Source organism: Mycobacterium simiae (assembly GCF_010727605.1).
In the GTDB taxonomy this organism is placed as follows: domain Bacteria; phylum Actinomycetota; class Actinomycetes; order Mycobacteriales; family Mycobacteriaceae; genus Mycobacterium; species Mycobacterium simiae.
In genome coordinates this window covers 3,726,678-3,783,331 of sequence record NZ_AP022568.1, presented here as the reverse complement: position 1 = coordinate 3,783,331, position 56,654 = coordinate 3,726,678, and the positions used below count along the sequence as shown (strand labels likewise).

General features: G+C 65.1%; 57 protein-coding genes and 1 pseudogene (2 of these 58 cut by a window edge). 37 read left to right on the top strand and 21 right to left on the bottom strand.

Annotated features, from left to right (window positions below):
• The 4 genes from G6N33_RS17840 to G6N33_RS17825 all read left to right on the top strand — a co-directional run.
• Positions 1-14, top strand: partial view of a heavy metal translocating P-type ATPase gene (locus G6N33_RS17840; RefSeq protein ID WP_044507851.1) — the 3' end only. 1,918 nt of this gene lie to the left of the window's left edge; 14 of the gene's 1,932 nt are visible here — the last part of the coding sequence; its start codon lies off the left edge, out of view; its stop codon occupies positions 12-14.
• Between the two features lie 5 nt (positions 15-19).
• Entirely contained in the window at positions 20-865 is an 846-nt protein-coding gene (locus tag G6N33_RS17835; protein ID WP_044512296.1) for a mycofactocin-coupled SDR family oxidoreductase, read from the top strand.
• A 68-nt stretch (positions 866-933) separates the two neighbouring features.
• Positions 934-1,332, top strand: a complete 399-nt coding sequence (locus G6N33_RS17830) for an ArsR/SmtB family transcription factor (protein WP_044507853.1) — start codon at positions 934-936, stop codon at positions 1,330-1,332.
• Positions 1,329-2,378, top strand: a complete 1,050-nt coding sequence (locus tag G6N33_RS17825; protein WP_044507855.1) for a cation diffusion facilitator family transporter — start codon at positions 1,329-1,331, stop codon at positions 2,376-2,378. The genes G6N33_RS17830 and G6N33_RS17825 overlap by 4 nt, the downstream gene beginning before the upstream one ends.
• A gap of 8 nt (positions 2,379-2,386) precedes the next feature.
• Here G6N33_RS17825 and G6N33_RS17820 read toward each other — a convergent pair whose 3' ends face one another.
• Together G6N33_RS17820 and G6N33_RS17815 are read right to left on the bottom strand one after the other, a co-directional pair.
• On the bottom strand, positions 2,387-2,842 hold the full coding sequence (locus G6N33_RS17820) for a nuclear transport factor 2 family protein (RefSeq protein WP_049919002.1): 456 nt from the start codon (positions 2,840-2,842) through the stop codon (positions 2,387-2,389).
• Positions 2,843-3,127: 285 nt separating this feature from the next.
• Positions 3,128-4,936 (bottom strand): molybdopterin-dependent oxidoreductase, encoded by a 1,809-nt coding sequence (locus tag G6N33_RS17815; protein ID WP_081662063.1) that lies wholly within the window; start codon positions 4,934-4,936, stop codon positions 3,128-3,130.
• Positions 4,937-5,112: 176 nt separating this feature from the next.
• Between G6N33_RS17815 and G6N33_RS17810 the strand changes: the two genes are divergently transcribed.
• Complete coding sequence (locus tag G6N33_RS17810; protein WP_101528121.1) at positions 5,113-6,627, top strand: molybdopterin-dependent oxidoreductase; 1,515 nt, start codon at positions 5,113-5,115, stop codon at positions 6,625-6,627.
• A 13-nt stretch (positions 6,628-6,640) separates the two neighbouring features.
• On the opposite strand, the gene G6N33_RS17805 is transcribed toward G6N33_RS17810, so the two are convergent.
• Entirely contained in the window at positions 6,641-6,841 is a 201-nt protein-coding gene (locus G6N33_RS17805; RefSeq protein WP_044507861.1) for a hypothetical protein, read from the bottom strand.
• Between the two features lie 100 nt (positions 6,842-6,941).
• Between G6N33_RS17805 and G6N33_RS17800 the strand changes: the two genes are divergently transcribed.
• Both G6N33_RS17800 and G6N33_RS17795 read left to right on the top strand, forming a co-directional pair.
• Complete coding sequence (locus G6N33_RS17800) at positions 6,942-7,571, top strand: helix-turn-helix domain-containing protein (RefSeq protein ID WP_044507864.1); 630 nt, start codon at positions 6,942-6,944, stop codon at positions 7,569-7,571.
• 34 nt (positions 7,572-7,605) lie between these two features.
• Positions 7,606-8,262 carry an enoyl-CoA hydratase-related protein gene (locus tag G6N33_RS17795; RefSeq protein WP_044507887.1) on the top strand — a complete coding sequence of 219 codons (657 nt, stop codon included), beginning with the start codon at positions 7,606-7,608 and terminating at the stop codon, positions 8,260-8,262.
• A gap of 28 nt (positions 8,263-8,290) precedes the next feature.
• Here G6N33_RS17795 and G6N33_RS17790 read toward each other — a convergent pair.
• The 3 genes and pseudogenes from G6N33_RS17790 to G6N33_RS17780 all read right to left on the bottom strand — a co-directional run.
• Positions 8,291-8,884 (bottom strand): annotated as a pseudogene (locus G6N33_RS17790) (AMP-binding enzyme); the annotation flags it as partial.
• Positions 8,885-9,062: 178 nt separating this feature from the next.
• Positions 9,063-9,674: a nitroreductase family protein gene (locus G6N33_RS17785; RefSeq protein WP_044512304.1), complete on the bottom strand. Its 612-nt coding sequence runs from the start codon at positions 9,672-9,674 to the stop codon at positions 9,063-9,065.
• 44 nt (positions 9,675-9,718) lie between these two features.
• Positions 9,719-10,804, bottom strand: coding sequence for an NAD(P)H-dependent amine dehydrogenase family protein (locus tag G6N33_RS17780; RefSeq protein ID WP_044512307.1), 1,086 nt, complete (start codon positions 10,802-10,804; stop codon positions 9,719-9,721).
• A 127-nt stretch (positions 10,805-10,931) separates the two neighbouring features.
• Here G6N33_RS17780 and G6N33_RS17775 point away from each other — a divergent pair, with 127 nt between their 5' ends.
• Both G6N33_RS17775 and G6N33_RS17770 read left to right on the top strand, forming a co-directional pair.
• A complete protein-coding gene (locus G6N33_RS17775) occupies positions 10,932-11,840 on the top strand; it encodes an enoyl-CoA hydratase (RefSeq protein WP_044507889.1) in 909 nt (302 codons plus the stop codon).
• 38 nt (positions 11,841-11,878) lie between these two features.
• On the top strand, positions 11,879-12,295 hold the full coding sequence (locus tag G6N33_RS17770) for a PaaI family thioesterase (RefSeq protein ID WP_044512308.1): 417 nt from the start codon (positions 11,879-11,881) through the stop codon (positions 12,293-12,295).
• Here the strand turns inward: G6N33_RS17770 and G6N33_RS17765 are convergent.
• Positions 12,274-13,293, bottom strand: coding sequence for an acyl-CoA dehydrogenase family protein (locus G6N33_RS17765; protein WP_044507890.1), 1,020 nt, complete (start codon positions 13,291-13,293; stop codon positions 12,274-12,276). The two genes, G6N33_RS17770 and G6N33_RS17765, sit on opposite strands and share 22 nt — an antisense overlap.
• Before the next feature lie 104 nt (positions 13,294-13,397).
• Here G6N33_RS17765 and G6N33_RS17760 point away from each other — a divergent pair, with 104 nt between their 5' ends.
• Positions 13,398-14,570, top strand: coding sequence for an acyl-CoA dehydrogenase family protein (locus G6N33_RS17760; protein WP_044507892.1), 1,173 nt, complete (start codon positions 13,398-13,400; stop codon positions 14,568-14,570).
• On the opposite strand, the gene G6N33_RS17755 is transcribed toward G6N33_RS17760, so the two are convergent.
• Positions 14,559-15,350 (bottom strand): TetR/AcrR family transcriptional regulator, encoded by a 792-nt coding sequence (locus tag G6N33_RS17755; protein WP_044507894.1) that lies wholly within the window; start codon positions 15,348-15,350, stop codon positions 14,559-14,561. The genes G6N33_RS17760 and G6N33_RS17755 overlap by 12 nt on opposite strands.
• 341 nt (positions 15,351-15,691) lie before the next feature.
• Between G6N33_RS17755 and G6N33_RS17750 the strand changes: the two genes are divergently transcribed.
• Complete coding sequence (locus G6N33_RS17750) at positions 15,692-16,879, top strand: amidohydrolase family protein (protein WP_044507896.1); 1,188 nt, start codon at positions 15,692-15,694, stop codon at positions 16,877-16,879.
• Between the two features lie 36 nt (positions 16,880-16,915).
• Here G6N33_RS17750 and G6N33_RS17745 read toward each other — a convergent pair whose 3' ends face one another.
• Genes G6N33_RS17745 through G6N33_RS17730 form a run of 4 tightly spaced genes read right to left on the bottom strand, consistent with a single transcriptional unit; the run spans position 16,916 to position 20,813 of the window.
• Positions 16,916-17,740 (bottom strand): enoyl-CoA hydratase/isomerase family protein, encoded by an 825-nt coding sequence (locus G6N33_RS17745; RefSeq protein ID WP_044507898.1) that lies wholly within the window; start codon positions 17,738-17,740, stop codon positions 16,916-16,918.
• Complete coding sequence (locus G6N33_RS17740) at positions 17,737-18,822, bottom strand: hydroxyacid dehydrogenase (protein WP_044507900.1); 1,086 nt, start codon at positions 18,820-18,822, stop codon at positions 17,737-17,739. Before G6N33_RS17740 ends, G6N33_RS17745 begins: the two co-directional genes overlap by 4 nt.
• Positions 18,819-19,937 (bottom strand): TauD/TfdA family dioxygenase, encoded by a 1,119-nt coding sequence (locus G6N33_RS17735; RefSeq protein ID WP_044507902.1) that lies wholly within the window; start codon positions 19,935-19,937, stop codon positions 18,819-18,821. The genes G6N33_RS17740 and G6N33_RS17735 overlap by 4 nt, the downstream gene beginning before the upstream one ends.
• A gap of 45 nt (positions 19,938-19,982) precedes the next feature.
• Positions 19,983-20,813 carry an HpcH/HpaI aldolase family protein gene (locus G6N33_RS17730; protein ID WP_044507903.1) on the bottom strand — a complete coding sequence of 277 codons (831 nt, stop codon included), beginning with the start codon at positions 20,811-20,813 and terminating at the stop codon, positions 19,983-19,985.
• Positions 20,814-20,865: 52 nt separating this feature from the next.
• Between G6N33_RS17730 and G6N33_RS17725 the strand changes: the two genes are divergently transcribed.
• Together G6N33_RS17725 and G6N33_RS17720 are read left to right on the top strand one after the other, a co-directional pair.
• Positions 20,866-22,011, top strand: coding sequence for an acetyl-CoA acetyltransferase (locus G6N33_RS17725; protein ID WP_044507904.1), 1,146 nt, complete (start codon positions 20,866-20,868; stop codon positions 22,009-22,011).
• Positions 22,011-22,415, top strand: coding sequence for a Zn-ribbon domain-containing OB-fold protein (locus G6N33_RS17720; protein ID WP_044507906.1), 405 nt, complete (start codon positions 22,011-22,013; stop codon positions 22,413-22,415). Before G6N33_RS17725 ends, G6N33_RS17720 begins: the two co-directional genes overlap by 1 nt.
• A gap of 19 nt (positions 22,416-22,434) precedes the next feature.
• Here G6N33_RS17720 and G6N33_RS17715 read toward each other — a convergent pair whose 3' ends face one another.
• Entirely contained in the window at positions 22,435-23,955 is a 1,521-nt protein-coding gene (locus tag G6N33_RS17715) for a class I adenylate-forming enzyme family protein (protein ID WP_081662340.1), read from the bottom strand.
• Positions 23,956-24,063: 108 nt separating this feature from the next.
• On the opposite strand from G6N33_RS17715, the gene G6N33_RS17710 reads away from it, so the two are divergent.
• Positions 24,064-24,930, top strand: a complete 867-nt coding sequence (locus G6N33_RS17710) for an SDR family NAD(P)-dependent oxidoreductase (protein WP_044507910.1) — start codon at positions 24,064-24,066, stop codon at positions 24,928-24,930.
• 11 nt (positions 24,931-24,941) lie between these two features.
• On the opposite strand, the gene G6N33_RS17705 is transcribed toward G6N33_RS17710, so the two are convergent.
• A complete protein-coding gene (locus G6N33_RS17705; protein WP_044507912.1) occupies positions 24,942-25,769 on the bottom strand; it encodes an enoyl-CoA hydratase/isomerase family protein in 828 nt (275 codons plus the stop codon).
• A 52-nt stretch (positions 25,770-25,821) separates the two neighbouring features.
• On the opposite strand from G6N33_RS17705, the gene G6N33_RS17700 reads away from it, so the two are divergent.
• The 12 genes from G6N33_RS17700 (at position 25,822) to G6N33_RS17645 (ending at position 37,446) form a co-directional block, all read left to right on the top strand.
• Positions 25,822-27,072: a hotdog family protein gene (locus G6N33_RS17700; protein ID WP_044507914.1), complete on the top strand. Its 1,251-nt coding sequence runs from the start codon at positions 25,822-25,824 to the stop codon at positions 27,070-27,072.
• A 4-nt stretch (positions 27,073-27,076) separates the two neighbouring features.
• The gene (locus G6N33_RS17695) at positions 27,077-27,883 is read left to right on the top strand and encodes an enoyl-CoA hydratase/isomerase family protein (RefSeq protein ID WP_044507916.1); all 807 of its coding nucleotides are present in this window, start codon (positions 27,077-27,079) and stop codon (positions 27,881-27,883) included.
• Positions 27,884-27,888: 5 nt separating this feature from the next.
• A complete protein-coding gene (locus G6N33_RS17690; protein WP_044507918.1) occupies positions 27,889-29,136 on the top strand; it encodes an acyl-CoA dehydrogenase family protein in 1,248 nt (415 codons plus the stop codon).
• Entirely contained in the window at positions 29,133-29,948 is an 816-nt protein-coding gene (locus G6N33_RS17685) for an enoyl-CoA hydratase/isomerase family protein (RefSeq protein WP_044507920.1), read from the top strand. Before G6N33_RS17690 ends, G6N33_RS17685 begins: the two co-directional genes overlap by 4 nt.
• Entirely contained in the window at positions 29,945-30,745 is an 801-nt protein-coding gene (locus G6N33_RS17680; protein WP_044507922.1) for an enoyl-CoA hydratase/isomerase family protein, read from the top strand. Before G6N33_RS17685 ends, G6N33_RS17680 begins: the two co-directional genes overlap by 4 nt.
• Entirely contained in the window at positions 30,742-32,193 is a 1,452-nt protein-coding gene (locus G6N33_RS17675) for a class I adenylate-forming enzyme family protein (protein WP_044507924.1), read from the top strand. The genes G6N33_RS17680 and G6N33_RS17675 overlap by 4 nt, the downstream gene beginning before the upstream one ends.
• 513 nt (positions 32,194-32,706) lie before the next feature.
• Complete coding sequence (locus tag G6N33_RS17670) at positions 32,707-33,366, top strand: hypothetical protein (RefSeq protein WP_044512312.1); 660 nt, start codon at positions 32,707-32,709, stop codon at positions 33,364-33,366.
• A 96-nt stretch (positions 33,367-33,462) separates the two neighbouring features.
• On the top strand, positions 33,463-33,825 hold the full coding sequence (locus G6N33_RS17665) for a hypothetical protein (RefSeq protein ID WP_044507926.1): 363 nt from the start codon (positions 33,463-33,465) through the stop codon (positions 33,823-33,825).
• A 14-nt stretch (positions 33,826-33,839) separates the two neighbouring features.
• Positions 33,840-34,442, top strand: a complete 603-nt coding sequence (locus G6N33_RS17660) for an SDR family oxidoreductase (protein ID WP_044507928.1) — start codon at positions 33,840-33,842, stop codon at positions 34,440-34,442.
• Positions 34,439-35,197: an SDR family NAD(P)-dependent oxidoreductase gene (locus tag G6N33_RS17655; protein ID WP_044507929.1), complete on the top strand. Its 759-nt coding sequence runs from the start codon at positions 34,439-34,441 to the stop codon at positions 35,195-35,197. The genes G6N33_RS17660 and G6N33_RS17655 overlap by 4 nt, the downstream gene beginning before the upstream one ends.
• Before the next feature lie 6 nt (positions 35,198-35,203).
• Complete coding sequence (locus tag G6N33_RS17650; protein WP_049919004.1) at positions 35,204-36,091, top strand: TIGR03619 family F420-dependent LLM class oxidoreductase; 888 nt, start codon at positions 35,204-35,206, stop codon at positions 36,089-36,091.
• 176 nt (positions 36,092-36,267) lie between these two features.
• Entirely contained in the window at positions 36,268-37,446 is a 1,179-nt protein-coding gene (locus G6N33_RS17645) for an amidohydrolase family protein (protein ID WP_044512315.1), read from the top strand.
• A 69-nt stretch (positions 37,447-37,515) separates the two neighbouring features.
• Here G6N33_RS17645 and G6N33_RS17640 read toward each other — a convergent pair whose 3' ends face one another.
• From G6N33_RS17640 to G6N33_RS17625, 4 genes are read right to left on the bottom strand one after another with little or no spacing between them, the layout of a single operon-like run.
• On the bottom strand, positions 37,516-39,072 hold the full coding sequence (locus tag G6N33_RS17640) for a class I adenylate-forming enzyme family protein (RefSeq protein ID WP_044507931.1): 1,557 nt from the start codon (positions 39,070-39,072) through the stop codon (positions 37,516-37,518).
• On the bottom strand, positions 39,069-40,271 hold the full coding sequence (locus G6N33_RS17635; RefSeq protein WP_044507932.1) for an acyl-CoA dehydrogenase family protein: 1,203 nt from the start codon (positions 40,269-40,271) through the stop codon (positions 39,069-39,071). The genes G6N33_RS17640 and G6N33_RS17635 overlap by 4 nt, the downstream gene beginning before the upstream one ends.
• Positions 40,265-41,233, bottom strand: coding sequence for an acyl-CoA dehydrogenase family protein (locus G6N33_RS17630; RefSeq protein WP_044507934.1), 969 nt, complete (start codon positions 41,231-41,233; stop codon positions 40,265-40,267). The genes G6N33_RS17635 and G6N33_RS17630 overlap by 7 nt, the downstream gene beginning before the upstream one ends.
• A 7-nt stretch (positions 41,234-41,240) precedes the next feature.
• Positions 41,241-42,437: an amidohydrolase family protein gene (locus G6N33_RS17625; protein ID WP_044512317.1), complete on the bottom strand. Its 1,197-nt coding sequence runs from the start codon at positions 42,435-42,437 to the stop codon at positions 41,241-41,243.
• 250 nt (positions 42,438-42,687) lie between these two features.
• Here G6N33_RS17625 and G6N33_RS17620 point away from each other — a divergent pair, with 250 nt between their 5' ends.
• Both G6N33_RS17620 and G6N33_RS17615 read left to right on the top strand, forming a co-directional pair.
• Complete coding sequence (locus tag G6N33_RS17620) at positions 42,688-43,812, top strand: acyl-CoA dehydrogenase family protein (protein WP_163771564.1); 1,125 nt, start codon at positions 42,688-42,690, stop codon at positions 43,810-43,812.
• The gene (locus G6N33_RS17615; RefSeq protein WP_044507939.1) at positions 43,812-44,714 is read left to right on the top strand and encodes a TIGR03619 family F420-dependent LLM class oxidoreductase; all 903 of its coding nucleotides are present in this window, start codon (positions 43,812-43,814) and stop codon (positions 44,712-44,714) included. Before G6N33_RS17620 ends, G6N33_RS17615 begins: the two co-directional genes overlap by 1 nt.
• Positions 44,715-44,718: 4 nt before the next feature.
• Here the strand turns inward: G6N33_RS17615 and G6N33_RS17610 are convergent, their stop codons facing one another.
• Positions 44,719-45,159 (bottom strand): nuclear transport factor 2 family protein, encoded by a 441-nt coding sequence (locus tag G6N33_RS17610; RefSeq protein ID WP_044507941.1) that lies wholly within the window; start codon positions 45,157-45,159, stop codon positions 44,719-44,721.
• Positions 45,160-45,209: 50 nt separating this feature from the next.
• Here G6N33_RS17610 and G6N33_RS17605 point away from each other — a divergent pair, with 50 nt between their 5' ends.
• From G6N33_RS17605 to G6N33_RS17595, 3 genes are all read left to right on the top strand, one after another.
• Positions 45,210-45,839, top strand: a complete 630-nt coding sequence (locus G6N33_RS17605; protein WP_044507943.1) for a cysteine hydrolase — start codon at positions 45,210-45,212, stop codon at positions 45,837-45,839.
• A 97-nt stretch (positions 45,840-45,936) separates the two neighbouring features.
• Positions 45,937-47,130: an amidohydrolase family protein gene (locus G6N33_RS17600; protein ID WP_044512319.1), complete on the top strand. Its 1,194-nt coding sequence runs from the start codon at positions 45,937-45,939 to the stop codon at positions 47,128-47,130.
• A complete protein-coding gene (locus G6N33_RS17595) occupies positions 47,127-47,603 on the top strand; it encodes a MaoC family dehydratase (RefSeq protein ID WP_044507945.1) in 477 nt (158 codons plus the stop codon). The genes G6N33_RS17600 and G6N33_RS17595 overlap by 4 nt, the downstream gene beginning before the upstream one ends.
• Before the next feature lie 47 nt (positions 47,604-47,650).
• On the opposite strand, the gene G6N33_RS17590 is transcribed toward G6N33_RS17595, so the two are convergent.
• Together G6N33_RS17590 and G6N33_RS17585 are read right to left on the bottom strand one after the other, a co-directional pair.
• Complete coding sequence (locus tag G6N33_RS17590) at positions 47,651-50,041, bottom strand: CaiB/BaiF CoA transferase family protein (RefSeq protein WP_044507947.1); 2,391 nt, start codon at positions 50,039-50,041, stop codon at positions 47,651-47,653.
• Complete coding sequence (locus G6N33_RS17585) at positions 50,038-51,498, bottom strand: aldehyde dehydrogenase family protein (RefSeq protein ID WP_044512321.1); 1,461 nt, start codon at positions 51,496-51,498, stop codon at positions 50,038-50,040. The genes G6N33_RS17590 and G6N33_RS17585 overlap by 4 nt, the downstream gene beginning before the upstream one ends.
• A gap of 260 nt (positions 51,499-51,758) precedes the next feature.
• Here G6N33_RS17585 and G6N33_RS17580 point away from each other — a divergent pair, with 260 nt between their 5' ends.
• The 6 genes in view from G6N33_RS17580 to G6N33_RS17555 are tightly spaced (at most 21 nt apart) and all read left to right on the top strand, a layout consistent with a single transcriptional unit that may run on beyond the window.
• Positions 51,759-52,931 (top strand): cytochrome P450, encoded by a 1,173-nt coding sequence (locus tag G6N33_RS17580; protein WP_044507949.1) that lies wholly within the window; start codon positions 51,759-51,761, stop codon positions 52,929-52,931.
• Positions 52,931-54,139 (top strand): acyl-CoA dehydrogenase family protein, encoded by a 1,209-nt coding sequence (locus G6N33_RS17575; protein ID WP_044507951.1) that lies wholly within the window; start codon positions 52,931-52,933, stop codon positions 54,137-54,139. Before G6N33_RS17580 ends, G6N33_RS17575 begins: the two co-directional genes overlap by 1 nt.
• On the top strand, positions 54,136-54,684 hold the full coding sequence (locus G6N33_RS17570; protein WP_044507952.1) for a MaoC family dehydratase: 549 nt from the start codon (positions 54,136-54,138) through the stop codon (positions 54,682-54,684). Before G6N33_RS17575 ends, G6N33_RS17570 begins: the two co-directional genes overlap by 4 nt.
• Complete coding sequence (locus G6N33_RS17565) at positions 54,684-55,097, top strand: Zn-ribbon domain-containing OB-fold protein (protein ID WP_044507954.1); 414 nt, start codon at positions 54,684-54,686, stop codon at positions 55,095-55,097. Before G6N33_RS17570 ends, G6N33_RS17565 begins: the two co-directional genes overlap by 1 nt.
• A gap of 21 nt (positions 55,098-55,118) precedes the next feature.
• On the top strand, positions 55,119-56,228 hold the full coding sequence (locus G6N33_RS17560; protein WP_044507956.1) for an acyl-CoA dehydrogenase family protein: 1,110 nt from the start codon (positions 55,119-55,121) through the stop codon (positions 56,226-56,228).
• Positions 56,225-56,654: the 5' portion of a MaoC family dehydratase gene (locus G6N33_RS17555; protein ID WP_044507958.1), read on the top strand. Its footprint extends 23 nt past the window's final position; 430 of the gene's 453 nt are visible here — the first part of the coding sequence; its start codon is at positions 56,225-56,227; the stop codon falls past the right edge of the window. Before G6N33_RS17560 ends, G6N33_RS17555 begins: the two co-directional genes overlap by 4 nt.

Here is a 56,654-nt window from a genome sequence, read left to right as displayed (position 1 = left end):
CGACGATATCGTGAGCAACATGACACACGCCGTTGGCCGGGTAGCCGGCAAGGTCGCGTTCATCACGGGTGCGGCGCGTGGCCAGGGGCGAGAACACGCCGTTCGGCTTGCCGAAGAGGGCGCCGACATCATCGCGGTGGATCTGTGCAGCGACGTCGAGGGCGTCGTTTATCCGGGGGCGACGGACGACGATCTCGACGAGACCGCCGCGCTGGTCGAGAAGCTAGACCGGCGCATCGTCACCGCCAAGGCCGATGTTCGAGACCTCGCGGGGTTGCGCGACGCGCTGCAACGAGGCATCGACCAGTTGGGTCGCCCCGATGTGGTGATCGCCAATGCCGGCATCAGCGGTAGTCCCGCACCGTCGGCGTTGCTGGAAGAGACGGCATGGCAAACGATGCTCGACATCAATCTCACCGGGGTGTGGCACACCACGAAAGTGGCGATTCCGCACATGTCCGATGGCCGCGGCGGATCCATCATCCTGGTCAGCTCCATGCTGGGACTGCGCGGCGGCGCGTACATGGTCCACTATGCCTCGGCCAAGCACGGCGTCGTCGGGCTGATGCACTCGCTTGCGAACGAACTTGCGCCACAGTTGATTCGGGTCAACTCGATCCACCCCGGCAACATCCGCACACCGATGATCGACAACGAGCAGTTCCACCGCACGCTACGACCGGACCTGCCCAACCCGACGATGGACGACACCGCCGCCGTAATTGGCCATTTCCATTTGCTGCCGGTGCCGGTCATCGAGGCCCGCGCGGTCAGTAACGCGGTGTTGTTTCTCGCCTCTGACGAGTCGCAATACATCACCGGCGCGGCGCTACCCATCGATGCGGGAGCTGTCGCGAGGTTCTAACGGACGGCCGTCATGCCCCACCCGTCACAGCGGTCGCGGCGCGGCCGCGGGTTAGTTAGTATCTACGTATGCATGCAGGTAATGCTGCAACGCCGCTGGCGGAAGACCAGGTCAGCCTGATCGTCGAAGTCTTCCGAATGTTGGCCGATCCCACCCGCATTCGGGTGTTATGGGCTCTGACCGAGGGAGAGTCCTCGGTCAATGAGCTCGCGGAAAAGGTGGACAAGCCGGCACCTTCGGTGTCCCAGCACCTGGCGAAGTTGCGGATGGCCCGGCTGGTGCGCACCCGTCGGGCCGGCACCACGATCTTCTACAGCCTGGAAAACGAGCACGTGGGCCAGTTGGTCAGCGACGCGGTGTTCAACGCCGAACACGCCGGCCCCGGTGTGCCGTCCCATCACCGACATGACGCTGGCGTGCGGGCCATCACGACCGCGCGTCAGCCGCGGAAGGCCAAGGGCCGATGAGCGATCATCACCACCCGCACGTTCACGATCACCCGCATGTGGACGACCATCCAAAGGGTCTGCGTGGTGTGATCAAGGGGTTCTTCGCGCCGCATTCCCACGACGCCGCGGACAGCGTCGACAGCGAACTGGAATCCAGCGTCGACGGCATCCGTGCCGTCAAGCTCAGCTTGTTGGTCCTGGCGGCGACCGCGATCGCACAGATCGTCATCGTGGCAATCTCAGGGTCGATCGCGCTGGCCGCCGACACCATTCACAACTTCTCCGACGCGCTCACCGCAGTGCCGCTGTGGATCGCATTTGCGTTGAGCACCAAGGCCGCAACTCGTCGTTATACGTACGGCTTCGGCCGGGTGGAGGATCTCGCCGGGCTGTTCGTGGTCGCCATGATCGCATTATCGGCAGTCGTCGCCGGGTATGAGGCCGTTGAACGACTCATCACGCCGCACCCCATCGACCACGTCGGCTGGGTTGCGCTGGCCGGCGTCATCGGCTTCGTCGGAAACGAATGGGTGGCGCTCTACCGCATCCGAGTCGGCCGCCGCATCGGCTCGGCCGCGCTCGTCGCTGACGGCGTGCACGCTCGCACCGACGGCTTTACCTCGCTGGCGGTGCTGATCGGCGCCGGCGGTGTAGCGCTAGGCTTCCCGCTGGCCGACCCGATCATCGGGCTGGTGATCACGGCGGCCATCGTGGTTGTGCTGAGCACCGCCGTGCGGGACGTGTTTCGCCGTTTGATGGATGGCGTCGATCCGGCGTACATCGACACCGCCGAGGCGGCGCTCACCGCCAGGCCGGGGGTGCGTTCGGTGCGCAGCGTGCGGATGCGCTGGATCGGTCACCGGCTGCATGCCGACGCCGAACTGGATATCGACCCGGGGCTCAGTTTGGCCGCGGCGCACCAGATTGCGCACGACTCCGAACACGACCTGATCCATGCGGTGCCCAGGCTGACGACCGCGATGATCCATGCCTACCCCGCGGGCAGTGCCGACGCGCACCAGCACCGCCGTGATCACACCGAGTCACCCGCGCATCATCACTGAGGAATCCTCTAGTCAAAGCTCATCGACGCAAGGGCGATGGGATCGACTGGAACATAAGGAGTAACCGTCCGGCTCCGGAATCGCCAGCAACCGCCGGTGCGAACGTAGACATCGTCGTAACGACACGTGAGGAGCACTTCGGATCCACCGATCACACCGACGATGATCGCCGCGCAGCTCCCCCGGGCCTCGTCGCCGTCGAGATCATCCAAGATGTGGTTGGCGGTGAGATGCAAGGTCCCATTGGCCGCCGCGAACAGTTGGCTGTAGCAGGTTGTGAGTTCGGCGTGTCCCTGATAACGCGCTAGACCACAGGGCGTTTCATCGAAAACGCCGTCCTCGACAAAGAGCGCCACGAGTGGTTCGACCTGAGATGTATCGACGAATAGTGCGTATTTCGCCGTAAGTTCGCGAATCTGCAGCTGGGCCGCGATGAGGGATAATGCGGATGCGGGCGGGGCCATGCCAACCTTTCTCGAACCGAAATTGTCCAGAGCGTCGCGCCGACAATCGAAACGGGAGCCAGGCTCGCGCCAGGCATGTCAGGGCCGAGGACTTTAGGCCCAGACGAGCGCCGGGGCCCGCCAGGATCGCGACGGTGATCAGGCACACCCGACGGCACTACACCGAATCTTACAGATCGCGCGTTGTCGCAGGCCGGGAGGATATCCACCGCCGGGAGTAGACGAGCCCCCACCCGGCCTTCGAATACCTTGGGGCAGTGCGTCACTCACGAGTGAATGGCCCCCTCAGATAGGCATCCGGTAACCGTAGAACTCGTGGTCTTCGTTGTATCCGCCGTGCCCGAAGCCAAGATGGTCGAAACTGTCCACGAATTCGATCGCTTCGATCCACTTGACCTGCTTGAAGCCGATCTCGCGCTCGTTGCGTAGCCGCAGCGGCGCACCGTGGGATACGTTGAGCGGCTCGTTGTTCATTTCATAGGCGAGCAGGCACGTCGGCTCGCACATGTGCTGGATCTTGTGGCAGTCGTAGTACCGGCCCTCGATCGGCCCTCCGGCACCGTCGGCGAAGGAGTAGAACACCACCCAGCGTGCCGACGGTTGCGGGCGGACCATATCGAGGATGTCCGACATGCGCACACCTCCCCATTTGGCGACGCCCGACCAGCCTTGGATGCAGTAATGCTGGGTGATGGCCTCATGTTTGGGCAGCGCGCGCAGCTGGTCGTAGGTGAGCGTGACGGGATTGGCGACGAGTCCTTCGATGTGCAGCGCGTAGCCTTTCCAGTTCTCGGCTTGCAGTCGGCGGTACTCGTCGGATGTCGGTAGCGTGCCGTTCGGCCAGAGGTAGGGCGAAATGTCTTTCTCGGCATAGGTGGCGTGCGGATGCAGCCGTTCCAACAGGTCCTTCAGCCAGCCCACCGTCCGGCGACCGACCGCTTGCACCACACCCGGGTAGCGCAGCGTCAGCGGCGAGGCGCCCAACCACAAGGCAACGATGACGGCCATCGCCACGAGGTAAATCAGCAACGGCCAATAGGACTTCGTGTCGGTGCCCAACACGATGTGATTGAGATTGCCCACTAGTCCCGTGGTGAACACCATGACGGTGTGGACGAAGATGAAAAACACCATCCAAACCAGCACCGCGAAGTGAACGGTCCGCGCGACCTGGCGATTGAAAACGCCGCGCCCCAACCCGAATCGCGCGGCGATCGCCGGCGCCTGCAGTAAACCGGTGGCGAAGGCCAGCGGCGCGGCAATGAATACGGTGGTGAAGTAGGCGATGAGCTGCAGCCCGTTGTAGTTGGTGAAGCCGACATTGGCCGGGAAATCCAAAGAGGCGTATTGGATGGCGGTGGAAAGCGCATTAGGCAGGACGTCCCACGATTGCGGGACGATGCGCCGCCACTGTCCGCTTGCGAAAAGCAGGACGTAAAAGACGGCGCCGTTCGCCAGCCACAACAGATCGAAACTGAAGTGCCACCAGCGCGCCAGCCCGATCGTGTGGCGAATGCCGGGAATGCCCAACCACTTGGGCAACGCGACCGCGTCGTCCTTGGCCGACCACACGCGCGCCGCATCCCGTTGGTCCATCCGATCGGCCGGCACCGGACCGCGCATTCTGAACCACTCGGTTCCGGGCCGGCAGCCCGAATTGAGGTATAGCCGTGGATGATCGGCGAGAATTTGGATCCCGGCCCGAATGATGAACATCATGGAAATAATGTTGAACAGGTGCTGCCAGCGCAGCCATGCGGGAAAGCCGGAGGTCACCGGCGGGGCATACGTCGTCGAGGTTCCCGGGTAGGTCTCGAGGAAGTGCTGCATCCAACCGTACTGACGTAGCTGTTGCGCCAGCGCGATCGCGATGATGAGTCCGGCGACGCCCAGCGGTATCAGCCACAGCGTGTTGATCCAGCGCCGGTGCAGTCGGATCATCGGCACCCGCGCATACTCCTGGGGTATGCCACCCGCCCAGTTCTCGAGATCGACGCGGCGGGTGCGGATGGAGGGGCGCCCGCGCTGATCGAGTAGCGCCCCGCGGTCAGTCGGGGCGCCCGCGCCGCGATCGGGCTGCGGATTGCCGGTCATATCCTCCAAACTACGACGCAACTCGCGTCGGCGCAGCATATTCCGCAGGTGCCGGAGCGGGCGTTATCCTGGCCTGCTCCGTCGGTGGTTCGCCTGTCCGGCAAGGCGTTTGCCGCATGTCGAACGCACGCGCGTAGAGTGATCCGATGACTGATGTCGTCCGCTCGAACGAACAGATGATGGTCGGGGTCGCGGCGGCGTCGATCTCACTGGGCGCCACCCAACTGGTGACCATCCCGTTCGGAGCCAAGGCCGATGCCCGCACCGCGGTGGGCTCGGCGGTCGTCGACCTGACACCGGGGCCCGTCAAAGAGTGGGCGATTCAAACGCTGGGCTCGATGGACAAGCTGTTCCTGGCCGTTGCCGTGCTGGTGGTGATCGCCGTAGTCGCGGCGATGGCCGGCAGTCTGGAAACCCGGCGCCGCCCGATCGGCAGCGCCATGTTCGTCGCGGCCGGTGTACTGGGCGGTCTCGCGGTGCTGTCCCGGCAGGGTGCCACGGCCGTCGACGTTCTGCCCACCGTGGTGGGCACCGCCTGCGGGGTGGCGGTGCTGCGGTTGCTCGGCCGCCGGTTCTGGCCCGTCATCGAGAATCCCGATGGTGTACCCGAAGAGCATCAACCCGATGCCCGCCGGCGCGGGCTGGTCGTATACGGGCTACTGGGCCTCGGGGTGGTGAGCGGAGTGGTCGGCAGCGTCGGCACCCGGTTGGCGCATTCGGTCGCCGGCGACCGCAGCAAGCTCGCCCTCCCCCAGCCGCGCGTCCCGGCGCCGTCGATACCCACCGATGTGCAGCCGAAGGGCGTTGCGCTGCCGAGCTTTATCACCCCCAGTGCCGATTTCTACCGGGTGGATACCGCGCTGAGCGTGCCCCAACTCAGCCACGGCGACTGGCGACTGCGCATCCACGGCATGGTGGACCACGACATCACCTACAGCTTCGACGACCTCAACCGCTTCGATGTCGTCGAAACCGTCGCGACGTTGACCTGTGTCTCGAATCCCGTTGGTGGCGATCTCATTTCGACTGGAATATGGACCGGCTACCGGCTGGCCGATCTGCTGAAGACCGCCGGCGTACACCCCGACGCCGATATGGTGCTCTCGACATCGGTCGACGGGTTCACCGCCGGGACGCCGACCGAGGCCCTCACCGACGGCCGCGACGCACTCCTGGCGATCGGCCTCAACGGACAACCGCTCCCGATCGAGCACGGCTACCCCGCCCGGTTGGTGGTCCCGGGACTCTACGGGTACGTGTCGGCCACCAAGTGGGTCGTGGATTTGGAGCTGACCCGTTTCGATCGGGCGAAGGCATATTGGACCCGGCTGGGCTGGGCGCCGCGCGCGCCCATCAAGACTGAGTCGCGCATCGATGTGCCCAAGGGCGGCCAGCGGGTGGTTCGAGGTCCCGTGGTGTTCGGCGGCGTCGCGTGGGCGCAAAATCGCGGGGTTCGCGCGGTGCAGGTGCGCATCGGCGACGCCGACTGGCAGCCCGCCGCACTCGGCGCGAGCTATTCGAACCAGACGTGGCGGCTGTGGAGCTTTCCGTGGCAAGCGGAAAGCCCGGGGACGCAGACGATCACGGTGCGCGCCATCGACAACACCGGCGCTGTGCAAACCGCCGAGGAGGCCGCCAGCGTCCCCGACGGCGCCACCGGCTGGCACACGGTCGAATTCACCGTGACCTAGGCGCTATCGCGACCTATCGCGATGAGAATTTGCGCCAGCTGAACACCGCGATGACCAGGCCGACGACGGCAGTGATCGGACCGATGATGGACCAGGTCGTGGTGTTGCTCATCGGGCTGCCCTGCAGAACGCCGAAGCCCTGCAGCGCCCAAATCGAGCCGAACACGGCGAGCAGCAAGCCGACGGCGAAGGTGACAACGAAAGCCCTATTCATACCCGGATGATAGGGGCCGCACGGGAGTTTATTCCCCCGGCAACCTCCTCGAACGCGGGCAGTTTGCGTTTTAGAGCGTCTGCTCTGTTATTGTGTGGCCATGCCGCGGCCACGCCTGCACGACCTCGACGGTGTGCTCGACATCGCGGCGGCCCTGGCGGTGCGCGAGGGGATTGCCGCCGTCACCGTTCGAGCCCTCTCGGAGGCGGCCTCGGTGTCAAACGGCGCGCTGTACCACGCCTTTGGATCACGCGCCGCCTTGTTGGCCCGCTCATGGTTGCGGGCCGCGGACAAGTTTTTAGCGCTGCAGCGCCATACGGTGGACCATGCACTCGACGGCGCCGGTGGGCGGCTGCCCGCGGTCGGCGCGGTCGAAGCCGTCGTCGCGACGGCGTTGTGCCCGGCCACCTTCCTCGATCAGGACGAGACCTCCGCGCGATTCCTGCTGACGGTTTCCCGCGACGACCTGTTGCGGTCCGGGGACGTGCCCGACGACCTGGCCGAGGCGCTACGCAGACTCGACGAAGCACTGGTGGCGGTGTTCGTCCGTCTGTCAATGAGCCTTTGGGACCGCAAAGACAGGGAAGCGGTGGACCTGATCCGCGTCTGCATCGTCGAGTTGCCGACCGCACTGTTGGTGCGCAGTGGGCGCTTCGCCGACGCCGCCGCACGCGACCGGCTCGCCGCCGCGGTGCGCGCCGTGTTGACCATCCCGCCGGCCACGCCCTGAGGCGATTTCTGAACGCAGACGAAAGGATTCGCTCGTGACCCCCACCCTGGAATACCGCGACAAGATTGCCGTGCTCACCCTCGGCGACGACGAAAACCGTTTCTCCCCGGACTGGCTCGACGCTGTCAACGCCGCACTCGACGAGGTCGAGAAGGACGGGCAGGCGCTGGTCACCACCGGGGTCGGCAAGTTCTACACCAACGGCCTGGACCTCGATTGGCTGATGGCCAACGGTGAGCGCACGCAGTGGTACGTCAACCGGGTACAGCAACTGTTCGGCCGGGTGCTGACGCTGCCGGTGCCCACCGTCGCCGCCGTGAACGGACATGCCTTCGGCGCGGGTTCCATGCTCGCCGTCGCCCACGACTACCGCGTCATGCGCGACGACCGTGGGTACTTCTGCTTCCCGGAAGTCGACATCCGCATCCCCTTCACCGCCGGCATGGCGGCCCTAATCCAGGCGAAGCTGTTGCCGCAGACCGCGGTGACCGCGATGACGACCGGCCACCGTTACGGCGGCCAGGAAGCGCTCGCCGCCGCACTCGTCGATGACGTTGCGGCGGAGGCCGAGGTCGTCAACGCCGCGGTGGCCAAGGTCCAACCGCTGCTGGGCAAGGACCCCGGCACCCTCGGCGCGATCAAGTCGACCATGTACACGAATGTCCTTGCAGCACTGCGTAATAGTGCGTGATCTGGTCGAAGATGGTGCGACCTGCCCGTTAGCAATCGACGACGTTCTGGTACTTGGCGATCAACTCCCGCTTGTAGAGCTTCCCAGCATCGCTGCGCGGCAGTCGCGCCTCAAAGTGCAGCGCGGTAGGACACTTGTAGTGCGCCATCCGATACCTGAGCCATTCAATCAGCTCTTGGGCGAGTGCGTGAGACGCGCGCGTGGGATCCGCCAACTGCACAACGGCGGTCACCGATTGACCCAGCACGGCATCCGGGACGCCGAATACCGCGGCGTCGACCACTAGTGGGTGACTGACGAGCAGGTTCTCCGTCTCCTGTGGATAGATATTCACCCCGCCAGAGATGATCACGTGGTGGCGGCGATCGGTGAGGTACAAGTAGCCCTCGTCATCGACGTAGCCGACGTCGCCGACGGTGACCCAGCCTTCGGGGCTACGCGACGCCGCCGTCTTCGCGCTGTCGTTGAGGTACTCGAACGGATAACCGCCCTCGTAATAGATTTCGCCAACCTCTCCGGGGCCGAGCTGATGGCCCTCGTCGCTGAGGATGTGCGGCGTGCCCAGCATGGGCTTGCCCACTGACCCCGGGTGCGCCAGCCACTCGTCCGCGCGAATGAAGGAGATAGAGGATCGCGATGGTGTCTGCGGGTTGCAGACCCGACCTCCGTAGGAAGTGGGCGAGCCTGTTCGCGCTGGCTTCCAGATCGGCGAAGCTCACGACCGCGCCCGAGCTATGAAGGATTACAGCGGGTTTCGCAGACCCAGCGTGATCACGAAGCTGCATAGCACACCCGCACCATCACGCTGTTGTCTTCCCCCAGGGTTGATCCCACCGATCGGTCACTGCCACTTCGGTAAGCGGCTTACGCCGCACTGGGTGGTGGCCACCCTTGGGCCAGCCCACCGTGAGCAGGGTCGCGATCTTCCAGTCGTCAGGAATCCCCACCATCGATCGCAGTTGCTCCTCGCAGGACCCGTGCCACAGGGTGATCGCCGCGCCAAGGCCTTGCGCCCGAGCCGCCAGCAGGAAGTTCTGCACAGCGGGAAAGATCGACCCTCCCTGCTGTAGTTCGGTGGTTCCGCGCTGCGGGTGGACGCAGAACAATACCAGCACCGGCGCCGCGCCACCGACCCTCATGTGCTCAGCCATCGTCCGCAGCACCCGCGATTTGGGATCGTCAGCCTCGTTCTCCGGCAACGAAAAACGATAGAAATCGGCCATGAGCTTCCATGTCTCATGGGCTGCGGCCGTGATCAGGTCGCGCACGCTACTCGATCTCAGCAGGACAAACTTCCAGCGCTGCTGATTGCCTCCGGACGGAGCCCAACTCGCCGCGCGCAGACAGGTCTCAATGGCCTCGTCCGAGACGGGTTCGTCACGGTAGCGCCGCACGGCCGACGCGGTGCGCATGACCTCCCACAGGTCCGACGACGTCCGCGGGAACGATCGCTCGCTCACGGCTTCGCCGTCGCCGGCAGCACACCGCGCCACGTCCCGCCGCGCACCGGACCGGTGACTAGCGGCAGATCGAGGGTCGACAACAAACCCGACGGCGCGGCCATCACGGCGGGAATGGCGTTGAGCTCGCGCATGACGGTTGCGTACGTTAGGCCACGCATATTGTTTCCGCGGCCGTGCATTTCGATGTCCACCGTGTAGGTGGGCAAACCGTCGACGATGACACGGTAACCGCCATGCGGCGATGGGTGGCGAGGCCAGTCCGGCGCGGACGCTTCGCCCATCCGGGTGATGTGCTCGAGCACGACGCGTTCCTCGCCGTCCACCGTGCCCGCCAGCCTGAATCGCATTCCGCCCACGGTGCCCGCTTCAATCCAACCCGATGCGACCTCGTAACGCTCTGTAGCTAACCACTTTTCGATCGATGTCACTACACGATCGAGCGGCAGCCCAACACCATCGGCTACCAGATGGACGGTGGGTGCCCACAGTGTGGCGAGGCGCTCGGTGTCGAACAGCGGCGCCGGGTGGTCGGGGTGGCAACCGAAACCCATGAAGTCGAACATGATGTCGGGTTGGTTGATGGGCCCATAGTCCAGTATCTCGAGCATGGTGATGGTGTCGACGCGACTGCTAAAGCCCGTCATGGTCAGCGCAATCACGTCGTTGGCCCACCCAGGGTCGACACCGCTGTTGAAAAAGCTGGTGCCGCCCTCGACGCACGCCTCCTCGAGGAGTTCGACGGTTTCCTTGTCCGCGGCGGGCGGGTAACACATCGGCACCAGCGAGGTGCACACCACATCCTTGCCCGAGCGCAGGCAGCGCGCAATGTCGTGCGCCGCTTCCCGGTAGCGATAGTCTCCCGAGGCGAAATAGGCCACCACGTCCGCGTCCGTCGATAAGGCGGCACCAATATCGCGTGTGGCAATGACGCCGGTCGCCGGCATTCCACAGAGGTCACCCGCGTCCCTGCCGTCCTTGGCTTCCGCGTGGACGACCACCGCGGCCAACTCCAGCCCCGGGTGCGCGATGAGGGCGCGCAGCGCGCCGACACCGACCTGACCCGGCCCCCAAAGAATCACTCGTGGCTTTCGTTGACCGGCCGCCATCGCCCCCCCTTCCGGCCGCCATCGGCCAATGCGTGAGAACATATCTTCTCATACAGAGATAATGCTATTACCGGACGTGGATGAGGAAGCAGGGCCAGCGGTGAACGATTACCAATTCTTGAACTGGGAGACCTTCGACGACGGCATGATCGTTCGGATCTCGCTGAACCGCCCGGAGCAGCGCAACGCCCAGAATCGCGGCATGCTGGTCGAACTCGATGAGGCGTTTGCGCGGGCGGAGGCCGATGACACCGTCCGAGTGGTCATCCTCGCCGGCGAGGGCCCGATGTTCTCGTCCGGTCACGATATCGGTTCCGCACAAGCCCGCGCCGAGTTCGCCTCGGGCCCGGGCCAGCACCCCACCGTGACCATCAACGGCGGCACCCGCGACGGTGCGGAGAGAACCATGCTGCAGGAATGGCACTACTTCTTTCAGAACAACCTTCGGTGGCGCAACCTCCGCAAGATCACCATCGCGCAGGTGCACGGTGATGTGTTCTCGGCGGGACTCATGTTGATCTGGGCGTGTGACCTCATCGTCGGAAGCGAAGAAGTGCGCTTCGCCGATGTGGTCGGTACCCGGTTGGGCATGTGCGGGATGGAATACTTCGGCCATCCCTGGGAGTTCGGTCCCCGGCGCACCAAGGAACTCATGCTGACCGGCGATGCGATGGGGATCGAAGAGGCCTACCGCCTCGGCATGGTCAGCAAGATCTTCACGCGCGACGAACTGCCCGACCGCACCCTCGAGCTGGCGCGGCGCATCGCCGAAGTGCCTACGATGGCGGCCCTGTTGATCAAGGAATCGGTGAACCAGTCCGTCGACAACATGGGCTTCTACAATGCGCTGCAATCATGTTTCTCACTGCACCAACTGAATCACTCTCATTGGGCGCAGATCCGGGAGGACAAGGTCCCCACTGCCGGTGAGGCGCAAGGGGTACCGAATTGGCGGACCGCTCCACCGGTTGTCCTGGCGGTCAAGGACCAGGTCCGGTCGGACGCGTGATCGCCGAACCGTCGTCCGATCAACCGGCGCCACAACCGATGGCGGTGACGATTCCCGGTCACCTGTTTGGCCAGCTGCCGTTCTACGACGTTGTCGACACCCACGAGTCGGTCATCGTCGACCTGCACAACCGACCGGATCTGGTGAACTACCATGGGGCGCTGCAGGGCGGGTTGGTCGCCACGCTCATCGATGTGGCCGGGGGCCGGCTTGCGGTCAAGCACGCCGGTGACGGTAACGGTGCTGGCACCGCGGACATGTCGATTCATTTCCTGGCACCGATCGTCGAGGGCCCCGCGCGCGCGAGTGCGACTCTGCTCCGGGCGGGAAAGCGGGCGATCGTGGTCGGTGTCGACGTATTCGACGTGGGTAGAGACCGGCTCGCGGCGCGGGCGACGTTGAGCTTCGCAATCCTGGGGTCCCGCGATCCCGGTCAGCCGGCGGCTGCGCCGTAACGCGCGGCGGCGACGCGGTCCAATGCGGTCGCGGGATCGCCGAAGACCATTGCCCAGCCCCGGACGCGGCGGTAGTACAACTGGATGTCACCCTCCATACCGAACCCGTATCCGCCATGGATATGCAGGCTGCGCCGCGTCGCGTCCCGCGCCGTCTCGTAGGCAAACGCGAAGGCCATGGCGGCAAGTTCGCGGACGCGGTCGGGTTCGTCGGCGAAGGCGCAAGCCGCCTTCAGCCCGAGCAATCTGGCCCCGTCAGCCGCGGTGGCGCTGTCGGCCAGCGGGTGGGACACGGCTTGGAAGGAACCGATCGGGGCGCCGAAGGCGTGGCGTTGTTTGGCGTAGTCAACGCCAATCTCGACGGCCCGTTTGGCCGCGCCGGCCAACGCGACGGCGGTCAGCGTCAACCACAGGTCGAGCGCGCGCGAAAATAGTTCACGCGCCTTGGCTCCGTCGGCGAGCACAACCTGGTCGTTCCCAAAGGTGATGTCGGCCAGGGGCATTGACGCGAGGTTTTCCACCGCGGTGCGGTTGTCGGTGATCGGCGCTGCCAGCAGCCGCCCCTTGGACAGTGCGATTACGTGGTCTGCCACCGCCCCTGCGGGTACCAGACTCAACCTCCCATCGCGTGCGGCCCGGGGTGCGAAGGTGGCCAGCCGTTGGCCGGCAAGGACCGCGCTCAGCAGCTCGGTGCCTGTCTCACCGGACTCGGCCAGCGTCCGGGCGGCGACCTGCGCTTCGATGATTGGTGCGGATGCAACTGCGCGGCCAAACTGTTCGGCGATCAACGCGAGTTCCAGTTCGGAGGCACCCCATCCCCCATCGGCCTCACCGACTGCCATCTCAACCGCACCGGTCTCGAGCAGCGCCCTCCACAGCTTGAGATCGAAGCCTGACGGCTCGGCCGCGCGGATGCGCTCGAAGGTCGACTCGCGGGTGAACAGCGCGGCGAAAGAATCCATCAACTGCCGCTGTTCGCTGGTTAAGCTCAGGTCCACGACGGTCAATCCCTCACGTGCGGATATGGTTACTCTCAGATTTGAGATTAGCATTACCACGCGCCCGGCCCGGGATCCATGCGACAACAGATTGGCCCACGCTTATGCATTTTCGCCTTGACGCCGACACTGCGACCTTCCGCGACGGCGTCCGCAACCACCTTCGGGAAGTGTTGAGCCACGAATTCCAGGAGCGCATCTACCGCAGCGGCGTCGCCCACGACGACGAGTTCGCGAAAAGTCTCGTCGACACTGGTTATTTCGCTCCGAGCTGGCCCGTCGAATTGGGTGGCCAGAACCGCAGCGCATGGGACGAGCAGGTCCTCAAGGAGGAGCTGATGCGCTGTGACGCGCCGGTGTACCTCTCCGAAACCACCAGAATGGTGGCTTCGATCATTCGCGAGATCGGTACCCCGGAGCTGAAGGATCGTATCTTGGCCGGGGCTATCAACGGCGACATCACCATCGCGCTCGGCTTCACCGAACCCGAGTGCGGGTCGGACGTCGCGGCGGCTGCCACCAGGGCAGTCCGTGACGGATCTGGAGACGATGCGCAGTGGGTGATCAACGGCTCCAAAATGTTCACCACCAACGGCCACATCGCCGACTTCATATTCCTGCTCGCGCGTACCAGCCCCGATAAGCCCAAGCACAAAGGCCTGACGATGTTTCTCGTGCCATGTTCCTCGGAGGGCTTTGTGGCGCAAGCGGTCTGGACCCTCTCCGGAGAGCGGACCAATATCACGTTCTACAGCGATGTCCGTGTCGGAGACGAGTGGCGAATTGGCGAAGTCGACGGCGGCTGGGAGGTGCTTGGACTTTCGCTACGGTACGAGCATGCATCCGGGTGGGGCCCGCACCTCGTTCGGCTGTTGGATCATGCCGAACACTGGGCCACCAGCACCCGATCCGACGACGGCGCATCGCCCATCGCCAATGCCGACGTCCGGCGCCGGCTTGCCCGAGTTGCCATGGAGACCGAGGTGTCGATGCTGCTGCAGCGACGATGCGTATGGATGCACGAACAGGGCGACATACCGGTGGCCGAAGGACCGATGTCGAAGGTGTTCAGCACCGAGGCACTCGAACGCGCCAGCCAAGATGTGGTCGAACTGGTCGGCGCTGACGGCTTGCGAAGCTATCTCGAGCCGACCGCACCAGAGCAGGGGCGGTTCGAGCACTCACTACGATTCTCGCTGGGCACCACGATTTATGCGGGCACCAGCGAAGTTCAGCGAACGATCATCGCGCAGCGAGGGCTTGGCCTACCCCGTTAACTTCTTGACCCGGCGCGCCGAGGTCGTCCGCGGCGCCGCCTTGCGCGCAGCCCTGGCCTTGGTGGGGTCGGCGGGCGGCGTGACGGCCTGTTTGCACCACGCCCACAACTGGTCCTCGGTCAGCTTGGGACCTTTGCCGCCGCCCAGGTGGAAGACCCCAATCTGGGCGAGTGCGGTGAGCGTCGTGTTCAGCAATATGGTCAGCTGTGCAGGTGTCATGTCCGTGCGCACCAGTCCGACCCGAGCGCACGACGTGATGATCTTCGTCAGCAGCTTCTGATGGGGCTCCCACACCTTGGCGAAGTCATCCGGCCGCTCGATCTCCAAGCTGAGGTTGTAGATCGTCATAACCCGGCCACCGACCGCTTCCGAGGATTCCGCGCGAGACAGCACTCCTCGGCAGAAGGCCTCGAGTTGCTCCATCGGGCCGTCGGCCGCGGCGACCTCCTGACGGATGTCCTCGGTGAACTGACTCGTGACATTCTCGTAGAGCGCCAACAGGAGTTCTTCTTTACCCGCGAAGTGTTGATAGAAGGCTCGCAGGCTCAGGTTTGACCTATCGATGAGCGTCTGGATCGTGAAGTCGGCCTTGCCCGACTCCTCTACCAGCTCCAGGGCGGTGGCCAGAAACCGTGAGCTGCGGGCGAGAGCGCGCGCCCTCGCCGTGCTGAGGCGCCGCTCGATAGTGCGTTGCTGCCATGTGCCGGGCACCTCGACGTCATTCTCAACCAGTTCCAAGCCGGCTTCGATCTGGCGGCCGGCGGGCTTCTTCGTAGGCATAATGCCGACAAGAATACTCGTACGCAGAGAAAATATCCGACCTACCTACACGTGTATGTTGATTGTCACTTTGCGGAATCGCAGGTTTTCGTCTCGCCGCTGAGTCCTGGCGGCACCCATGCCACCGTGGCGCAGTAGGCTTTCCGACAGCCCCGCGCAGCCTCGCGGCGTTTCCGGCGGGTGTCGCACCAGGTGGCGCTCCGCACGGTCGCGAAGGCGCCGTCATTCGGATGTCCCGGTTACCTCGTGTCGAATCGCATGCGGTACCGTGGAAACGGTGATTCTCACCTGTGAATGAATGCGTCGTAATGGAAGCCGCGGCCCGTCGAAGGAGTGCAGCCTTGAGTGCAGACATTCTGATCGTGTCGCCGGACGACCACCTGGTGGAGCCGGCCGATCTGTGGACAAGCCGGCTGCCGGAGCGCTACCGCGACATCGGGCCGCGGATCGTTCGCACCAAGGGGCGCATGGATCCGAGCGTGACTTCCGATGTCGCATTCGTCGAGGATGCCGACGGCCGTGACGCGGATATCTGGCGCTATGAGGATGCGGTCATCCCAATCCCATTGATCAGCGCGGCCGCCGGCTACGACCTCGACGAGCTCAGCACCGACCCGATCACCTACGACGAGATGCGCCCGGGCTGCTTCCGCCCAGCCGACCGGCTCGCGGACATGGATATCGCCGGCATCGAGGCCTCGGCCTGCTTCCCCAACACGCTGGTCCGCTTCTGCGGCCAACGGTTCCTGTACGGCAAGGACAAGGAACTCGCCGGATTGTGCGTCGAGGCCTACAACGACTTCCAGATCGACGAATGGGGCGGTAGCTCGAACGGGCGGCTGATCCCGCTGGGCATCATTCCCTTGTGGGACGTCGAACTCGCCGCCAGGGAGGTCGAAAGGGTTGCCGCCAAAGGGATGCGCGCGGTGTGCTTCTCGGAACTACCCAGCCGTCTCGATCTGCCGTCCATCCATAGCGGCTACTGGGACCCGTTCTTCGCCGCCTGTGAGCGCAACCAAGTGGGCATCATGCTGCACATCGGGTCGAGTTCTTCGCTCACCAAGTCCTCGCCCGACTCTCCGCACGTGGTCACCAGCGCGCTCATGGCGGTCAACTGCACGATCGCCCTGGTCGACTGGCTGTTCTCTGCCAAGCTCGTGCAGTTTCCGGACCTCAAGATCGCGTTCGCCGAGGCGCAGGCCGGCTGGATCCCCTACTACCTACAGCGCGTCGACGAGGTGTGGGAAGACCGTCGGGCCTGGGGTGGCATCCATCCCCTGCTGACCGAACCGCCGAGCAGCCAGGTGCCCGGGCGGGTGTATTTCTCCACCTTCGGTGACCCAGTCGCGTTCCGCATTCTCGATCTGGTCGGTCCCGACCAGCTGATGTTCGAGACCGACTACCCGCACAACGACACCAACTGGCCGAGGAGTTTAGAGGTCGCCAACAAGGCGACGGAGGGCCTGGACGAGGCAACGAAGCGAAAGGTGTTGTCCAGTAACGCCAAAACGTTCTTCGGCATGGAGTGACACCTGCCCCGGGAGTTTCGGTCCGGGCCTCGCTGGCTACAAAGCCTTCCAATCGGGTTTGCGTTTCTCGAGGAAGGCCCGCGGCCCCTCGACGGCGTCCTTGGTCAGCGCGACCTTCATGCGATAGTTCTCGGCGAGCAGCTCGGCCTCATAGATCGGCAGTGTGAGCCCCTTGCGCACGGCCATCCGTGAACCGCGAACCGCCAGTGGCGCATTGGAATTGACGATGTCGGCGATCTCCCACGCTCGGGCAATCAATGAGTCGTGCGCCACCACCTCGGTGAAGATACCCAGGTCGTAGGCGCGCTGGGCGTCAAGTCGTTCGTGCTTGCCCATCAAGATCAAACGCATCGCGACGGGCAGCGGCAGGATCCGCGCCAGCCGTACCCCTTCGCGCCCAGACGTCACGCCGATGCTGACATGCGGATCCATCAACGTCGCGCGCTCCGACGCAACGGTGATGTCCGCCGTCGTCACCAGGTCCAGTCCCGCTCCGCAGGCGATGCCGTTGACGGCACAGATAATTGGCTTGGTCATCTGCAGCCACGGCGGCGTCGCCTCCTGGGGTGCGTCCCACTGTCGCATCGAGCTGAGGATGGGCTCGCCCTGATTGTCGATTCCGGCCGCGTTCTCCATGTCGTGGTCGGCCGCTTTGTTGACATCCGCGCCGACGCACAGGGCGCGGCCGGCGCCGGTGAGGATCACCGTCCAGATATCCTGGGAACGCTCGATTTCGGAGTATGCGATCGATAGTTCGGCGATCATCGCGTCATTGATCGCGTTGAGGACCTCGGGGCGGTTGAGCGTCACAAACGCGGTGTGACCCCGCACCTCGACATCGATCGTTTCGTAGTGAGTCACCTGATCCGACCCCCGCTCTCCAAAGCGGTTGTGGCGCTGGGACGAAAACCGAATGTGCCTTGAAATCGGTCGCAGAAGCGAGGCCAGACATCGGGATTCAGTAGCCGTGGCGGCATGCCGCCGTCGAAAATTGTCTGCCACTGCGTGGCCGTGGCAACGGCGATATCGCGCGCGGCCTCGAGGGTGATCCCTGCGGTATGTGGTGTCGCAACCACATTCTCGAGATGCAGCAGCGGATTGTCCTGGCGCGGTGGTTCCTGGTGGAACACATCCAGGCCTGCCCCGGCGATGCCGCCGCTGGTGAGCGCCTCGAGCAATGCGGCTTCGTCATGGACGGGTCCGCGCGCAGTGGTGATGAAGAATGCGGTTGGCTTCATCACCGCAAATTGCCTGCTGCCGATCAGCCCCTCGGTCTCGCTAGTCAGCGGGCAGGTCACCTGGACGAAGTCGGAGCGCTCGAGGAGTTCGGCAAGCGCAACGACTCGCACCCCGCGTGCCCGCGCGCTCGCCTCGTCGAGGTAGGGGTCAAAGACCAGGACCTCCATGCCGAACGGCGCGCACAACTCGACCAGGCGCCCGCCGATTGCTCCGAGCCCGATGACGCCGAGTGTCTTGCCCGCCAATTGACTGCCTCGCAACACCATTCGGTCACCGAGCGGGCCGGCTCGCAGCATCCGGTCGGCGGCCGTGATCTTCTTGGCCAGGTCCAGCATGAAACCGAGCGCATGCTCGGCGACCGCCTCCGCGCCAGGCCCGGAGTTGTTGCACACCGCAATTCCGGCGCGCGTGCATGCGTCCACGTCGATGACGTCGTAGCCTGCGCCCGCAGAGCACACGGCGAGAAGCTTCTCGCATCGCCGCAGCAACGTCGGCCCGGCCAGCCACTGTGTGCCGGCGGCATATCCGGCCACGTCAGTGCGGGTGGCCACCTGGTAGCCGTGCGCGGACTCCAAGGCGGCCCAGCTCTGGGCGTCGGGCGCAGTCAAGTCGAGCTTGACCAGGTCGACGTCGGAACTTTCGAGAATTTCGCCGGCGACAGGATCGGTCCACCGCTCGTAAACCAGACGCGGACGAACGCTCACGTGTTCTTGACTTTGGGTTTCGCCTGCGCCGCCTTGAACATGTCGGCCAGTTCGGCGTTGACGTTCTTGTAGTCGTTGCGGGCGATGGTGCCGTCTCGGCCCTCGACGACGTCGTACCCGAGACGCAGGTCTTTGTTCTCCATGTGGAAATATTCGCGGCCGATCGGTAACCGGCGGTCTTCGCGCGGCACTTCCATCCACGCCCGCAGGAAGCAGCGCGCCTTCTTTGGGTCATTGCTGCTGACGAAGTCGGACCGCGAATGGCACATCGCGAAGTTGTTGGCCACTGCGGCCTCGCCGGATTCCAGTCGGAACTCGACCTGCTGCTCGACCAGGATGTTGCGCAGCAAATCCACCGCTTCGACCTCCTGGGGCGTGAACTCACGGCCCAAGGCGTGCATCGCCGGCAGGATGCTGCTGTAGGTGAAGTTGATGCAGATCCGTCCGTCGATTTGGGAGAAGACGGGCACATCGTAGGGCGTCACGTCGGGCTGGTCGTCGGGCTGTTCGCTGCGCCGATGATGCGGGAAACCCCGGTAGAGCACTTCGAGCAGATCCGGCCGCTCCGCGAGCACCCGGTCGTGTGCCGCGGGGCCGCTGGCGAACTGGCTCTCCCCGCCCTGCGCCGCCGGATACACGCACAGCAGCGCGAGGATGTCAGCGGCATCGTTGTGCATGGCCAACTCGGCCCGGGATTTGGTTCCACGGGCCGGCTGCACGCCACCTGGCAGGATTTCCTCCTGCACGCGCACCATCCGGTGACCGAAGGAGTTGTTCGACACGAGATAGCCCAGGTGGGTGCAGAAGGCCCAGTAGATTCGTTCGAGTTCCTCGATTGAGTGCTGCTCGACGGGAAACCCGCGGACGCACGCCAGACCCTTGCCGAACATCACATCCCGGTAGAGCCGGGCCAGATCGTCATCGAGATCCGGGTGCCGAGCATCCTCGGGCGTGATGTCATCCCGGTCCTTGTGCGCCGTCTTGGCCAGGATCGATTCCAGCGCAGCCACATTGCGGGCCGACAGGTCGAAGGCGAAGTCCTCCTTGCTGGTGAAGTCGGCTCCAGTCCACGCCATCGTGTCAGTGACGGGTTCGGTGTAGATGGCTGTCGGCATCCGGTCCTCCTGATGGGTTGGCTCACGTGCGCTATTGATCTCTCGTCAAATCGGTTCCCGCGGTGATGCGTCCAGCCCGCGGAGCGCTGCTGCGCGCTTTGCGGCCGCCTCCGTCATCATCCCGATGTCAGTCCCCGCCGAGATGAACCGCAATCCCAGTCCCACGAACCGACTGAGCAGTTCAAGGGACTTTATTCCGGCCATCCCGAGCGCCACGCCGTGACTACGACAAGCCGCCGCCACCGATTCTACTGCACTATGGAAATGGGGATTCTCATACTGCCCGTGGATGCCCATTTCGGCGGTCAGATCGCTCGGTCCGACGAGGATCATGTCGATACCTTCGACTGCGGCGATGGATTCGGCTGCATCGACGGCTTGCGGGGTCTCGACCATCACGGCAACAACCGTGCGACGTTCGAGCACCTCCACCAATTGCGACGGCGCACGTTGCTGGAATCCGCTGACCGCATTCGGGCCCGATATCGACCGATGCCCAATCGGCGGAAAACGCGCGGCGTGGACGATGGCCTCCGCCTCTACTTTCGAATTCACGTGCGGGGCAATGATTCCCACTGCCCCACCATCAAGCACCCGGGCAATCACGCTAGGGTCATGCGACGGCACCCGCACCAGACCCGAGATCCCCGCTCCGAGCGCGCTCATGCACAGCATCTGTGCGCTCTCCAGCGACGTAGATGTGTGTTCGAGGTCGACATACACAGCGTCGTACCCGCATGCCGCCGCAACCGCGGGAACGTCGGGGGTGCGTGAGTTGAGCAGAGCCAGGCACAGCACAAGCGATTGTCCGCGCAGGGCGTCGCGCAGCGCCGTCGTCATAGGCTCACGGTAGCTGAACGAGAATGCGGTTTCCATGTTTCTGCGAACTGCCGTTATCGAGCGGGCGGCGGTGTGATAACCATGAGCTATGCCGTCGAATCGCGTCGCCATCGTGGGCGCAGCCCTTTCCGACTGCGGCCGAGTTCCCGACAAGACCGCCATGGCGCTGATGGCGCAGTCCTCGCGGCGCGCGGTCATCGATGCCGGCCTGACAAAGCAAGACATCGACGGGTTAGGCGCGCACGGGACGTTGCTTCCGCCGGTCGAAGTCAGCGAGTATCTCGGCCTACAACCCGATTGGGTCGACGCGACCAATGTCGGAGGATCCTCGTGGGAAGTGATGGCCAGTCACGCCGCGGCCGCGATCGCGGCGGGCGAAATCGAGGTCGCCTTGCTGACCTACGGGTCCACCGCGCGCTCGGACGTCAAGCGCCGGGCCCGCGCGTCCGCGGCCGCGATGGGCACCGGCGGCACCCTGCAGTACGAGGCGCCTTATGGGGCGACGTTGATCGCCAAGTACGCGATGGCGGCCAGGCGACACATGATCGAATTCGGCACCACCGTCGAACAATTGGCGGAAGTCGCCGTCGCCGCCCACGAGTGGGCCGCCATGAACGCGGAGGCGTTTGAGCGCGACCGCATCACCGTCGCGGACGTCGAGGCCGCTCCGATGCTGGCCGACCCGTTCACCGCCAAGCACGTGTGCCTGCGCACCGACGGCGGCGGCGCGGTCGTCCTTGCGAGCGAACGGGTGGCCATGGATTGTGCGAAAGAGCCGGTCTGGATTCTCGGGGCGGCGGACGCGACATCCCACGTGAGCATGAGCCAATGGCCCGATTTCACGACGTCGCCCGCCGCCCGCTCGGGTCCTCGGGCATTCGCGCAGGCGGGTGTCGGTCCGGCTGACATCGATGTGTGCCAGCTCTACGACTCCTTCACGTCCACCGTGCTGCTGACCGTGGAAGATCTCGGCTTCTGCGCCAAGGGCGAAGGGGGGCCGTTCGTCGCGTCCGGTGCGCTGCGTCCGGGCGGGGCGCTCCCAACCAACACCGACGGAGGCGGGCTGGCCTCCTGCCATCCCGGTATGCGAGGGATGTTCCTGATGGTCGAGGCGGTCCGGCAGTTGCGGGGCGAATGCGGACCGCGCCAAGTGAGCGGGGCCAGTCTGGCCTGCGTCCACGCGATGGGCGGCTTCTTCACCCACAGCGCCACGATGATTCTCGGGAGGCAGTGATGACCGCGCCCGATCGGCCCACGATCGACACCGACGGCCAAGCCTGGTGGACCGCCACGCAAGGCCGGAGGCTGACGGTCAACCGTTGCCGCTCATGCGGCCAGGCCTCGCTGTACGCACGGCCCTTCTGCCCGCACTGTTGGTGCGAGGATGTCGATTTGACGCCGGCCACCGGACGCGCGCGGCTGTACACCTGGAGCGTCATCCGCCAGAACGCCGCGCCCTTCGACACCCGCACTCCCTACGTACTGGCCATGGTGGACCTCGAAGAAGGATCACGGCTCATGACGGTCGTGGCGGACTGCGCTGTCGATGATCTACGCGCAGACATGGATCTGGTCATCGCTTTCCGCGAAGACGACGACGGATTCGTCGTGCCGGTGTTCCGGCCCGCACCCGCCTAGCATCCGTTGACCGCGCCCATCAACCCGCGGTCGCCAGGCGGTCGGCGATGAGCCGCCGGCGCCCGGCCGATCGTGCGTCGAGCTTGGTGCGGTCGATCTTGCCGTTGGCATTGACGGGCAGCGGCTCGTCCCACAACACCAGCTCCTCTGGCAGTTTGTATTTCGGCAGCCCCTCGGAAAGGAGAGCTTCGGCGACCTCGGCCAGCGTCATCTCGACCTCGGGTTCGAGGACGATTGCCATGGCCAGCCGCTCCCCGGTGGTGTTGTCGGCAACCGCGTAGGCGGCACATTCGCGGACCCCAGCTATCCGCGACACGGCCTCCTCCACTTCGGCCGCCGGGATCTTCAGGCCATTGCGGATCACGATGTCCTTGATCCGGCCGACGATGCGCACCCGCCCGCCGACGATCTCCGCCACATCGCCGGTGCGGAACCACTCACCGTCGAACGCCAGCTCGTCGTCCTGGGCATCGGTATAACCCAGGAAAGTGTGCGGACCCTTGATGCAGCACTCGGCGGGCTCGGCCACGGATCCGATGCGGACGTCGACGTCCTCGAGCGGCACTCCGTCATCGGCATGGCGCACGACGCGCGGTTCGTCCCGCAGACCGGACGTGCTGACGGGCACTTCCGAGGACCCGTACGCGCGCATGACGACGATGCCGAAATCGCGTTCGACGCGTTCGACGATCCGCCGGTCCAGCGTCGTGCCACCGAGATAGACCGCGCGCAGGGGGACCGCCCCATCGCGCGTAGCGGCCTCGTCGAGTATGCGATCGAGCAGCCGGTCCGGGCCGCCGTACCACGTCGCACCGGAGGTGACCAGCAGCTCGCACGTCGCCGACGGGTCCCAACGGTCCTCGAGGATCACCGGTATCGCGAGCATTGGGCCGATGAACAACGCTTGCAAGACCCCGGTGACCGATGCCAGCGGGCTGATCAAAAAGATCCGGTCTTCGGCACCCAAACCCGCTGCCGCAGTGTAGTTCGCCGACGCCTTGGCCAATGTGCTCAGCGAGTGGATGACGCCCTTGGGCCGAGACGTGGTCCCCGAGGTGTAGAGCACGACGGATGGTTCGTCGGCCGGCCGCGCGGGGCGCGGCGAACCGGCGCTCCCGCGCTGACCGTCGCCAAGGTCGATCCAACGACAAAGCCCGGATAGTTCCGGCTGGCTGACCGTGGTCCAATTCGGCGCCGAGCCGACCCGCGCTCGGGTGCGGGCAATGATGTCGGCGAGCTGCTTCGCCCCGGCACTACGCGGCACGAGCAGGACGAGCGCGTCCACCCGCAGCGCCGCGTGGATCGCCACCACCGAGTCCACGTCGTTACCAACCACCAAGACGATCGCGCTGCCGCGGACCACTCCGGCATCGACCATGGCCACGGCGGCCGAATCGATGCGCTTGTCTAGCTCCCCGTAAGTGAGCTCGGCACCGCGATCCACCACGGCGGGGCGGCCGGGAGACCGCGCGGCAGCGGATCGCACCATGTCAACCGGATCCCCGGTCCAGAGACCGGCCGCGCGGTAGCGACGGCGCAGCGCGTCGGCTCGCCGCCGCGCATGCCGCAGCAATTCAGTCGGGCCGGTCATGAATGTCCCTCCGATGCAAATTACTGCTCTCGATTAAGTAAATGTAACCTCTCACCCATGCAGTCAATGACTTTCGATAATCAGGTGGCCATCGTCACCGGTGCCGGTGGCGGGCTTGGCCGCTGTCACGCCCTCGAGCTCGCTCGGCGTGGCGCTCGAGTCGTGGTCAACGACCTGGGCAGCAGCGTGGATGGCAGCGGAGCGTCGACGTCGGCGGCCCAAGCCGTGGTTGACGAGATCACTGCCGCGGGCGGCACCGCGATCGCCAACGGTGACTCGGTGGCCACTGAGGAAGGCGGCGCCGCGATCGCGGCGGCCGCGATGGACGCCTTCGGCCAGGTGGATATTCTGGTGAACAACGCGGGGATTCTGCGCGACGCAGCATTCAAGAACATGACCGCCGAGCAGGTCGACGCGGTCATCGCGGTACACCTGGCCGGCGCCTTCAATGTGACACGCGCGGTGTGGCCGATCATGCGGGCGCAAAATTACGGACGAATCGTTCAGACCACTTCTGGCACTGGGCTTTTCGGCAACTTCGGTCAGGCGAACTACGGCGCCGCGAAGATGGGCCTGGTCGGCATGATGCACGTCCTCGCCATCGAAGGTGCCCGCAACGGCATCGCGATCAACGCCATCGCTCCCATCGCGCGGACACGGATGACCGAGGACATCATGGGGGAGGCCGGTAAGGCCATGCATCCCGAGCTCGTCACCCCGGTGGTGATCTACCTCTGTCATCGGTCCTGCGACCGAACCGCGCACATCTACTCGGTCGGCGCCGGGAAGGTGTCACGGGTGTTCATCGGCGTCACCAAGGGAATCGAGGACACGGCTTTGACCGCGGAGTCGGTGGCATCGTCGATCGACGAGATCGACGACAGCGCCACGTTCACCATTCGGGGCGGACCCGCCGCGGCCTAACACGCGGCTGGTCAACGACCGAGAAACTTGGGCTCTCGGCGCTCGGCGAACGCCGCAAGGCCCTCTTGCAGGTCCTCGGTGCCCGACACCACCTCCTGCGCCCACGCTTCCTGCTCGAACGCGCGGTGTCGATCCGACTCCGACGACACCGACAACAGTCGTTTGGTCAGCGCCAGCATTACCGTGGGCCCCGCGGCCAGCCGTACCGCGAACTCTTCGGCGACCGCGTGGGTGTCTTCCGGTGCGGTCACGCGATTGACCAGCCCGAGCTTCTCGCAGGTGAGCGCATCGACTGGTTCACCGAGCATCAAGAGTTCGGTGGCCTTGCGCAAACCGACAATTCTCGTCAGGAGATGGACGGCCCCCGAATCGGGAAGGATCCCCCGATGCACAAACGCCTCCACGAGCTTGGCCTCCGCCGACATCACGACCAGATCGGCTGCCAGCACCAAGCTGGCGCCCGCGCCGGCCGCCGTGCCGTTGACAGCGGCCACCACCGGTTTGTCGCAATCCAATATCGACGCAATCAATCGCTGCCAGCCTTGCTGCAGCATCCGAGCGATATCGCCGGGCCGCTTGTCCGAGAGGGGTTTTGGTTGTGTATCAGCGTTCGCGGCCGGTGAGGTCAAGGCCGCACCGGCACAGAAATGGCGGTCACCGGTTGCGCTCAACAGGACGGCACGGACGTCGGATCGGTCGTTGGCCAGGATCAACGCCTCGGTGAGCGCCTCGCGGGCCAAGGGCGACAACGAATTTCCGACATCAGCGCGGTCGATGGTGATTCGCAACACCCCGTCCTCACCGACGGTCGAAACGATGCCCGATGGTTGCTCGCTCATATCCTCATCCCTGCGTTAACGGCGTTTCCGTTTTTCGGGTATCTTAATTTCCATGCCGGAAGCCGGTCAGATTACCGACGAGGGATTGGCCCGGTTGCGTGCCACCATCGGCATCGCGGTTCCGCACACTCAGCCGCCGCACTACGTCAGACCCAATGAAGACTGCTTCCGCCACGTGGCGGAGAGCTACGGCGACGCCAACCCGCTGTGGACCGACCCGGAGTACGCCGCCAAATCCGTGTGGGGCGAGTCGATCGCGCCACCTGCGCTCGTCGGGGGCGACACCCTGATAGGCGAGGACGAGGTGACCACGCTCTCCGACGAAGACCGAGCTTTGACCAAGGGTGACCCTTTGCGCGGCGTCCATGCCTTTTACGCCTCTTCGTCGCGCGAGTGGTGGGCGCCGCTGCGTGCCAATCATCGCGTCTTCCGACGCAACGCTCTGGTCGCGGCGCTGGACAAGAGCAGCGAATTCGCCGATCGGGCCGTCCACGAGTGGTCGGCACAGGTGTTCCGCGACGACGAAGGCGTCATCTTGGGCGCGCAGTACCGCAACATGATCCGCACCGAGCGCAGCAAGGCGCGCGGCCGCAAGAAGTACGAGGCCGTCGAGCTGAAGTCGTGGATGCCGCACGAAATCGCGGAATTAGACGAGAGATACGCGCGCGAAACAGCGCGCGGCGGCGACCCGCGATGGTGGGAGGATGTCGACGAGGGTGACGACATCGGAACCTTGACCAAAGGCCCGCTGACGGTCACCGACATGGTCTGCTGGCACGTCGGCATGGGGACCGGGATGTATGGGGTGCGGCCCCTGCGGCTGGCATGGCGCAATCGGCAGCGCATTCCCCGTTTTTACACGCCCAACGAACATGGTGTGCCCGATGTGCAACAGCGGGTGCACTGGGAACCGGAGGCAGCCCGCAACGCCGGGAATCCCACCACCTTCGACTACGGCCGGATGCGCGAGACGTGGCTTATCCACCTGTGTACCGACTGGATGGGTGACGACGGCTGGCTGTGGAAGCTCGGCTGCGAATTCCGGCTCTTCAACTATGTCGGCGATCTACACACCATCACCGGAAGGGTGGTCCGCAAGTATCTCGCCGAGGACGCTCGGCCGGCTGTCGACCTCGAGCTGGCGGCGACAAACCACCGTGGCCAGATCACCGCGCCGGGAAACGCCACCATTCTGCTGCCCAGCCGCGAACACGGACCCGTCCGGTTACCCGATCCACCCGGACGGGCAACCAACCTAACCGACCTGCTCACCGCCGTGTCGGCGCGATTCGCCGAAGCCTGAGCAGATGAGTTACGACAGCGTTGAAGGCCTCAGGGCCGAACAAGAAGGTGCGATCTTGCACCTAAGTTTCGAGCGGGCCGACCGCCGGAACGCGGTCAACGACGTCATGCTCGACGCGATGATCGCCCATGTCGCGGCCGCGGGTGTCGACGAGTCCGTCCGTGTCATCAGGATCGACGCCGCGGGACCTGACTTCTGCGCGGGCTCCGACCTGATCGCCAATAACACCCGCGCCGAGCGAAAGCCCAGGGTGGGTAGCACACAGCGCCGGCTGCCCAACAAAGCCAATCGGCTCATCCCGCTGATGCTCGAGACTCAGCTGCCGATCGTGTCGGTGGTGCGGGGCTGGGCCGCCGGTCTCGGGTTTCACCTTGCGCTAGCTTCCGACTTCTGCGTCGCCGCCGAGGATGCGCGGTTCTGGGAACCCTTCATGGCCCGCGGCTTCACCCCCGACAGCGGTGCGGCCTGGCTGTTGCCGCGGCTCGTCGGACTGGTCCGCACTCGGCAGCTCCTGATGCTCGGCAAGGAAATCTCCGGCTCCACCGCGGCCGAGTGGGGCATCATTCACGCCGCCGCACCTGTCAGTGAACTGGAAGCGGCCGCAAGCGAACTGATCGCGGGCCTTGCCGACGCCCCCACGGTGGCGCTGGGCCTCACCAAGTGGCTGCTGCAGAGCGGCAACGGGCTCGACCTGGACCGTCACCTGCAGAACGAGGCGATGGCGCTCGAGTTATCCAGCCGCAGTGACGATTTCAAAGAGGGTTTGGCGGCCTTCCGCGACAGACGTGACGCGAAGTTCCAAGGGCGCTAGAAATCATGACGCCACTGCCGATCACCGAGGCCACTAGCGCCGCCGAAGCCGTCGCGGCCGTCGAACAATGGGTCGACGCCGAGGTACCGGCCTCCTGGCGCGCCGCCGCCGCCGAGGGGCCCGCTGCCCTGCGCGCGGTGCGAAGTCCCGCGGACTACCGGCAGTGGTATCCCATCTTCGCCGCGAGCGGTCTTGTCGTGCCGACCTGGGCGCGCGAATACGGCGGACTGGGTATCGGCAACGAGGTCGCCCGGGCAATCGATCGGGTGCTGCGTCCGCTGCGACTGTCCCGGCTGAATCCCTTGGGGCTCAATAACGCTGCCGCAGCGTTGTTCAGCCACGGCACCGAAGAGCAGCGGCTGCGGTTCCTGCCGCCGATCGTGCGCAACGAGGAAAAGTGGTGCCAGCTGTTCAGCGAGCCCGGCGCCGGGTCCGACCTCGCGTCGTTGGCGACCCGGGCCGTCCGGGACGCCTACGACTGGGTGATCTCGGGCCAAAAGGTCTGGACCACATGGGCCGACGAGGCCGACTTCGCGATCCTGCTCGCCAGAACCGATCCGGAGGCGCCCAAGCACAAGGGCATCACCTACTTTCTGCTCGACATGCATCAACCCGGCGTCGAGGTGCGGCCATTACGTCAGATCACCGGCGAGGCGGAGTTCAACGAGGTCTTCATCGACAATGCCCGGGTACCTGACGCGCACCGCGTGGGCGAGGTCAACGACGGCTGGCGGGTCAGCGCATCGACGTTGTCCAGTGAGCGGCAGATGGTGTCGGGCTCCGGGTCGGGAGGCATGGGGCGCCTGGGCGGCTCCGGCACGGATCGCCTGATAGCGCTGGCGCGCGAGACCGGCCGGTGGGACGACCCGGTCGTCCGGAACAAGATCATGCGGCTGTGGGCACAGGAGCAGATCCGCGGCTGGACCAATGACCGTGTCAGGGCGGCACTTTCGGCCGGCCAGTCGCCGGGAGCCGCATCCTCGATCGGCAAGGTGCACCAGGCCACGCTCAACCAGCAAATCCAGAACCTCATGGTGGACCTGCTGGGCACCGACGCGGTCGCCTGGCCGGCCACCGAGGACCCGGACGCCTTGCCGCGAGACGTCCACGGCATGCTGCGCAGCCTCGCGAACGGGACCGAGGGCGGCACCACCGATATCAACAAGAACATCCTCGGTGAACGCGTGCTCGGGCTACCCAAGGAACCGGACCCCTGGAAGGGGAAGCCCTGGAAGGACATTCCGCGCTCGTGAGCACTTACCAACGGTTGGTAGTGGAGAAGTCCGACGGTGTCGGCTGGCTCATCCTGAACAGGCCGAACGCGGGTAACGCCTTCGACTCGTTGATGCTCGACGAACTCGAGAGGGCCTGGGCTGACCTCGAGGACGATCCCGCCGTCCGGGTGATCGTCAACACGGCCAACGGCGATGCATTCTGTACGGGCATGGACGTGGTGCAGGTGGCGCGCAACAAGGAGGCGATGCGCCGGCATTCACGTCGGACCCGGGACGCCGAGCTGAAGATCTCGTCATGGCACTGCGGTGTATGGAAGCCCGTGATCGCGGCCGTGAATGGCGTTTGCGCCGGCGGCGGCCTGCACCTGGTGGCCGACGCCGACATCGTGATCGCGGCCGAGCGGGCCTCGTTCGTCGACCCGCACGTGTCGCTCGGTCAGGCCGTCGCCTACGAGGCGATCACGCTACTTCGCAAGTCCCCGATGGAGGCGATCACCCGAATGGCGTTAAGCGGCAAAGGCGAACGCATCTCGGCGCAACGGGCCTACGAATTGGGCATCGTGTCCGAAGTGGTACCCGCCGACCAGCTCCACGCCGCGGCGGGTCGGCTCGCCACCGCGATCGCCGCAAATTCCCCAACCGCGCTGCGGGCCACCAAAAAGGCGCTGTGGCATTCCCTGGAAGTCGGTATGACCCAGGCGCATGAGGATGCCGCCGACGAAATCTGGCGGCTGCGTCATCATCCCGATCACGCCGAGGGCGCCCGGGCGTGGCGCGAGAAGCGCACGCCGCGCTGGCAACCGCTGTCGAACGCCGCGGAGGCGTCATGACATACCAGAGACTGCTCGTCGAGCGGCACGGGCCGGTGGGCTGGATCATCAACGACCGGCCGGACCGGCTCAACGCCTACGACGTCGTGATGCGTGCGGAATTCCCCAAAGCCTGGGCGGAATTGAATGCCGACCCCGACGTTCGCGTCATCGTGCACACCGGCAACGGGCGAGCATTTCAGGTGGGCGCCGACGTCGAGGAGCTCGACGGCGAGGCCGTGCTGCAGTTTCAGGAGACTATGCGCACACTGGACCTCAAGTTGACGGCGTGGCACTGCAACGTCGAGAAGCCGGTCATCACGGCCGTCAACGGGGTGTGCGCCGGCGGCGGGTTGCACTGGGTGGCCGACGCCGACATCGTCATCGCGTCGTCGAATGCGAGCTTCGTCGATCCACACGTCTCGATCGGCCAGGTCAGCGCCTTGGAAACCATCGCCCTGATGCGCAAGATGCCGGCCGAGGCCGTGCTGCGGATGGCCCTGGTGGGCAGCCACGAACGGCTCAGCGCCCAGCGGGCATACCAGCTCGGCATGATCAGTCAAGTGGTCGACCCGCCAGAAAAGCTGCGCGAGGTCGCTCAGGAGCTCGCCGAGAAGATCGCCAGGAACTCTCCCGCGGCGATGCGCGCCACCAAGCGCGCGTTGTGGGGCGCGCTCGAATACGGCCTGACGGACGCGTGCCGAGAAGGCGCCAAGCACCTGACGTCGATGTGGGGACACCCCGACCAGAACGAGGGTCCCCTTGCCTTCGCGGACAAGCGAAGTCCCAAATGGGCTCCGTTGGAGGTGGATTCGTGAATCTCACCGACCTGCTGAGCGGCCTGCCCGAGATCGCGGTGCACATGCTCGACAATGAGGTGTCGCGCGACGAGCTGACAGCCAGCGCCGACCAACTCGGCGCGGTGCTCACCGAGAGCGGACTGACAACGGGGCAGGTTGTGGCCGCCATGCTGCCCAACGACGCAACCGCCGTCGCCGCGCTGTTCGGCACGTGGCGTGCCGGTGGGGTGTACACACCGCTGAACCCGAGGGCGGCCGACGTCGAGGTCGTGGACCAGCTGAAGACATTGCGCCCCGCCGCAGTCATCACGACGCCCGGTCTGGCACATCGTTTTTCGACGTTTCACATCCCCGTCATCCTCGGTCACGCGTTGGCGTGGGCGACGGCGGGCCAAGGCGACCAGCCGGCCGATGCGCGGTGTTGCGACGCCGATGTGGCGCTGCTGCAGTTCACTTCCGGTACGACGGGTCCACCGAAGCCGGTGCCACTTCGTCACACGACGGTGCTCGACCTGATCGACCGACTGTTGACGAAACTGCGTGGCACCAAAACTGCCACAGAAACCCCGAAGCGTCCGCCTATGCCGAACCTTGTGCCGCTGTCGTTGTCGTTGTGGGCCGGCATCTACCAGGTGCTGTTCGCGTTCCGCGCACGTTCGGGCGTGGTGCTGATGGAGCGATTTTCCGCGTCGGATTTCGCCGCGCTGATTCGGCGGTACCAACTGCGATCCACGGTGCTGCCGCCCGCGGCGCTCACCATGGTGCTGCACGACGACTCGGTTACGGACTTGTCGCCGCTGAGGATCGTGCGGTCGATCACGGCTCCCCTGTCGCCCGTTCAAGCGGCCCGATTCAGGGACAAGTTCGGGGTGATCGTGCTCAACTCCTACGGCCAAACAGAACTCGGCGGCGAGGTGGTGGGCTGGTCGGCCGCCGATGCCCGCGAGTGGGGCGAGACCAAACTCGGATCGGTGGGACGGCCGCTGCCGGGCATTGATGTGACCATTGCCGACGACGAGGTGATGGTGCGCACGCCAACGACAGCGGCCCGCAACATCGATCCGGCCTTCCTCGACCGGCTCACCGACGATGGCTGGTTCCACACCGGTGACCTGGGTTGGTTCGACGACGATGGGTTCCTGTGGCTAGACGGCCGGGTGTCGGACATGATCAACCGCGGCGGCCTCAAGGTCTTCCCGGGCACCGTAGAGGACGTCATCCTCGGCGCCGGCGGTGTGCGGGAAGCCGCCGTCGTGGGCGTACCGGACGAGCGGCTCGGCGAGGTGCCGTGGGCATTTGTCGTGCGCGGTGATGACACGGTGACAGAGGAGAGCCTCACCGCCTGGTGCCGGGAGCGGCTGACGCCATATCGCGTACCCGTGCGATTCGTGTTCGTCAACCGGCTGCCCCGCAACGACGTCGGCAAGGTGGTCAAGCGCGAACTCGCCGCCATGGCCGACGTGTGAAGCTGCCGGTTCACCGCTCCCGCTTTTGATAACACATATTCTCTAAATTGAGAGTACTGCTAGCATCCGGAGAATATTTGGATCTCACCCAGCAGCCGCCGGAGTCAGGAGTAACGGACGTGATCGAAGAATTGGTGCGGATGGCGGTTACCTGGGGCGTCATGTGCGCACTGGTCGCCTTCTTCTACTGGATGCTCTCGAACATCGGCACGTTTTAACCGCCGCGATGGGGCCTCCGATCCCGGGGGGGCGAACAGCACTCGCAGTGGGGCGTCGCGGTCGGCATGCCCCACCGGTACCCGAAAGATCAAGGAGGGATCAGCGCGGTGGACGACCAGGATCGCCGACGCAGACGCGGCCTCATCGTTTTCCAGATTTGGATTTACGGCCTGTTACTGACGATGTTTCTCATCCAGCTATCGATGTTGCTGACAAGAGATTGGTAGGCCCATGCGATTGCCCTCTGCGATGTCACCCCGCACCAACGGTGGGTCTCACTTCGCGGCACCAAGTTTGGACGAACACGACCAACAGAGCCGTCGGGCACAACGACAAGCGGATCTGTGGCTGATCGCAGGCACGGCACTGATGGGCACCCTCGTGCTCGGCGTGTTCGGGCTCCCGCTCTTTCTGCGTGGCTTGTACCTGTTGCGCAATGCCCAACGCGAGGGCCTATCCGTGCGTCCGTTGATGGTCACGCTCATCGGCTACGTCATCATCCTGGACGCGGCTCTGAACAGCATCGGCTGGGCGCTCGACCTATTCGCCAATCACGCGCTGATCACCCGCACCGTGTTCACTGCATGGGGGAATCTGATGGACGGGGGATATTTCTGGCACTACAACGAACTCTGGATCGGAGGTGCCAGTGCTCCGGGCGAGAAGGCGTGGGTTCTCGTCTGCGTCCTCATCGCCTTTCCCATGCGGATGGCCGCCGCGATTGGCTTCCTCCAGATGAAGCGCTGGGGCCACCAGTGGATGATCGTGACGTGCTGGTTCGGCGTGGTGGTGTGGACCGGCTACATCTTCAACATGACGTTGTACGCCGATGTCCGTTATGCGGCCGTGGGCCTGCCCGTGCTGGCCTGGTGGGCCTACAACGTCTTTTACATAACGCCGTTCCTCGCTATCCCCTACCTGCACACGGTCAACCGGGAAATCTTCTCCGACTGACCGATCCCGGAAAGGACTACGGTGTCTGAATCAATCGTGGACGCAAGCGCATCGGCCGAGTCGCTGCCGCCGGGCACGACATCGACGTGGGCGCGAATGCACAAGTGGCTCAAGCGAGGATTGTTCGTCTGCCTGTTCGGATTGGTGATCGAGGGATCGCTTACCGTACCGGTGATTGCGGTCTGGTACGGGTGGCCCACGCTGTCACTCACCGAGATCTGCAGCGAATTGCTCAAGGTGCGGTACTCCAACGACACGATCGAATGCGAGCAGCCCTATCCCCTCGGCGGTCCGCCCTTCGGCGGCGCCCCCGAAGCGGCTGGGCAGCACACCGCAAAGGACGACTGGGGAGTCCAACCCCACCCGCGGTACAACCGAATCGGCTTCCGCGAACTGGTGAAGATCCACGATGAGCGAATCGCACGGCAGGCGAAGGCGTCCTCGATTCCAAAACCGTAGGTCGGTGTAGAAACATGACAGCTCCGCACGTGATCGGGCGCAGTGATGCCATCTCGGCGGCGATCGCAGCACGTCTCGAATCAGTCGTCCACGACGTCGACGAATCGACTCAGCCGACCTCCGACCACGTTGTCATCGTGGTCGGCGTCGATGCGTCACTCGAACCAACTCGCATCGGCACGTTGCGTGCAACAGAGTGGCACCGACTCGCGGAGCATCCGATGCGACAGGCGCTGAATGCGTTGCAACGCTCGTATTCCTCGATGCGCCAAAAGGGAGGGCGCATCGTCCTGGTGCTGCCGTCCATCGGAATGACCGGGGCGCCATGCCTAGTTCCCTACGCCACCGCACTCGAGGGAATCCGTGCGATGGCCAAGTCCGCTGCTCGCCAATGGGCATCTCAAAACCTCATCGTCAATATGATCGCCGCTCCGCTTCATCTTTTCGCGCCCCGGCTGAGCGCATCGGCCGGCCACGTGACCGCGGCCGCGCTTCAGGACGATGACGCGCTCATCGAATCGATAGTCGAGACGACACGATTTCTGCTCAAGCGGGAAGTCACTGGTCTCGTCGGCGAAACCGTCATCGTCGACGGCGGAGCCGTGATGCTCCCATGACGATCAACGATTACACGGTGCTGGTCACCGGAGCCGGTGGCGGCGTGGGGCACGGAATCGCCCGCGCCCTCGCACTGGACGGCGCCCACGTCTTCATTGCCACCCGATCGGACAACGGAAGAGCCATCGCCGCCGAACTCGTGGAGAGTGGTCATCGGGCGAGCTGGGTCCGCTGTGACGTCACCGTCCGGGAGTCCGTAGTCGGCGCTGTCGATGCCGCAGTGCGCGGCACTGGGCGCCTTGATGCCCTGATCCACAACGCCACAAGCAACGCATCCAGCCAGCCGCACCGCCTCCAGGACGTCGACGAGGCGTTGTGGCAGGACCACATCGGCGTCTCGGTGACGGGCGCGTATCACTGCGCGAGCGCGGCTTTCGAGGCGCTGTGCGAACGCGCAGGGACCTTCTTGGTGATGACCTCGCCCGCCGGTATCGAGGGGAGCGCCACACTACCGCTGTACGCCACGGTGAAAGGAGCACTGCGGGGCTTCGCCAAAAGCCTGGCACGCGAATGGGGGCCTCACGGCATCACCGTCAACGTCATCTCGCCGCTCGCCTACTCGCCCGCTATGACCGCGGCCATCGAAGCGGAGCCCGCAATGGAGGAGCGGCTCGCACGGCGGATCCCACTGGGCCGCATCGGCGATCCGCAGATCGACATCGGTTCGGCCGTCACGTTCCTCGTGGGCCCGCGCGCCAGATACCTCACCGGCCAGACCATCGGGGTCGACGGCGGCCACTTCACCAACCTCTAGGCGCTCGTGGAAATCGGTCTCGTCCTCCCCCACAGCGGCCCACATGCATCGCCGTCCTTCATCCGCGACTTCGCTCAGACTGCCGAGGGCTGCGGTATCGACAGGCTCTGGGCGGTCGACCATCTCGTCCTGCCCCGTCACACCGACTCGTTCTATGTGCTCGGCCGTAAGCCAACGCGAGTCGCCGACGGTTGGCTCGCCGAAAATCTCGCCCCAAATTTCGAGCTGATGACCACGCTCAGTTGGGTAGCAGGGTTCACGAACAGCGTCGGGCTCGGATCATCGATTTCCGTTCTTCCTCTTCGTAATCCGATCGTCAACGCCAAGCAGCTCGCGTCGCTCGACGCGTTTTCGGGCGGCCGCCTCGTCTACGGCGTGGGAGTCGGGTGGTTGAAGGAGGAGGCAACGGCGATGGGCATGCCATGGGACCGCCGGGGTGCCCGCAGCGAGGAACACATCGCGGTCTTGCGGACACTGTGGTGCGCGGCCGATCCCTACGTCGAGTTCCACGGGCGGTTCTATGATTTCGCACCGATGGATTCGCGCCCGCAGCCCGCTCAACGACCCATTCCGATCCTGGTGGGCGGTCACTCCGATACGGCGCTCGAGCGGGCAGCGCGGATCGGAGACGGCTGGATTTCTGCGCCGACCTCCGCGGGCCGGCTGGCCGAACTCATCGCGACCCTGAACCGATTCGCCGACGCCCAAGGCAGATCGGCGGCGAACCTGTACAAGGTCGCGTCGACCACCTATGCCGACGCCCGATCATTGTCCGAAACGTGTGACGCCTACCGTCGACTGGGCATCGATCATGTACAAGTCCTCGTCCCCGGCGACGCGCCGCGACTGGTGATCGACCGCCTGCAGGAAGTCGCGGCCGCGGCGCGGGAGTGAATGTCTCGGGGTCGAATTTTCCACCGGCCGCTGTTCTCGGTAATTTGGTGCGAGAATGAGCACTCTCAATCTAGGATAGTGGCGTTGTCGTTCGGTGCGCTCCCGGCAGCTGAGTGGACGTCAACAAGCTCCAGCCGCGTTTCGGCGAACCTGACAGTGTCTCGAAAGGAACCACAATGCCCCAGCCCAAGGCTTTCGAAGTGTGGGATGCGGACAATCACATGTACGAGACGATCGACGCCTATACGCGATACCTGCCGGAGAAGTATTCCGAAGCATTGAAGTTCGTCGACATCAATGGCCGCAAGAAGCTGCAGATCCTGGGCGTTATCACCGAGACCATCCCCAACCCCACCTACGAGGTGATTCCCACTCCCGGCGCCTGGGCCGATTACTACCGCGGGATCAACCCGGAGGGCAAGACGCTGCGCGAGCTTGCCGAGCCGATTCGCTGTCCAGACGAGTTCCGACGTCCCGACCTGCGCCTGGCGTTGATGGACCGCCAGGGCGTTGACGGCGCGCTGATGTTTCCGACCACGGCGGGCATGCTCGAGGAACGGACCAAGTGCGACACCGAGCTCACCCACGCGGTTACCCACGCCTTCAACCGCTGGCTGCTTGAGGACTGGACGTTCAACTTCAAGGACCGTATCTTCCCCGTCCCGGCCATCTCACTCAACGATCCGGCGAAGGGCGTCGCGGAACTCGAGTGGTGCCTGGAAAACGGGGCGAAGACGGTGTTGATCCGGCCGGCGCCGGTGCCGAGGGAAGACGGCACCTCCCGCTCACCTGCCCTGCCCGAGTTCGACGACTTCTGGCGGCTCGTCGAGTCGTCGGGCATCTCGGTTCAGATGCACAACTCCGACTCCGGTTACGACCGCTACCTCTCCGATTGGGAGGGCGGTGACGAATTCCAGGGCTTCCAGCTGACGAAGTTCCGCGGATTCATCTACGAGGAGAGCCGCCACATCTTCGACACGCTGGCAGCGTTCATCGCGCACGGCGTGTTCGAGCGGTTTCCGGGCCTGCGCATCGGCGTGGTCGAGAACGGGGGGTCGTGGGCGCAGCGCCTGATGGATGCGTTCGATCGGGTGTACCGCAAGAAGCCGCGCGATTTCAGCGAGCACCCGGGGGATGTCTTCCGCAGACACGTGTGGGTGAACCCGTTCCACGAGGAGGACATGTCGCACCTCATCGACATCCTCGGTGCGGATCGGGTGATGTTCGGCTCGGACTACCCGCATCCCGAGGGATTGGCCGCGCCCGCGGACTTCGTCACGGAGCTCGAAAACCTCCCTGCGGCCACCACCGCGCGCGTAATGGGCGGCAACCTCAAGGAGCTCATCGCGGTCTAGGTAATCTCCGCACAGGTGGGTAACCTCAATTCCGCTATGCGCGTTATCGGTTCGATCTTTAGCCTGGCGTCATCGGCTCCCGAACCGGGTCCGTAGTTCGGTCTTGAGTACCTTGCCGGTGAGGTTGCGAGGCAGCGCATCGACGATCTCGAGTCTCTCGGGCGTCTTGTGCTTGCTCAGTCCTCGGGCTTGGCAGTGCTCGGAAACCGAGGAAAGCGTCACCGTCGCGCCGGGGCGAGCGACGACGACAGCGCACACCCGTTCACCGGTCCGCTCATCGGGTACCCCGATGACCGCGACGTCGGCGATCGCAGGGTGGCTGGCCAGCACGCCCTCGATCTCGAGCGCCGAGATGTTCTCCGCGTTGCGGATGATCGCATCCTTGATGCGTCCCGTGACGACGACGTTGCCCTGGCGGTCGATGCGTCCTAGATCGCCTGTGCGGAACCACCCCTCGGCATCGAATGCTTGGGCATCCAAGGATGCATCGACGTAGCCCAGGAAGCACGGCGGCCCCTTGAGCCGCAGTTCGCCCTCCACACCGCACCCGACTTCTCGCTCGGATTCATCGACGACTCGCACCGAAACGCCTGGGACAGGTTTGCCCACGGTGCGGTCCAGCAGCTCCGGCGGGCCGCTCGGCGCTTGAGAGGTAGCGACCGGGAACTCGGTCAGGCCCCAGGAATTGGCCACCCCGTTGACTGAAAATACCTGTCGCACTTCACGACCCAACGCGGGCGTGATAGGCGCGCCACCGCCGACACACCCCCGCAGATCGGGAAATAACGGCTCGCTGCCATGTGCGCGCTGTGCGGCCATGAATGCGACGAAGAACGGGGTCGCGCTGCCCAGCAGCGTCGGTCGATGCGCCGCGATGGCGAAGGGGGTCTCGACCGGATCGAAGGCGTCGAACAACACCAGCCGCATGCCGGTACGGAGCGCCGCAGCGAGCATGGCGGCGCCTCCGATGTGCGAAACCGGGAACGCGATGGGGTTGACATCGCTGCTGGAGGCGCCCACGATACCGACAACGCCTGCCGAGCCGGCGATGACCGAACGGTCGCAGTGCCGCGCGCCCTTCGGGGCTGCCGTGGTGCCCGAGGAATAGTAGATCCAGCGCGGTTCCTCGCCGGAGTGCGGCGGTGGCGGCAGCGCCGCCGGATCACCGACCGGCAGCCGAAGTCCGACGGCGATGGGCGCGCCGTGGTCGACGACCACGACAGACATGGAACGGTCAGCGCTGATCTTATGCGCGAGCGCGGTGTGGTCGAAGTTACGCCACACTCCGGGAACGATCATGACGTCGGTCGCGAGTTGCGTTGTCACAAAACGCAGTTCACTCTCCCGCCAGATCGGCAGTACCGGGTTCTGGATCGCACCGAGGCGCGCCAACGCCACCATGACGACCATCGTCTCCAGTGTGCTCGGCAGTTGCCACGACACGACCGTTCCCGCCCCAATCCCCCATTGCGCCAGTGCCGCTGCACACGTCAAGGCGGCCTCCCGCAGCTGTGCGCTGGTCAACTTTCGCCCGTAGTCGTCGATGAGCACCACCCGTTCGGGGTGCGCCCGAGCTGCGGCCTCGATCAGCGACCAGTAAGTCTGGGCGATGGGATGCGGGGTCACCGGCTCGGCAAGTGCAGTCTGCGCTTGGCGAGGATGTTGCGCATCATCTCCGAGCTGCCCCCCGATATCGTGTACGCGCGCGACCACAGCCAGCATTCGCGCAGCCGCTCTTTGGCCTGCCGCACGTCGTCGTCTCCCGGATCGATGACCGTCACAGCCGCCGCCAGCTCCGCGCCATACGCCGCGACCCGGTGATAGGTCTCGGCAAAGCTCAACTTCGCAATCGAGCCGTCTCCGGGCTGTTCATCGCCCGATGTCAGCCGCTCCACGTGATCGTCGATGAACGCCTTGGCCACTTCGACTTCGACGGCCAACTCGGCGACCTGCTGGCGGATGTCGCCCGAGTCCAGCGCGGGCGCGCCGTCGATGAGCGCCTTGCCGGCCACGGTGACCAGATCGTCGATCAGCAGTTCGAGCAGGATGACGTTGCCGCCGATGCCGAATCGTTCAAAGTCCAGGCCCGCCATGATGATCGACCAGCCCTGCCCCACTTCCCCGATCAGGCTCTGAGCGCCAAGCCTGACCGAAGTCAGGAAAACCTCGTTGACCTCGATGGCGTCACCGATCGTGCGGATCGGGCGGATCTCGACACCGTCCGCGGACAGCGGCACGGCAAACACCGATAGGCCGTGGTGGCGCGACGACGCCGGGTCGGTGCGGATCAGGGCGAGGCCCATGTCAGCCCAGTGCCCGTCGGTGATCCACGTCTTTTGTCCGTCGAGGAGCCAGCTGCCATCGGCCTGGTGCACACCGCGGCTGCGGACTGCGGCGATATCGCTACCGGCATCGGGTTCACTGAGCAGCTGGCACCAGACGTGTTCGCCGCGCCGGATGGGTGGCAGCAGGCGCCGCTTCTGCTCGTCGGATCCGAAGTGCAGGAGCACGTGTGCGGCGAGGTTTACCTGGTCCACCGGACGTGGTGCGCGGGCACGCAGGATTTCCTCGCTCACGATGCGATCGTGCAGCGGGTGGTGGTCGTCGCGACCGCCGTATTCGACCGGCCAGTCCGCTCCCGCTAGCCCCGCCTCGAAGAGGCTGGCGAACCACGCGCGCAGCAGGGCTTCTTGTTCGGCAGTCTCGGGCGCCCGGTGGCCTTCGCGCGCTTGGATCGGCGGTGCATGTTGGGCGATGTGTGCCCTGACCCGCTCCCTGAAGTCGGACAGCTGCGCATCGGTGGGCCGGTCGACTGCGCTCACCACCCCGACACCTCCGCCACCAGCGCCCGACTGGAGCGCGCCGTACCTACCAAATGGCCGTTGGTGAAGACGCGCCGCAGCTCGTGGTGCAGCGGATACTCCCACGTGAAGCCGATGCCGCCGGACAACTGCATGCACTCGTCTACGGCGGCAGTGGCCTTCGCCGCGACGAACGCGTGCGCAGCCGCCGAGAGCAAAGTCGCCCTTTGGTCGGCCGAAGCGAGTGCCCGCGCCGCCCTCATGATGACCGCGCGCGCTTTGACCTCGAAGACGAGCAGTTCCACGAGCCGGTGCTGGATCGCTTGAAAACTCGCAATCGGCGCGCCGAATGCGATGCGTTCCTTGAGGTATCCCGTCAACCGTTCCAGGGTCATCGACACCGCACCCACGGAGTCGGCGGCAACAAGCAACCGAGCCACGGCGGTCAACTCGTCGGCCCGTTCCGCAGAACCGATCAACGCGCTGGGCACGTCCGTCACGTCGATACGCCACGCCGTTCTCGTCACGTCCAGCAGATCGGCGTCCAGCTCGAACCGGTCGCGATTCAGGTCACGCAAGAGGTGAATTCCGTTGCTGCCCAATGTAATCACAATATCGATATGGTCGCCGCGAAGGATCCGTGCGGCCTCCCCCACGGTGGCGAAGCCGGCCGTCAGGGAGCAGTGGGTGCCGGCGAGCAGGCCCGGCAGCCACTGCTGCCTGACGTCCTCGGGCGCGGAGGCGAGCGCCGCGGCGCCCATCGTGGTTCCGAACCATGCCGACCCGTCCTGCGCTCGCCCGAGCTCCTCGGCCACGACGCAGGCCTCGACCGGACGCCAGCCGACGCCGCCCATCACCTCGTCGACGAGCAGCCCGGTCCAGTCCATCGCCGCAAGGTCCTTGACCGTTCCTCTGTCACCGCGTTCGGCCAAAAACTCCCGTGCCGACGCTCTCAACAGGTCGAGGTCAACGTCCTCGTCTGCCATCGGGTTGTTAGCTGCGGGTGAGCAGCTGGTCGGCGTTGTCGCGCATGATTCGCCGCTTGGCGGCATCGTCGAGCGGATCGAGCAGCTTGGCGAACTCGGCCGGCACGGCCAGGCCTTCGGCGTGCGGATAATCCGAGCCCATCACCAGGCAGTCGTCGTAACCCAGACCCGCGACGACCGCGGGGATGTCGTCCTCGGGATACGGCACCACGCGGACGTGGCGGCGGAAGATCGCCGACGGGCGCTCCGTCAACTTGCCCCCGATCCACGGCCCGTTGCGGCCCATGCCCCGGCTCTTGTCCATGTGCCTGACGAAGAAGGGCACCCACTCCGCCCCGTGTTCGGCGACGAGGACTTTCAGATCGGGGAAGCGGCCAAAGAGGTTGTCGAAGATGAGGGCGGACAAGGTCTCCTCGATCGGCCGCTGCCCATAGATATTCATCCACTGCCACGCCGACATGTGCCACGAGGCGGGGTCAGGGTTCTGTCCCCATGCGGGCGAGATCGCGTTGAAGTACCAGAACGGCATGATATGAAACACCAGCACGCAGCCGGCCTCCTGCAGGCGCGCATAAACGGGGTCGAAGTACGGGTCGCCCGGCGACCGGCCATACGCCGGCCCTGTTGGCAGCAGTACGAATTTTGCACCTTGGGCGATGATCGCTTCCGTCTCTGCGATCGCAGAATCCAAGTCGCGCAACGACATCAGCGCCGTGGCGTAGATCCTGCCTTCGTAGTCGAAGCCCCACTCCTCGTCGAACCATCGGTTGAACGAGCGCAGATTCGCATACAGTGCGGGCGTGTCGTCGACATAGTGTTCGGCCGCCAGCGCCATACCGCTCGGATAGATGACCATGCGCTCGATGTTTTGGTCCGCCATGACGGCCAGGCGTGCGGCACGCTCGACGAATTCCGGTTGCATGGGCTGGGGCTCGTAGGACTCCTCAGGGTTGCCCGATCCCATTTGCTTGAGCATCTCCTTGAGCGAGCCGGGCCGGTAAGCGACGTCCAGGCCCAGACCGCCCTCGCTGTTAAAGGTAGCGACGCGATGCCCGGCTAGGATCACCTCGACGCCGTCCGCCCCGCGCACGGTGGTGATCGCCCGGTCCCGGAACTCTTCGGGCAGGTAGCGGGTGAACGCATCCCGGGTCTCGTAGCAGTGGGTATCGCAGTCAAAGATGCCGTAATCGAGTTTCGTCGTCACCGCGTCGTTTCCCTCCATTTGAGAATGTAAATTCTCTATTTTCAAAAAACATACTATCCTGATGCGGCAATGGCTATCCCGGGCCGGATGGCCGAGGCGCTTCTGCAGCTCGTCGCGCCGGCTCCGCCGCGACCGCACCGAGGAGACATGGCACCTTCAGAACCCCTGGCGGACAACGGGATCGGGCAGGCGGCAATGCACTTATCTATTCACCCCGATTCCATGGCGGGGCTGAGCGGGGAGTCCATCTGTGCCCAGCAGTGAGCTCGATGAGCTACGCAGCGTCGTGCGCGACTACCTGACGGCCGCATCGCCCAGCGAGACCGTGCGTAAGTTGATGGTGACGGACACCGGCTACGACGAGGCGTCATGGCGCCAGATGGCCGTTGAGTTGGGCCTGCAGGGCATCGGCGTTGCCGAGCAATGGGGCGGGGCAGGTGCCGGCGTGGCCGAGCTGGCGGTGGTCTTCGAGGAAATGGGGCGCGCGCTGCTGTGCTCCCCCTTGTGCTCCCCCTTTTTCGCCACCGTGGCCCTGGCGACCCAGGCCATTCTCGCCAGCGGCGACGATGCCGCGGCGGAAGAGTTCGTCCCCGGGTTCGTCGACGGCTCCGCCACCGCGACGCTGGTCCTCAACGGCCGCCTCGACGCCTGGGACCCCGCCGCCGTGACGTTGCGGGCCGATCGCAGCGGCGCGAGCTACCGGATCCATGGTGAGGCGGGACTGGTGATCGATGGTCACACCGCGGACGTCATCCTGGTCGCGGCCAACACCGAGTCCGGCATCTCTTTGCTGGCGACTCGGGCCGGGGCAGCGGGGGTGCACCGCACACCCCTGGCCGGACTCGACCGCACGCGCAAAGTCGCCCGGCTGGAGTTTCGCGGTGCCCAGGCAGCATTGATCGGCGCGGAGGGGGCCGCGGGCGACTTCCTGGCACGCACGTCGGACCTCGCCATCGTGGCGCTGGCGGCAGAACAGGTCGGCGCGGCGCAGCGATGCCTCGACACGTCCGTCGACTACGCCAAGCATCGAATCCAGTTCGGCCGGCCAATCGGCAGTTTCCAGGCCATCAAGCATCGGTGCGCGGACATGCTGGTTCAGGTTGAGGGCGCGCGTTCGGCGGTGTCGCATGCGGCCGAGGTCGCTCACACCGACGACCTGCCGACCACCGCATCGGTCGCGAAATTGGTGTGTTCGGAAGCCTTCCTGCAGGCCGCGCTCGACAACATGCGCATCCACGGCGGTATCGGCTTCACCTGGGAACACGACGCCCATCTTTTCGTCCGCCGCGCCAAGGCCAGCCAGTTGATCTTTGGCGACCCGGACTATCACGCCCAACGCCTGGCCACGCTCGTCTCCGCAACGAAAGGACCCTAGTGACCGTTTCTTTCTCCCTCGAACTGCCGACCCAGCGCGTCGAGGCGGTCGAGGAATTCGTGACCGCCGATGCCATTGCCGACATCGCGCGCGCGGCGGAGGCAAGCGGGTTCCACGCGGTCCATGTCACCGACCACCCCGCACCGGACGCGAAGTGGCTCGACCACGGCGGGCACCACGCCCTTGACCCGTTCGTCGCGTTGGCGTTCGCCGCCGCCGCAACGACCGATGTCAAGCTGCTCACCAACGTATACATCGCTGGCTACCGCAACCCGTTCCTCGGCGCCAAATCGATCCAAAGCCTCGCGGTGCTCTCCGGGGGGCGGCTGATCCTCGGCACCGCCGCGGGATACCTGAAGCCCGAATTCAAAGCTCTGGGAACAGATTTCGACAACCGCGGCGCCCTGCTCGATGAGGCGCTCGATGTGCTGGCCAAGGTACTCACCGGCGAAGACGTCGCCTACGAGGGAACGTCGTTCGCTGCCCGCGGTGTCCGGCTGCGCCCGCTGCCCGCGAGTCCACCCCCGGTCTGGGTCGGCGGCAACAGTAAGGCGGCGGTTCGCCGGGCGGTGTCGCGCGCTCAGGGTTGGGCGCCGTTCAATACGTTCGGCTACGCGGCGGCGTCACGGACCGCGGAAATCTCGACGATCGACGAGTTGCAGCTCGCCATCGATTGGGCCAAGCAGTACGCGGCCGAGATCGGCCGCACCGCACCGCTGGACATCTGCTTCTCGGCGGGAAACCTGTTGGACGACAGCAAGTCCCCCGACGAACGCTCCGCGACCATCGCACGGCTCGAGCAGGCCGGGGTCACCTGGCTCACCATCGCGCCGGCCGGCACCGACCGCGCCGAACTCATCGACCGTTCCCGCGCCTTCGCCGACGAGTTCATCACAGGGTGACGCGTTATCCGGCCATCAGACTGCCGGCGGCAAAGGCGTCCACGATGATCCGGCGATGGACGAACAACCACCGACCGTTGACGGGTGTCAGTACGTCGCGGTAGCGCCCCCAGTGGTCGAGCCCGATGTCGGTGTGGACCGCGAAGTAACTGCTGACCTCGACCCGTTCACGAGTCACCGACCCGAACCGGATGCTGGAGACGTGATGGCGGACATGAGTCGGCGCCGGCCGCGCCGGTTCCCCCCGCTGCCTCACAGCGGAGCCGAGGCCCGCCTCGATCTGCGTGGGTCCCGTGAGCGGCCCGGCACCCCCAGTGAATTCCAGCACACCGTCTTCAGCGAAACATGCCGCCAGGGCACGAAGATCGAATCGATCTGTCGCCGCGGTGTAGTCAGCCAGCGTCTGCCGCACCGACTCCCGAACCTCGAGCTCCCACTCCTGCATCGATCCTCCCGTCGAAAAACGCCTGCCCGGACACGATAACGTCTATTCTCATGCCGCAACCAAGCCTGAAAGACCTGATCGATCCGTCCACCACCGCATTGGTCACCCAGGAATGCCAGGGCGGGGTGATAGGAGCGCAGGCCGGCCTGCCACTGCTCGCCGAAGAAGCCCAACGTGAGGCTGTGCCCAATATCGTCAACCTGGTCGGGGCCGCCAGGACGGCCGGCGTCACGGTCGTGCACTGTCTCATCCAGCGGCGCGCGGACGGTCGCGGCTCCAATACGAACGCCCGGCTGTTCGCGGCCGGCAAGTCCTTTCCCGTCGACCTGACTCCCGGCAGCGCCGGCGCGTCGGTGCTACCCCAGTTAGGGCCCGCCGATACCGATCTGGTACTCACTCGCATCCACGGCCTCGGCCCAATGTGCGGCACCGATCTCGACTCTGTGCTGCGCAACCTAGGCGTCAAGACGATTGTGGGGGTCGGCGTTTCGGTCAACGTCGCCATCACGAACTTTGTCATGGATGCCGTCAATCGCGGTTACCAGTTCGTGTTGCCACGCGATGCGGTCAGTGGATACCCGCGACAGTACGCAGATGCGGTCATCGACAACACGCTGTCCCTGCTGGCCACGGTGACCACGTCCGGTGCGGTTGTCGACGCGTGGCAAGCGTTGACCTGAGATAACACTACCCCGCCTGGATGTTACTCAGCGCGGATGATAACGTCGTTTTCACATAGCGTAAATGATCATATTCGCTGCTCAGGAGGAAAGTCCCGTGCCTTCCCGTTCCCTGCCCTATCCGGTTTTCGACATCGACAACCACATGTACGAGACGACGGACGCACTCACCAAGTACCTCCCGAAGGAGCATCGCGGAAAGGTCGGTTACGTCGAGGTCAACGGCCGGCCCAAGCTCGTCGTCAAGGATCGCATCAGCCACATGATCCCGAACCCGACTTTCGCGCGGGTGGCCAGGCCGGGCAGCGCCGAAGACTACTTCCTGGGCAACAACCCCGAAGGTCTGAACTTCCGCGAATTCATCGGCGAGGCAATGGATGTCATCCCCGCCTACCAATCGCCCGCCCCCCGACTGGAGCTGATGGACGAGCTGGGCCTCGACCAGTGCGTGATGTACCCGACCCTGGCCAGCCTGATCGAGGAACGCACCACCGACGATGTCGTCCTCACCCACGCCATAATCCACGCGCTCAACGAGTGGATGCACGAACACTGGACGTTCAACTACCACGACCGGATCTTCCCGACCCCCGTCATCTGCCTACCAATGGTGGACGAGGCGATCAGGGAGCTGCACTGGGGCCTGGAGCGGGGCATGAAGACCTTCCTGGTTCGGCCCGCACCGGTGCCCAGCCGCTTCGGCGGCTCGCGATCCATGGGCCTGCCCGAGTTCGATCCATTTTGGGAAGAGGTCGTCAACGCCGACATCCCGGTCACCATGCACGCCTCCGACAGCGGCTACCAAAAGCACCTGATGGAGTGGGAGGGCGGCGAGGAGTACCTGTCCTTCAAGCCAAGCGCGCTACGCGAAGTCGTCATGGGCCACCGGGCCATCGAGGACACCCTGGCCGCGATGATCTGTCACGGCGCCCTATCACGTTTCCCGGATTTGAAGATCTTCTGCGTCGAGAACGGCAGCGGCTGGGTGCGCAACCTGCTCGAGCAGCTCAACACCGCCTACAAGATCATGCCCAAGGAGTTCGACGAGCATCCCGTCGAGGTGTTCAAGCGCAACATCTACATCCACCCGTTCCTTGAAGACGACATCAAGGGCATCATCGACATCATGGGCGAGGACCACGTGATGTTCGGCTCCGACTTCCCTCACCCCGAGGGTATCGGCGACCCGCTGAGCTTTGTCGACCGGCTTGACGGCGTCTCAGCATCGGCCAAGGCGAAGATTATGGGCGGCAACGCTATTGAGCATTTGAAGCTCAAGGTCGCGGCATGACTCGGGCGCCCGCCTACCCGAAGGTGTACGACGGGATCGCCGACTTCGAGGCCCACGTGGGAGAACACCTTGGTTACAGCGATTGGCGCCGGGTCACGCAGAAGGAGATCGACCTGTTTGCCGCGGCGACGGGTGACCATCAGTGGATCCATGTCGACCCGGACAGGGCAGCCGCCGGTCCGTACGGTAAGACCATCGCGCACGGCTACTTGACGTTGTCGCTGGTGCCCATCCTGGTGCAACAGATCTACCAAGTGACGGGGCTGGCGATGCAGGTGAACTACGGCTCGGACAAGCTACGGTTCCCCGCGCCGGTACCGGTCGACTCACGGATTCGGGCCGGCGCGGAGCTGCTGAAGGTCGAGCGCACCGACAAGGGCGGACGAGCCACGGTGCGTGTCACGGTCGAAGTCGAGGGAAACCAGCGTCCGGCGTGTGTCGTAGACACCATCGCGGCGATGGTCGACGCCTGACCACGCAACGCCCGCGGTCACCATCGGGCCAGCTGGCAGCGGCATCGCTAAGCGCCCAGTAGGCGATGCCCTATGACGCTTTGCTCACGCAATGCGGCGATCTCCGCATCGGAAAGTCCAAGCGCGCCAAGCACCTCCGCGTTGTGCTGGCCCAGTGTCGGTGCCGCGGTCCGGTGATGGTGCGCCGGACCGGGCGAAATCTGAAATGGCCAGCCGGGAAATCTCTGTCGTCCAGTGATCGGGTGGATGAGATCCTGATAGAAACCGCGCGCATCGAGCTGCTCGACGTCATACATCTCGTCGGCCGCGAGTAATCGCTCGGCCGGGATGCGGTGCTGGACAAGCATTGCCAGCAGGTCTTCGGCGGGTCGGCTGCACGTCCATCTCGCGACCACCTCGTCGAATTCGTCGTGGTGTTGCCGGCGAGCTTCCGAAGTCGCGAATCGCGGGTCGTCTCGCAGCTCGTCACGATCAATGGCGCCCAGCAACGCAAACCAATCATCGTCGTTGCGCACTGAGATCGCGACCCATTCGTCGGCGAGAACCGTTGGGTAGACGCCTTGGGCGTATACGCGGTGGCGGTTTCCCTCGCGCGGCCGCACCGTGCCAGTCAGCGAATACTCGATCACGGGTTCGGCGGTCACCGCAGCGCCAATCTCAATCTGCGCGACCTCAACCAGCTGGCCCTCACCGGTCGACCGCCGGTGCTCGAGCGCGGCCAGTACCGCCACACCTGCATGTACGCCGGCGATCGGGTCCGCCGGGCCTTGCAGGTTACACGGCGGTCCATCCGGGTAACCGGTCATGGCCGACATCCCGGACACCTGTTCGATGTTCAGCGCCCAGCCCACGTAATCTCGCCACGGCCCCGCCAGGCCGAATCCGGGCATCCGCACCATGATCACGTCGGGGTTGATCTTGGCGATGGACTCGTAGTCGAGCCCGAACTGCTCAACCACGCGCGGGGAGAAATTCTCCACTACCACGTCGGCTTCGGCGGCCAGTCGCAAGGCCAACTCGCGGCCGGCGGCAGAAGTGAGGTCAAGGGTGATGTCGCGTTTGTTGAGATTCGTTCCCTGCCACAGTGGTCCGCGTTCGTACCAGTCGTCCCCTTCGCGCAGTAACGATCCGGAGTAGCGGTGGCCGTCCGGGCGCTGGATGGATTCGACCTTCACCACGTCGGCCCCGAACGCGCCGAGGTAGCACGTCAGATAGGCGCCGGCCCAGAAGGTGCTCAAGTCGAACACCTTCAACCCGGCGAAGGGCAGGGCGACATTGGGGACGTCGTCATCCCGGCGGCGCGCACCGCTCTCGGCCCAGGCGGCCTGGGCGTCTCGTCCCAGAGCCGGAGCGGGCATCGGTGGCGGGACCGGTGTCTTCGAAAACCGAAACGGCGCTCCGGGTCTGGTGAATCGCCACGCGTCGGTCGCCGCCTCGATGAAGAACCCCCGCTCGGCATACTGCGGACAGGCGAGTATCGTGTCGCCGTCGGTGACCGGAGCGGCGGGTATCCGCATGGCCTGACTCAACTCGACCAGATCGGCGACGGTCATCGAATCGAGAAACGGCTGCGCCTTGGCAAAAAAATCCTCGCGCTCGGGCCCACCGAGCATGATCGCGAGTTGATGCTCGCCGAACTCCGGCAACCCGACCATGGCGCACACGTCCAGCCAGTGCTGACCCGTCAGGCAATTGATGCCGATCCAGCCGTCGGCGGCCCGCACGATCCCCAGCATCGGTGCGGCTTTGGAATTCGTCGGCAGGCCAAGGCTTTTGAGTCGAGCCGCCATTAACATGGGGTAGGGCAGGGTCGACAGCAACGACTCGAACATCGAGACGTCGACCTCGACAGGCCTGTTCGTCCCCGCTGCGGCGATGCGCAGGGCCGTCAGCGCGCCGAGGGCAGCATACGAGCCCGTGATGTATTCCGGGATCCGGGCACCCGCCTGTACCGGAGCCCGCCCGGGGTCGCGCACATTGACCCATCCCGCCGCCGCCTGCAGGGTCAATGGAGTCGTCACGCGATCGCGCAGCGGTCCCTCTTGGCCGAAGCTCGAGATTCGCACGACGACAAGTTCGGGGTTGGTCCGGCCAAGGGTCTCCGAGTCCAGGCCCCACTGAAAGCGGGCAGCCGACCCTGCCGGCAAGTCCTCGACAAGCACATCCGCCGTCGAGATCAATTCGTGGACGGCCGCGAGCCCGCTCTCCCGGCCGAGATCGGCTGTGACGCCACGCTTTCCGGCGTTCAAGTACTCGAACAGTCCGCCTTGGTCCGGATCCGCGGAGGGGGACGGGCCCCAACGGCGCAACGGGTCACCCGTCGGCGGCTCGATCTTGCACACGTCGGCGCCTAGGTCAACGAGCAACTTCGTGCAATAGGGCCCCGCAATTTCGGAGGCAACCTCGACGACGCGCAATCCCGCCAGCGGCCGGTTCACGCGGGTATCCCAATTGCCTTCGGCTCCATGTAGGCCCGCAGTCCCATCACCCCGCCCTCCCGTCCAATCCCGCTCTGCTTGAAGCCACCGAACGGCGCGTCCCCGGGAATTGTGCCGTTGATCGACACCTGCCCGGTCCGGATCCGGCGAGCGATGCCCAGCGCACGGTCGATGTCGCTTCCCCACACCGCGCCACCGAGCCCGTAGGCCGAGTTGTTGGCGATGGCGACCGCATCGTCGTCATCGCGATACCGCAGCACCGTCAGGACGGGTCCGAACACCTCCTCCTGTGCGATGTGAGAGCCGGCCGAGACATCGGTGAGTATCGTTGGCTCGAAGTAGAAGCCGCTGGCCAGATCCTTCGGGCGAGCTCCTCCTGCCACCACCGTCGCACCGTCGGCTTCAGCCCGTTTGACGAAACCCTCGACGCGATCGAGGTGCTCGCGGCTGATCAAAGGTCCCATGGTGACCGCCGGATCGGCCGGATCGCCGATCACGACCGCACGGGCCAGCGCGGCGAGTCGGTCCACCACGTCGTCGTGGATCCCGTCCGGCAGTAGCAGTCTGCTGTGCAGGATGCAGGCCTGACCGGCGTGCATCGTGCAACCCTCGAACAGCAGCCGCTCCGTCAATTCGTCGTCGACGTCGACGTCGGCTAGCAGGATGGTCGCCGACTTCCCGCCGCACTCCAGCAGGATGCGCTTCATGGTGGTCGCCGCGCCCGCCATCACATCGCGCCCGACGACCGAGCTGCCGGTGAAACTGACCATGTCGACCCTTGGGTCCAGGGTCAGGCTTCTGCTGGCCTCGACGCTGGTCGGTGTCACCACGTTGACCACACCCGGCGGAATGTCGGTGTCCTCATGGATGATTCGAGCGAGGGCGAGCCCGGCCAGCGGCGTCAGCGGCGAGGGCTTGAGCACGAGCGTATTCCCGGCAGCCAGCGCCGCTCCCAATTTCATGACGTTGAGGGTGTGCGGGAAGTTCCACGGCGTCATGGCCGCCACCACACCGAGCGGTTCGTAGCGCAACAGCGTGGTGCCCGCGGCCCCCCACGCTTCCAACGGCGCCTCGCTGGGTTCGACTGCCAACTCAGCGGCATGACCAACCATGAATACCGGACCGTCCACGTGGATCAGCCGCTCGTTGGCCGTACAGCCCCACTCGGCCTGCGCCAGGGCGTAGATCTCCTCGCCCCTGGCTAGCAACGCGTCGCTGAGCTGCTGCAGGCATCGCGCGCGCTCGGCGGGCTCGGCCGCCGGCCAGGGCCCCGTGTCGAAGGCAGTCCTCGCCGCCGCGATCGCCTGCTCGACCTGCGCCACGCTGGCGTCGGGCGCCGTTCCGATCACCGCTTCGGTCGCGGGATTGATGACGTTGTAGTGCCCGCTGTCCGGCTCGGTCCACTGCCCGCCGATGTAGTGCCCCTGCGCGTCGAGGAGGGACCGAGATCCAGCCATCATCCGCCTACCTTCCCTGACTGCTTGCCCGCACCGCGGCGCGGGCGACGCCTCACGAGAACTTACATACTTCGACTGCGTGTACACAACCTGTCACAGCGGGTCAACCGCCGATTAATGCTGAATTCCGGCATATACGCGTCGATTGACAGACGGCTCTGGACTGCTGTAGACAGCTTGGAAACGGACATTCTTTCTATATTTGTCCGACCAGCTCTCAGCGTCGAGGAAGGCGTGGTGTGCCCACAACTACTGTTCCCTTGCACTCACCCGATTTCTATGCCGGTGATCCGTATCCGGCCTACCGGGAGCTCCGCAACACCACGCCGGTCGTGTGGAATGACGTCACCAACTTCTGGGCGCTGTTGAAGTACGAGGACATTCGGTATGTCTCGGGCCACCCACTGACCTTCTCGTCCACCAAGGGCATTTCGATCCCGGACCCCGCCCAACCAGAACCGGTTCAGGAGGGGAATCTGATTTTCACCGACCCCCCGCGTCACCGACAGCTTCGCAAGCTCATCAACTCCGGCTTCACCCGCCGCCAGGTGCAGTTGCTCGAACCGAAGGTGCGACAGATCGTCAAGGGCATCATCGACGGTGTGAACCCGGCACGGGACTACGAGTTCGCGGAGGAAATCGCCGCTCCGCTACCGACTCGGATGATCGCCGAGATGCTTGGGGCCCCGCCCGAAGACTGGGCGCAATTCCGCGCCTGGTCGGACGCCGCGGTTGGCACTGCCGACCCCGACATAGAACTGGACTCGGTGGTCGCGCTCGGTGAGCTCTATGAGTACTTCACCAAACTCATCGCCGCACGCCGCTCCGGTGAGGTCGCCGGGCAGGACGACCTGCTGAGCATCTTGGCCGCGGCCGAGGTCGACGGCGAGCGGCTGACCGACGAGGACCTGCTCAACTTCTCCTTCTTGTTGTTGGTCGCCGGCAACGAAACCACGCGCAACCTCATCGCGCTCGGCACGCTGGCGCTGATCGACCATCCCGAGCAGTTCGCGCTGCTGCGATCGGACCCGTCGCTGCTGCCCTGCGCGGTCGAAGAGATGCTGCGATTCACCAGCCCGGTCACGCACATGGCCCGGCAAGCCACTGAGGACGTCGAGATCCGCGGCCAGCAGATCAAGGCCGGCGACACCGTCGTCATGCTCTACGGCTCCGCCAACCGCGACGAAGAAATATTCGGCCCCTCCAGCGAAGAGTTCGACATCACCCGTAATCCCAACCCCCACATCGCATTCGGCGCCGGAGAGCATGCCTGCCTGGGCGCGCAGCTGGCCCGTCTGGAGGCCAGGGTGATGTTCGAGGTTCTGCTGGGTGCCTTCCCGACGATCGAACTCACCGGCGACGTGTCGCGGCTGCGCGCCACGATGGTGCCCGGCGTAAAACGTATGCCGATTCGGCTGGGAGCGGGAACCTGATGGATTTCGACTACACACCCGAACAGGAGCAACTTCGCAAGGATTACCGGACCCGACTCGAGGCGGTGATGACCCCGGAGCGCCGCGCCGCCGTCGGCAATCTCGCCGAGGGAGGCGCCGCGATCGCCGAATGCAGACGCGCGCTCGGGGAGGCCGGCCTGCTCGGCGTCGCGTGGCCGGTCGAATACGGTGGGGGCGGGCTAAGTGCGCTCGAGCAGTACATCTTCGCCGAGGAAGCGCGCAGGGTCAACGCCCCGCTGCCGATGATCACCCTCAACACCGTGGGTCCCACGCTGATTCAGTACGGCACCGAAGAGCAGAAGACCAAGTTTCTCCCCGCGATCCTCAAAGGCATCGTCGATTTCGCGATCGGCTATTCGGAGCCAGGTGCCGGCAGTGATCTCGCGTCGCTGCGTACCACGGCGGTGCGCGACGGGGACGAGTTTGTCATCAACGGTTCGAAGATGTTCACCAGCGGCGCCGAGTTCGCCGACTATATCTGGCTGGCGGCACGTACCGACCCGAATGCCAAGAAACACAAGGGCATAACACTGTTCATCGTGCCGACCGACGCACCGGGGTTCTCCTGGAAGCCGCTGCACACCATGCCGGGCGTGTCCACGTACTACACCTTCTACGACGACGTCCGAGTATCCGAGAGCGCCATCGTGCTCGGCGAAAACCAGGGTTGGACGCTAGTGACCAACCAGCTCAACCTGGAACGTGCCGCGCTCGGCAACCTCGGTGCCCTGGAACCGCTGTTCAACAAGACGCTCAAATGGGCGTCGACAACGCCGCTCGACGACGGCATGGTCATCGACCAGCCCTGGGTGCAGCAGGCGCTGGCGCGAGTGGAAGCGCAGGTCGCGGCCTATCGGCTGCTGAACCTGCGGGTTAACACGACGATGAGTTCCGGTGCGCTCGGGATGGGCGAGGCCTCCGCGGCGAAAGTATTCGGCACCGAACTCACCCAACAGGTGGCCCGCGAACTGCTCGACGTTGTGGGGCAGGCCGGTGTGCGCAAGGGCTCGGCTGCCCCACTCAAGGGCGAGCTGGAAAGCGCATACCGCCTCGCCGTCATCAACACGTTCGGCGGCGGAGCCAACGAGCTCCAACGCGACATCATCGCCATGGCCGGTCTCGGGATGCCGCGCGCACCGCGGGACATGCGGGCCAGCGCATCCGAGAAAGGAAGCTCCAACCGATGACCGAGACAACCAAGGATGAGCTGCGCGAACGCCTCGATGCGCTGATCGGCCAACCGATCAGTTCGGGACAACCGGTCAAGGCGCCAGATCCGGTCAACGCGGCCATGATCCGACACTGGGCGTACGCGCTCGACGACATGAACCCGGCCTATCTGGACCCGGAGTTCGCCGCCTCCTCTCGCTACGGCGGCGTCGTCTCGCCCCCGGTCATGCTGCAATCATGGACAATGGCGCCGCCCACGCTCGCCGGAATCCACGAACGCGGCGGAGTTCCCGTGGTGCTCAAGGAAAACCCACTGCAATTCCTCGCCGACGCCGGCTACACCGGGACGGTGGCCACCAACTCCGAGTTCGAGATCGAGCGATACCCGCGGGTCGGCGATGACATCACGGCCGAAACGGTGTTCGAGACGATTTCCGACGAGAAGAAGACGGCGATGGGCAACGGTTACTTCGTCACCTGGATCACGACCTATCGCGATCAGAACGGCGAAGTGATCGGCCGCCAGCGGTTTCGCACCCTGCGATTCAAGACGGGAAGCTGATGGCAACCAGACTAGCTCCGTCGATCAGCCCGGACACCGAATTCTTTTGGTCGGGCCTCAAGGACCACAAGCTGCTGATTCAGCAGTGCGCAGACTGCAAGACGTTGCGGGTTCCGCCTCGCCCCATGTGCGGCAACTGTCAGTCACTTAACTGGAATTCCGTCGAATCAACCGGGCGCGGATCGGTTTACAGCTTTGTGATGCCCCAGTATCCCCCGCTGCCATTCCTGCAATACCCCTACGTGGTCGCCCTGATCGAGCTCGACGAAGGCGTACGCATCGTGTCGAACCTGTGCGATATCGAGCCCGCCGCCATCAAGGTCGGGCTGCCTGTCGAGGTCTTTTACGAGAAGTTCGAAGCCATCCCGAGCGGTGACGAGCTGGTGTTGCACCAGTTCCGGCCTGCGCCCTGACAAACGAGGCGGCACGCGAGCATGGATTTCTCCTTTACCGAAGAACAAGAGACGGTCGGCAAAGTCGCCCGCCAGCTATTCGAGCACCGCTGCACCACCGAGCATCTCGCCGATCTGGAATCGGGCGAGGTTCGTTACGACCCAGAGCTGTGGCGCGAGCTGGCATCGTCGGACTTGCTGGGTATCGCGTTGCCCGAGTCCGTCGGCGGCAGCGGCGGCGGATTCTCAGAACTCGGCGTGCTGCTCGCCGAAGTGGGCTGGAGCGTCGCGCCGGTGCCGGTCTACGCGACCCTCGTGCTCGGCGCGGATACCATTGCGCGGCACGGCGATTCGGGTATTCAGCGGCGATACCTGCCGAAGGTCGCGGACGGCGGTGTGATTCTCACCGCCGCGCTGGCCGAACCGGGTAACTCCGACCCGACGGCGCCGCGCACGATCGCGCGCGCCGACGGCGACGCCTGGGTCTTGGACGGCAGCAAGGAACTCGTACCCGCGGCCCAGCTTGCCGACGCCATCGTGGTTTCTGCCCAGGCCGACGACGGCCCGGGTCTGTTCGTCGTCGAGACTGCGACGAATGGCCTCACGGTCACGCCCGCAAGCACTACCAACGCTGAGCCCTACGCCGACGTCGAACTCGCCGGTGCCCTCGGCCACCGGCTGAACGGGCCCGGCGCCGCGGACGCGGTCGGTTCGCTGTATACCAGGGCGCTCGTCGGGCTGTGCGCGCAACAGGTCGGCGTGACAGAACGAGCCCTCAAGATCGCCGCTTCCTACACCAGCGAACGCGAGCAGTTCGGCAGGCCGATCGGCTCGTTCCAGGCCGTACAGCAACGACTGGCCGATGCGTTCATCGACGTCGAGGCGATCCGCTGGACCACCTGGCACGCGGCGTGGCTGATCGCCGAGGGCCGGCCGGCGAGCCGCGAAGCGGCGATCGCCAAGTTCTGGGCGGCTGAAGCGGGAGCGCGGGTCGTCGCGTCCGCTCAGCAAGTCCACGGCGGCATGGGCATCGACGTCACGTACCCACTGCACCGTTATTTCCTGTGGGCCAAGCAGATCGAGCTTTCGCTCGGCTCGGCGTCCCAACAACTCGCCCGCCTCGGCGCCGCATACCCGGAAGGAATCAAATGACCTCCACCGTCGACCGCACCACCACGCTGGCGTGGAACTCCGTCAATGTCGGCGACGAAGTCACCACGCTGGAGGTTCCGGTCACCACCACGCTGATCGTCGCCGGCGCCATCGCCTCGCGCGACTACATGCCGGTGCACCACGACCGGGATTTCGCGAATTCCCAAGGGTCCAAGGACATCTTCCTGAACATCCTCACGACCAACGGTCTGTGCGTGAAATTCCTGCACGACTGGGCGGGCCCGGAGGCGATGATCAAGAGACTTTCCATCCGCCTGGGTGTACCGGCATACCCGAACGATCCGCTGCGGTTCACGGGTTCCGTCACGGACAAGTCCAAAACCGACAGCGAAGGACTTGTCGAGGTCACCTTCAAGGGCACCAATAGCCTGGGCGACCACGTCTCGGGGACCGCAGTGCTCAGCC

What these genes read in the sequence shown, in the direction of transcription:
- G6N33_RS17725 (WP_044507904.1), top strand. Translation starts at nt 20,866, where the DNA reads ATGCCGTCGAATCGCGTCGCCATCGTGGGCGCAGCCCTTTCCGACTGC.
- G6N33_RS17610 (WP_044507941.1), bottom strand. Translation starts at nt 45,159, where the DNA reads ATGCAGGAGTGGGAGCTCGAGGTTCGGGAGTCGGTGCGGCAGACGCTG.
- G6N33_RS17575 (WP_044507951.1), top strand. Translation starts at nt 52,931, where the DNA reads ATGGATTTCGACTACACACCCGAACAGGAGCAACTTCGCAAGGATTAC.
- G6N33_RS17690 (WP_044507918.1), top strand. Translation starts at nt 27,889, where the DNA reads ATGACGCCACTGCCGATCACCGAGGCCACTAGCGCCGCCGAAGCCGTC.
- G6N33_RS17830 (WP_044507853.1), top strand. Translation starts at nt 934, where the DNA reads ATGCATGCAGGTAATGCTGCAACGCCGCTGGCGGAAGACCAGGTCAGC.
- G6N33_RS17560 (WP_044507956.1), top strand. Translation starts at nt 55,119, where the DNA reads ATGGATTTCTCCTTTACCGAAGAACAAGAGACGGTCGGCAAAGTCGCC.
- G6N33_RS17710 (WP_044507910.1), top strand. Translation starts at nt 24,064, where the DNA reads ATGCAGTCAATGACTTTCGATAATCAGGTGGCCATCGTCACCGGTGCC.
- G6N33_RS17585 (WP_044512321.1), bottom strand. Translation starts at nt 51,498, where the DNA reads ATGGCTGGATCTCGGTCCCTCCTCGACGCGCAGGGGCACTACATCGGC.
- G6N33_RS17730 (WP_044507903.1), bottom strand. Translation starts at nt 20,813, where the DNA reads ATGGAAACCGCATTCTCGTTCAGCTACCGTGAGCCTATGACGACGGCG.
- G6N33_RS17680 (WP_044507922.1), top strand. Translation starts at nt 29,945, where the DNA reads ATGACATACCAGAGACTGCTCGTCGAGCGGCACGGGCCGGTGGGCTGG.
- G6N33_RS17835 (WP_044512296.1), top strand. Translation starts at nt 20, where the DNA reads ATGACACACGCCGTTGGCCGGGTAGCCGGCAAGGTCGCGTTCATCACG.
- G6N33_RS17595 (WP_044507945.1), top strand. Translation starts at nt 47,127, where the DNA reads ATGACTCGGGCGCCCGCCTACCCGAAGGTGTACGACGGGATCGCCGAC.
- G6N33_RS17825 (WP_044507855.1), top strand. Translation starts at nt 1,329, where the DNA reads ATGAGCGATCATCACCACCCGCACGTTCACGATCACCCGCATGTGGAC.
- G6N33_RS17820 (WP_049919002.1), bottom strand. Translation starts at nt 2,842, where the DNA reads ATGGCCCCGCCCGCATCCGCATTATCCCTCATCGCGGCCCAGCTGCAG.
- G6N33_RS17755 (WP_044507894.1), bottom strand. Translation starts at nt 15,350, where the DNA reads ATGCCTACGAAGAAGCCCGCCGGCCGCCAGATCGAAGCCGGCTTGGAA.
- G6N33_RS17665 (WP_044507926.1), top strand. Translation starts at nt 33,463, where the DNA reads ATGCACAAGTGGCTCAAGCGAGGATTGTTCGTCTGCCTGTTCGGATTG.
- G6N33_RS17630 (WP_044507934.1), bottom strand. Translation starts at nt 41,233, where the DNA reads ATGGCAGACGAGGACGTTGACCTCGACCTGTTGAGAGCGTCGGCACGG.
- G6N33_RS17695 (WP_044507916.1), top strand. Translation starts at nt 27,077, where the DNA reads ATGAGTTACGACAGCGTTGAAGGCCTCAGGGCCGAACAAGAAGGTGCG.
- G6N33_RS17770 (WP_044512308.1), top strand. Translation starts at nt 11,879, where the DNA reads ATGGCGGTGACGATTCCCGGTCACCTGTTTGGCCAGCTGCCGTTCTAC.
- G6N33_RS17700 (WP_044507914.1), top strand. Translation starts at nt 25,822, where the DNA reads ATGCCGGAAGCCGGTCAGATTACCGACGAGGGATTGGCCCGGTTGCGT.
- G6N33_RS17655 (WP_044507929.1), top strand. Translation starts at nt 34,439, where the DNA reads ATGACGATCAACGATTACACGGTGCTGGTCACCGGAGCCGGTGGCGGC.
- G6N33_RS17720 (WP_044507906.1), top strand. Translation starts at nt 22,011, where the DNA reads ATGACCGCGCCCGATCGGCCCACGATCGACACCGACGGCCAAGCCTGG.
- G6N33_RS17760 (WP_044507892.1), top strand. Translation starts at nt 13,398, where the DNA reads ATGCATTTTCGCCTTGACGCCGACACTGCGACCTTCCGCGACGGCGTC.
- G6N33_RS17805 (WP_044507861.1), bottom strand. Translation starts at nt 6,841, where the DNA reads ATGAATAGGGCTTTCGTTGTCACCTTCGCCGTCGGCTTGCTGCTCGCC.
- G6N33_RS17645 (WP_044512315.1), top strand. Translation starts at nt 36,268, where the DNA reads ATGCCCCAGCCCAAGGCTTTCGAAGTGTGGGATGCGGACAATCACATG.
- G6N33_RS17605 (WP_044507943.1), top strand. Translation starts at nt 45,210, where the DNA reads ATGCCGCAACCAAGCCTGAAAGACCTGATCGATCCGTCCACCACCGCA.
- G6N33_RS17815 (WP_081662063.1), bottom strand. Translation starts at nt 4,936, where the DNA reads ATGACCGGCAATCCGCAGCCCGATCGCGGCGCGGGCGCCCCGACTGAC.
- G6N33_RS17800 (WP_044507864.1), top strand. Translation starts at nt 6,942, where the DNA reads ATGCCGCGGCCACGCCTGCACGACCTCGACGGTGTGCTCGACATCGCG.
- G6N33_RS17810 (WP_101528121.1), top strand. Translation starts at nt 5,113, where the DNA reads ATGATGGTCGGGGTCGCGGCGGCGTCGATCTCACTGGGCGCCACCCAA.
- G6N33_RS17570 (WP_044507952.1), top strand. Translation starts at nt 54,136, where the DNA reads ATGACCGAGACAACCAAGGATGAGCTGCGCGAACGCCTCGATGCGCTG.
- G6N33_RS17785 (WP_044512304.1), bottom strand. Translation starts at nt 9,674, where the DNA reads ATGCGCACCGCGTCGGCCGTGCGGCGCTACCGTGACGAACCCGTCTCG.
- G6N33_RS17565 (WP_044507954.1), top strand. Translation starts at nt 54,684, where the DNA reads ATGGCAACCAGACTAGCTCCGTCGATCAGCCCGGACACCGAATTCTTT.
- G6N33_RS17735 (WP_044507902.1), bottom strand. Translation starts at nt 19,937, where the DNA reads ATGCCGACAGCCATCTACACCGAACCCGTCACTGACACGATGGCGTGG.
- G6N33_RS17660 (WP_044507928.1), top strand. Translation starts at nt 33,840, where the DNA reads ATGACAGCTCCGCACGTGATCGGGCGCAGTGATGCCATCTCGGCGGCG.
- G6N33_RS17705 (WP_044507912.1), bottom strand. Translation starts at nt 25,769, where the DNA reads ATGAGCGAGCAACCATCGGGCATCGTTTCGACCGTCGGTGAGGACGGG.